Here is a 57,671-nt window from a genome sequence, read left to right on the forward strand (position 1 = left end):
GTGTTTTTCCGACCAATCTTGTCACACAGTGCACCCGTAAATACTAGCGCAATCAATACACCAAGGGCTGGCGCGCTCACGACACTACCCAGTTGAGCATCGGTTAATGCAAATTCTGTCGCGATAAAGCGAAGCGTCCCTGAGATAACCGCAGCATCAAAACCAAAGACAAAGCCACCGATGGTAACAATTAATGCAAAGTAAATGGGGTGTTTTGATGAATAGTTTATTGCCATAACAGCGGCCTCTTTTTATTGTGTTTATTGCTCATTATAATGAACTTCCAAATGTATAGCGCTGGTTGGCAGCTAGGTCTGTTTTTATGAGCTGACTGCCATCTCTGTAAGTCACGGTGACTTTTTTTATACGGGTGTTTTGGCCCAAACCAAAATGGACTTGATTGAGTAGGCTTTGTGAGTGTACGGAGCCGCTAGAGCCAACGCGCTTGGTTAATGTGCGATCATCCAGTTCTAACTCTACCAATGCATTTTGCGGACCTACTCGGTTTTCATTGTGAGCAATTTCGAGCGTTACATAGTTAGTATTTGATACGCCAGTGTTTTCAAATAAATACCATTTACCTTGATCATCGTCTCCGCTCAGTATGTCTACAAATCCATCGTCGTTGTGATCAAATGCTGCTCCCATGTCGCCGTGCGCATTTGTCCCAGTTACCGTCGCATCGTGATTCGTTAGTTGATCAAACGACTGCCCCAATTGATTTAACAACAGCACATCAGTGACTCTTTTTCTTAATTCGCCAAAGCGGTATACAAAGAAGTCGCTGTAACTGTCATTGTTGAAATCAGCGCTAATTACGCCCCAATTATTGTCGTTGCTAAGTGGTGGCAGTTTGTGGCTACTATCAATAAACTGATTTCCACGATTTTCAAGCAGTAAATCGGGTACTGATAAGTCTTGTGTTTTCCAATCAACAGGCGGTGATTGAACACCCGTAATACTTGCGCGAATGTCCCATGCATAATTTTCATTCAGCTGCCAACTCAGTTGCCATTTGTTGTCGCCGAGGTATCCAAGGTACCAGGCTGTTTCTGATTGCTTAGGTATGCCTTTGGCGTCCTCTGCATTGATGACTAATGCTGCTTTTGGCATTTCATATTTTTTGCGGGCCGCGCCGACATATAGCGGCATGTCCTTGTCCACATTTCTAAACCAGCGGAAAAAGTCACTTAAGATAACTTCATCACCCGCTTCAAAAATAAAACCATCACTGCTCTTATTGCCTTCATCTCTAATATCAAGACGCTTGGTCGGCTGATCATATGACATGGCGTTATTTGCTATTTGATAATACGTTTTACCTCGGCTTAAGTAGATATCCATATCGCCATCGTTATCAAAGTCTGCTTCAGCTGCGGCCGTGATAAAGTCGATGTGTTTATCTTCAAATTCTGTTAACCACTGTTGGGTAAAGTCTTTAAACTCAAAGGCAGATTCGCCTCTTACAATGATACTTAGTGGTGAAAATGTAATTAAATCAAGCCTACCATCGTTATTTATATCGCTGATAAGTAGTCGCTCAGCTTCGAGATCTTCAAGTACCTTAGTTTGCTTATAAGCAAAACAACCGTTACCTAAGTTTTCAAAAACCACGTTTCTTGGCTGTTGAGTCTCTTTGATTGGCATAGCAGTAATATGCAAAATGTCTAGATCGCCATCATTGTCCATATCCAACCAACGAACTGAGCGTCCACGTGCACCTAGCTCGGAGATACCCGCTCGTTCAGTGACATCGACTAGTTCGCCTTTTTGATTGTTTAATAAGCGAGCAGGCTGAGGAGAAGATCCATTGCCGCCGCCCAAGGAAACCAATAAGTCGTTGTCGCCATCATTGTCATAGTCTCCTGCAGCAATACCGTGCACATCCCACTTTGCGGCAGGTTGTTCTTGTTTAGCATAGGTACCGTCAGTGCGTTTTAAGAACGTGTAGGCGGGCTCTTCGTGGTGACTACCAAGAATTAAGTCGTACTCACCATCGCTGTTAATGTCTGTTATGGTTGGCCCACCGTACTTCCAAGTTGCTGGTGTTACTAAGCCTACCTCAGTTGTTACGTTTATAAACTTGACCGTTTGCTGAGATTGCGATTTATTGGGGACTTGCGAGCATCCCGTCAAACAAATAAATGTCGATAGCGCTAGAGAAAAGCGGATTCTACCCTTTTGCACAATATTCTTCATGGTTGGCTCGCAAATGCACTATTGGCAATGTATTGAAGTGTAATTGACGCAATATGGCCACCTTGGTCAGGAAAGCTTAGTGATATTTCGTTGTTTTGAGCTATCAAATGTGAGGGTACGTTGACCTCTAAGGTGCCATAAAAACTGTCTCTGCCTCTGCCGTTTAGGCTTTGTTCCATCCCTCTGTAATTCTCAGGTATTTCGACGAGAATTCCGTTTATAGTCAGTACCCCAGACAAGCTTGAATTAAAGTCGCGTCCCAAACTGATTCGCAATATTGCTGACGCGCTTTCATTGATTTCAACACCATCTATATTAAATACATTTGCCTGTCCGGCATTGATTTCCTGCAGATATTTATCAGCGTAATACTTATGTTCTTCGCTTGTTTCAACTGGCAAGTCATCATTGGCAAGTGTAATTTCTAAAACAGTGGTGCCAAAACTATCTATTTCTAAGCTAGTTGGTATCTCAGTTAGAGGTGTGTGATTGAGTTGTGTTATGCCATTTATCGCAAACATTTCACGAACAAGCACATTACTCACCGCTTGATCGAGTCCTAGTGCGCTTAAATCAAAAGATTTACGCTGCTCCCCTATATTATTGATAATAATAAACGCTCTGTTTTTATCTATATAGCTTAGGTGCTGCAAATCTATATCAGTCGAATGGCTTTCTACTCGCTCACCGTTAATATTTTTCCATAAGTCGTAATATTTTATGTGATCACTATAGACCCATAAATCACCTGATTCTCCGGATGCTTCAAACTGTTGTCTCATGAGTCGTGGACCATAAGGAACAGTCTCTGCCAGTCGCCCCCATTCCGCTTTTACAACAATAAAGGGAATCAGTTTTTCTATTAAGTGAGGACGGCTCATGAAAGCAAAATTAAGGCTATTAATGGCGCGCAAAAAATACCAGTCTCGCTGGGGTGTCCAAGGTTGATTGGTTAAGTTGTGAGCTTGCGCACCATATTCAGAAATGACGAGCGGCATAGGTTCGCCAAACTTCATGTGAGTGTACTGTTCTAGCATATCAAGGGTGGCCTCAACGTTGGCGCCTGAACGATATTGCTCGCGCGCGCCGAAGATAGGAAAGTCATACAAATGTATTGATAGAAAATCCATATTAGCGCCTGCTACATCAATAAAGTGCTGGTCGCGTGCAATCCACCGTGCAAAATTATTTTCCTCAAAATTGGGGAAAGCCGCTGTATAGCCTCCAATTTTGATACCCTGATTGGGTTGCACGCCCTCGACGTCGACATTTCTGATTTGGTTGGCAACGGTATTGTGGAACTCAAATATTTTCGTTAAATTTTCAGGCTCTTGAGCAACGGTCACCAGTTCATACAGTGGCTCATTCATTACTTCAACTAAGGTGGGCTTAGGCTGGCCAATTGGGTCATTGCTACTTTGCTTAAAATATTTGGCGATAAAATCGGCCATGTACTCACCTGTCGCGCTGCCAAAAGGCTCGTCTTGAGTATCATTGGTAGAAAAGGCCCACCCAGCGCGAGTAACTTTGCCGTCTGGATAGTAAGGGTGCTGTTGTGCTGCGACGATCATATTAGTGTTGCGATGTTCATGTTTGCGTTGCAGTTGATTGCGGTTTGAAGTCCCATTTGTGTACTGACTTTTGACCGATTGCCCATTAGCCGAAGCCTGTTGCCTATCGATAAAACCGTTACGAGCGGGATCCTCTGGCAAGAGTCCTAACTGCCATGCCATCGCACCGGTGTCTCTCCCAAAATAAACGTCATAGGTTTCAACAAAATCGGTGATTAAGTCTTCTTGTTCATTATCGCCCACAACGTACCAATCATTTTCGGTATGAGATGCGTGAATAGTGATAAACTTTTCTCTATCAAAGTCACTCACGCCGTGTACAAGATGAACATGATCAAAGTTGACGCTAATCACACTTGGGGTTTGAGCCGCTGCTAAAGTAGTGACGATAAAACTCGTCGTAATACCACCAATTGTCAAATCGGCCTGAACGGGTGTCTGGTAATTTGCAGAACTAGTGATGCGAATCTTGACGCTTTGATCCTGTGAGATCGTAGCTTGGTTTTGAGTAAAACCTGCATCATCAATAGCGTACTCACCGCCTTGTATAGTGATACTAGTAGGAGCATTTATTCCTTTAACAGTAATACTGTTTGATTCAATAACGCTTGATAACTCAGCATTTTCAACCGCATCAAAAGAGAATGCGTCAGGTCTTGTATCGGTCAAGGGTGCCTGCGGCGGTGTTTGAGGAGGTGTGACTTCTTCACTCGAACCTCCTCTGCAAGACGCAAGTATGCCTAAAGCCAATGCTAATGCAATTAGCCTAATATAAGTATTCATAAACGTCCTTGTGTTTTATTTTTTCTCGAATCTATCTTGGTACATAGTGCTATGCAGCTTTTTAGCCGCATCTACCATAGGTTGATAGGGGACGTCAGTCACCGAGACAAAACCTACATTGTAGTTTTCACCATCATAAGCCCTACCTGTGATAGGTGAGTCGATGTATTGAAACCAATGAGCACCAACAAAGTAAGGGTTATCGATCACAGATTTCATGTAATCACTATACATTTTTGCGCGATCTTCTTGATTTGATGCGTGTATTAACCCAGGGTGATATAGCCCTGAATCAAGTGCACCCATATGAAACTCGCCGATAATTGAGGGCATATCCAATTCAGACAAAAACTCCCACTTTTTTGGGTGGACGCCTTCCTTATAAATATTGTAGCTAACCACATCTACATATTTTGCAGAGGCTTTGACCACTTCTATGGGCATTCCCCAATCAGGAAAACGCGATCCCAAATACATGTGGTTTGGCATGTGCTTATCCATAGCCGAACTAATCACGCTGAAATAGCGATCGGCATATGTATATAGCAATGTTCCATAGTCTTTGAGTTGTTGTTCTGTATTAATAATCGAGTCGATGCCCTTGTCAAAGTCTTTCCATGAGTCGATTTTTGTGTCCCAAGCCTTGTTCAGATTATCAATATCGCCGTATTGAGATTTCATTACGTTTGTAAATGCGGCTTTCGTGGGAACACTCTTGCCATCACGCGTCAATGTGTTGATAACGATTCCGTAATGCGCTTGTGGTGTCTCAGATCGTCCAAAGCTTTTTTCATTGTCAATAAAGACACCTACACACCACGGTGTACCGTTGACTTCTTTTGCTACTTGTTTAACGGTAATTTCTGCTCGGTTAGCAAATTCAGGATCGAATACATCTGGCATCGGAGACCAAAAGTCATTGCCACTAGATACTGTTTTATAGTCTCCAATGACCCAGCCATTTGCAAAGAATGGAATTTTAGTATTGCTGTAAAAATCAGGGTCAGTCCAATTTCCTAAGGATGAGAAGCCCCAATTGCGCATGCGGTCTATGGTTACGTCTTGCCAAACGGCTAGATAATCAGGGTTAATGCTAGAATACTTGCGGTCTAAGTTAGCAGAATAGAAACTGTATGTTTCGCCTTTTTTGATAGGCCCCGAGTGTGCGCCGTTTCTGTAGCCAAAGTGTTTACCAAGTGGTTCGTTATAGTCTGGAAGCCAGTTAAACATATTGGCTCGGATCCCTGATGAAACGTAACGTGTATTAGCGATTTTAGGATCTACTCTGTTTAGGCCTTTCGAGTCCTCTGGGGTCACACCGTTGTCAGCAGCATTTTCAAAGATAACTTGTGGGAAATCATAGCCGGTGAGTGTCGTCGAATTTGATAGTCGAATGATGTCTATGCCCGTAGCAAAATACAGATATCCATCTGGATCGACTAGGTACCATTTGCCGTCTACTTTTTCAGTTCTAAAATAACCCGTTGAGTTTAGTTTAGGGCCATTTTTCCAACCGCTCCATTTAGAAAGATGATCAGGTAATTCATCTTTTAGACTGGCTAGTTCTTTATCTCGCTGAATAATTAATGCTTCGTCGTTGTGGATCTTACCCTTAAAATCTTCCTTTGCATTTTGACCGTATTGGTCAACTATATTACTTAAGTATTGTGTATCAAAAGCGGGATTTGGGCGCAGTGATATGTCATGAATAACGACTTCTTTATCAAATAGAGCACTTTGTACACTCAAAGAAATGCGAGTAATACCACTGAGATCAAGGTTTTTAGTTCCCCACATTGACGTAAACTGAATTTCATTGGATGACCATGTATCAGGGTTAGAGCGCAAGCCTGAAATAAAGTTTAGGTCAGTGCTGTCTTTTTCACCTGCTTTGCCAAGGTCATGACCAGCCATTTTTGCATAATAAGTCTTCATATCACCTCGACCTACACTAGTCGTGCGCGTATAATTTGCGCCGTTTCGGTCGGTGATATCAAGATAAAGCTGAACAGAGTTTTCGCCCGGGTTGGAGATAGTGAACCCAATATTGAAGTCGTCTATTTTAGACCAATCCCAAGGTTGCTCTGGTGAAATTACAATACCAGAATAAGGATGTTCAGCGGATTGAAATGATACATGCAAAGGAAGCTCCTCATTTTTGAGGTCGATACTTGCATTAATTAAAGAGATATCACTGAGTGAAGTCAGCAACACCACTTCTTCTTTAAGTTTAGTCGCGCTGTGAATTTTATTGGCAGCTTGATCGACTTGAGGGCTGCTACATGCGGCTAATAAACAAAGCGGGACGAACGCCACACTAGCTCTCCATTGATACTTCATGACTAGCTTCCTTTTTTAAGACTGATTATTGTAAACGTTATTTGTTAAATAAAGTAACATAGTAATTGTTAAAATAAAACTGTTAACAATATTGATAATTGTTAATTCATGTAAGTATTTGAATCGATACTGTAAATTGGTAATATTGGGTACAGTATATTGTTAAAAAAATGCTTGTTAATTGAAAATTGTTAACAAAATACTTGACGGTTTTAATCGCAGTTGGGCATAATTGGTGATGAAAATGTTAAATTTTCTTTAAAATCATCTGGGGGAACGCAATGCGTAAAGCACACAAATTCAAAGTCAACGCTATTACAGCGACTTTGTTAGCTACGTTAACGACTACTTTGGTCGCACAAGAGTCTGAAGAAAAAGACGAGACTACTAATGTGGAAGTTATCGAGGTAAAAGGACTTAAAGGTAGTTTAAGTAAATCAATTAACGACAAACGCCTTTCTAAAACTATAAAAGACACAATAAATGCCGAAGACATAGGTAAAAATACAGACCAAAATATTGCAGATGCGCTTGGACGAGTGACCGGCGTATCGATAATCACTAGGGACGGCGAAGGCTCTCAAGTCACTGTGCGTGGTGCAGGCGCCAACCAGAATTTAATCACTTTAAACGGCCAACAACTCGCAAGTACTGATTTTAATCAAGCGGTAGATTTGAGCTCTTTCTCTGCTGATATATTATCTAAACTTGAGGTAGTTAAAACACCAAGCGCTGATCAAGACGAAGGTTCATTGGGTGCCACGATTAATCTAGTCACGATAAAACCGCTTAATCAAAGTGAAGATATTCGAACGTTAACTGTCCAAGGCCGTTACAACGACTTTGCCGATGAAGAAACTAATTATAAAATCAATTTCACTGCGACCGAGACGTTTTTAGATGAAACACTCGGTGTTGCCATTTCAGCCTACGATGAGACCAATTATACGCGCCGTGATCAATACCGCGTGGGTAACTTTCAAGCTTCAAGAACAATCGATTTAGCCTCTGACGAAAATGGTGAAATCATTTCTGGGGTGCGAGGCATTGTGCATACCAACACAGTTTATGAGTTGCTTCAAAATACAAATGATCGTCGAGGCGCGACGCTTGGCTTGCAATGGTTGCCAGGAGATGTAACCGAAGTGACCTTTGATGCGACGTATTCAACGCAAACGATTGCGCGTCTTAACGATGGTGTACTAACTCGTTTTCCGGGCACTGATAACTTCTTTGAAGGTGAACGTCCGCTAAATGCGCTGCGTCCACCCGCGCCATTCACGGATCCACAAGAAGATTGGTACATTTTAAATTCTGAAACTCTGACATTTGATCGCTTTCTAAATCGTTTTGCAGCAGGTGACATATATAACTCACAAGGCGGAGATGAAAGAGACAATGCAAGTGCTCAATTTAAGCTCAACCATGAGTTAACAGATACTTTTAGATTCGAAGCGACGCTTGGTTATTCTAAAAGTGAATCTGAAAGTTTACCGAGTGCTTTTGCTGCGCTTCAGAATTTCCGTCAACGCCCTGCTCAACTTCTTTACGATGCGTTGGGTAACATTCAACCTGTTGGTTATGACTGTACTCAAGGGCGTTGTCAGATTGTAAGTGGAACATCCGAGCTAGATTTTGGTGAAATCCTCGTTGATCAAACAGTCGATGGTGTGTTCACTCCTGCATTCCAGGATAATTCAGTTAATACATCATTTAATCCACTTGATGCTCGCTCGCTGCACTTAGCATTTATTAGGGAGCAAGATGTAAAGGTTGAGGATGAAATTAAAACAGCGAAACTTGATTTTGATTATGATCTCGATAAGTTTGGCATCACAACACTTGAGTTTGGTTTTAAAATCACCGAAAGAGAGAAGTTTGTTGATAACCAAAACTATACATTTGATACCGTAACTGCGACTGAAGTTTTTGAAGATGAATTTGGTAACCCGGTCGCTGTGCAAGGTGGCAGTTTGTTGGATGTTAGTTCTAATCTGATTGCTCGCGAGGGCGGTCTTCCATATTCTGACTTTATGAATTCATTGGGCATTGCATCAAATCCAAATACTCGTTTTGCTCCAGTTGATGCTACCCTTGCTGCTAGTATATTGTTCGACGATGAAAATACCATTAGAACGCCTGATAATACTGAGTCGCGCAATATAGGCTTAGATACCGAATCTTTCTATCTAAAAGCTAACTTTGAATTTTTAGATGGAAGACTCTCGGGTGATGTAGGCGTAAGGTATGTTAAAACAGATGTAAACTCCTCAGGTTTTGGCGGCGCTAATTTCCACCAATTTACTGAATCACTAGAACGTGAATTTAGTTTGACTAAACTCAGAGAGTTGCGTGATACATCACTTCCACAGTGTCGCGCTCAGGTCTTTGCAGATCCCGCTAATCCTCAAGGTTATGAGCGTAAATATCAAAGAAGTGATGGCCTAGGTTGGGATACATCATCAGGTCCAGATCCATCGCAGTGGACCCGTATACCTGATCAAGGCCCTTGTCACGATCCTGCATATGCGCAGTGGGTTCAAGATCAAATCAATGGCGTCGAATCTGATTTTACAATTAACTGGTTAACGATGTGGCAGTATGCTGATGTAAGCACTACGCGTGGCGGAAACTGGGATCCAACATTAACAAGCGCACCCTATATTTATGATGGTACGCCAACTTCTGGGAATGATGCGAATCAGTTCACTGTTGATGGTGTTATCAACCGTAATTTACAGTCTTTTGCTACTACGGGCTCGCATACATACGAAAATATACTGCCAAGTTTAAACCTGAGTTACATCATTAATGATGATTTAATTGGTCGTTTTGCTATTTCAAAAACCATGACTCGTCCAGAAATTGATAATTTACGACCTGGATTCCAACTTAATGAAAATGGTTATTGGGGAACGGGTTTGTCTAACAATGGCAGCAGAATTCGTTTATTCAACCCTAAGTTAGATCCGCTTGAATCTAACAACTTGGATTTATCCTTAGAATGGTACTTTGCCCCTACGTCTTTGCTTAGTGCGGCATTGTTTTATAAGGATATGACCAACTTCACCGAAACTGAAACTGTGCTCAGTTATCTTCAGGATATTAGGAACAACGACGGTCAAGTGCTGACTGAAGAAGACTTGATTTTACCTGAAAATGAAAGTGCAGCAGATTTTGGCCTAACAGGATGTTTACCTTTAAGGGCTACTGCTGACTTTGGTTGGAATGCAAGTGACCCTAATCGTTTCACTGATGACTTACGAGATTTATGTAACCAATACTCGGTGAGTAAAATCGTGAACGGTAAAGGAGCAGAAATAACAGGTCTTGAGTTGGGTTATGTCCAATCTTTTGATTTCCTAGGAGGCTATATCCTCGGTGGTCTTGGAATATCAGCAAACTACACATATCAAGAATCAGAATACGAGTCAGACGTTTCGTCAATTAATCCAGCAATTACTTTACCAGCATTGCCCGTGGCGGATACACCTGAACATACTTACAACTTTACTACTTTCTGGGAGCAAGATGGGCATCAGGTTCGATTGAGCTACCGAGGGAGCAGCGATTCGTTAGTAGGTGTAGATTATAACACTGGTTTGACAGGGAGAACTTGGAATCAAGGTTCATTATGGAATGAAGGCAGAGGTGCCTTGGATCTATCGGTTTCTTATAAATATAACGAAAACGTCTTGGTAACTTTCCAAGCAGTGAACTTACTTGATGAAGCATTTAGAACTTATTTCACAAGTCGCGAATTAGAGGTTCAACGCACTTTCGCTGATAACGATGTTGGTTATGACTTTATCGCCTTAGAAGAGGGCAATCCGCTTGATGGCGGAGTGACAAAGTCTAGGACATACACCGAATATAAAATCGGAACCACATATCGTCTAGGTGTACGCGTTAACTTTTAAGGAATGAAGCAGGTAGGCAAAGCCGATCTGCTAATAAAGAACATGGTGAAAAAAATGATTAAATTAAGTCAAACAAAAAAATACGTGTTAACTGCACTCGCCACAAGTGTGTTAACTGCTTGTGGAGGTTCATCGAATAATAATGAACCCATGCAACCGAATACAGCGCCTACCCACGGCGGCGGTATAGTAGCGAGCTTTGCAGAAAAGGATGCTTTTAAAGTTATTCATCTGTTAGGCACGCCAGAAGGAAACTCAAGCGGAACAGGTGTCGCGGTTGATGCCGATGGTGATATTCTAAGAATCGTCAATGTTCAAACCAATCTTGATGATATGACTGGTTTTGAGATGACTGGGCCTCGCTTGGGTGTTCGTCCACTAGCGATTGCACCTAATTTAGACTCAGGTCAAACGCTCGTATTAGAAGTGCAATACGAAATCACCGACGGTCAAGCATCAGTGAATCGCACTGCAACCATTTCAATTGAAGGGGAGGACTTTGCACCAGAGTTTGAAGCGAATGTAAGTGAAGTACTCTCTAAGTTTGCAGATATAACAACTGTCGATCTTCTGTTTGGTGTAGAGGATAAAGATGAAGAGCCTCTTAACGTAAGTGAGGTTGCTATCCCGAGCGACGCGCCTGCTGGTTTGTTTAGTTTGGAAGGTAGTTTACTAACAATAGATGTTCCCTCCGTAGCAGACAGTATAGAAATTGGTGACAGCCTTACTTTTGACATCACATACTTTGTACAAGACCATAATAATAGTCTGCCTAGGACGATGACTATTGATATAAGAGGCGTGAGGATCGAACCCGTGCCTCCTATCGTTAATGGCCCTCAAACAGCAGAGACTAATACCTCTGGAGAGCGTGTTTCAATTGCTTTAACGTCTGAACCAGCGATTGTTGATGAGAATGGAGATGCTTTAAGTGTTGATTTCGCCACTTTGGTACCAAGAGGTGATGAACCTGCATTTTCATTTGGTGAATCGGATATCGATCAAAGTGTAGTTGTGTTTGATCCCATGATATTTGCACCTCATTTGGATGATGGAGAGCGTAAGAGCTTTATATACGACTATGAAGTCACCGATGGTGAATTTATCGTCCCTGCCACTGTAGAAATTAACATTACCGATGATGGTTCTGAGCAATCGTTAACTAATGGTAACTTTGAAGCGGGTATGGATGGTTGGAGTTCTCTTGCAAACGGCGTCAACGTTGCTTCTGGTGCTAGCGGTACGATAGCGGTTGAAGGTAGCAATTATTTGGATTTCGCAACGCCTGATACCGTTAGAACCAATTTAGGTGAATTAGAAGAGGGAGCAGTCTACGTCATTGAAGGCCGTATTGGTCATACAGACCCTTGGGGTGGAGCAACTATTATCACTGTGTTTGGTGACGCACCAGATGAAGATGGTGTCGTGCAAAGCGACGCTATTTTAACTCAGGTACAGGCATATGGTCATGGTGTGCCAGATAGAACATGGTCGGCAATATTCGAAGCTACGAGCAACGCCTATCTAACGGTTGAAGGTGAACAAGCGATCGATATGGATGATTTTAGACTATACAAAGTCGACTTTGATCAAGCCAACAACTTGTTAAGTGAGAGTAATTCTACGTTTGATAATGGTATCGGCGATTGGGTACTTGGTGGAGATGGTGAACACATAGCGGATGGGATAGGTGGCACTGGTTCCCTATATTCAGGAGGTGCAGGAGACGCACGTCATATACTTCCACTTGGCAATGGTGTGATTAAAAATGGTAAGCGTTATTTGATCACCATGGATGTCCACCGCGAGAGTGATGATGGTGCGCATACTTTTAGAGTGTCTGTGTTAGATGCCAACGAGCCTAGCAATGAAACAGCGCTTGTAGGTAATGCATTTAGGGGGGTTTATTGGTTGCGTCAAACCCAACAAAGCTTTGCTGCAGTCCTAGAACCAGCGCGATACAGTAGTGTAACAGATTGGGACACAAGAGATATTTCGTTGCATATTGGCACTAACGTCTGGGGCCAAGGCAATCGTTATACAGTTGACAATATCCGATTAATCGAACTTCCTTAATCTTTAAAAGTAAACACCTTTACTGCTTTTGTCAGTAAAGGTGTTTTTTATTTGTGGAGTGAAAAATGAAATTTACGCGCTTTAATTTTCTAGTTGTTATTTTATTTCTTTGTGTTTTGAACGCACACGCAAACCCTAAAGACCCTAATATCTTTTACATTTCTCAAGGTAAGGCGGTGAATCCTTGGAGCGCAAGCTTAGCTTTTGAAAAATCGCCTATTAAGGATGGTAAAGCCAGTACAATTCGAAAATCATTAGTTTTTAAAGAAAGTGACGACGGATTTTTTAATCTTAAATGGCACCCCAAAAAAATTAAGAACCAATGGGGAGCCATTGATACAAATATTCTGACGTTTAATTTGATCAATAAGATGATGCACGCAAACTTGAAAAGCGTAAAGCAACAAGCGGCTATAATGCTTGAACTACGGGTGAATCGTCCTCCTAAAGAGCTGGTTAACTTTACCTTAGAGTGTAATTGGAATTGGGAATGTCGTGATGCGTATCCCTTGAAGCAAATACTTCGAAATGCTCCAAGTGGCGAGTGGGTAACTATCCCTATTCCCTTGTCTTGCTTCAGTGAAAGCAAAATTGATTTATCAAAACTAACAGGGATGATGATATCGACAATTGGTAAATTAAATCTTGATATTCGAGCTGTAAATTTGGTTTCGATAAGTGATAACGTTCGAGGTTGTTAATGATGTTATATTTGTATATTGTTAACAATGTTTTGGTTAGTATACAACCTCATTTAATGTCTTGAGCACAATTTGAATGAATTCAAAAAATAGCTGAGTAGTGTAAAAAAGCAATAATTTGAAATGATGAGACATTACGTAAAAACAACAATCAATAAAGAAGTAGCGCCATGAAAAAATTGAGTTTAGCGAGTCAAAGAGCGATAGCCCGCGGATACGATCAAAAAGGCCCAGAATGGATGACCGAATTTGATGTGCACGAGTTAAAGGGTGACTTTGCATTTGAAGAAGGCGTAATTAGAAGAGATCCTTCCTCGGTGCTGTACATTAATAATGAATATCATTGTTGGTATACAAAAGGGCAGGGGGAAACCGTTGGGTTTGGTAGCGAAGATCCAAAAGATAAAGTGTTTCCGTGGGATTTAACTGAAGTGTGGCACGCGACTTCTAAAGATGGTGAAACATGGAAAGAACAAGGTGTTGCGATAGAAAGAGGCGCATCAGGAGAATTTGATGACCGCGCAGTTTTTACCCCAGAAGTCTTCAAAGACGATGATGGTGAATTGTATTTGGTTTATCAAAGTGTGCAATTTCCTTACAACAATCGTCAAATCGAACAAGTCGCCATCGCAAAATCGTCATCGCCGTTTGGGCCATGGGTAAAATCAAAAGCACCTATTTTGGGTCCCTCTCAAGACGGAGAATGGGATGGAGAGATTGATAGTCGTTTTGCAGTAAAGAGTAAAGGCAGTTTTGATTCGCATAAAGTCCATGATCCTTGCCTTTTAAAGTACAAAGGCAAATACCATTTGTATTACAAAGGCGAAACCATGGGTGAAGAAATGAACTTTGGTGGACGCGAAATAAAGCACGGTGTCGCTATTTCTGATAACCCTCTTGGGCCATATCAAAAATCAGAATACAACCCCATTTCAAACAGTGGCCATGAAGTCGTGGTTTGGAATTATAAAGGGGGCGTTGCTAGCCTTTTAACAACCGATGGGCCAGAGAAAAATACGATACAATTTGCTGACGATGGGCTTAATTTTGATATCAAAGCACACATCAAAACCGCACCAGAGGCTATCGGCTTATATCGTCCTAATAATCAAAGTGAAGTACCTGAACCCGGTTTAGCATGGGGCTTATGTCACAAGTACGATGCTTCTTGGAACTGGAATTTTATTTGTAAGTTTACCGTCAGAAAGCAAGTGCTAGATTGCGGCACTTATCAAAATACTAATTAGGGTACCCAATGAAAACTATCTTTTTTGCTCCGCACTGGGGTTACGAAGACATGTCATTTGAGGCCTTCGTTGAACAAACCTTAAACGATGGCTACGACGGTATAGAGCTATCATTTCATTTGCAAAATTTAGACTCACAATCCGTCGATGATGCACACAAAAAGGTTGAACTTATTAATCAGTCAGGTTTGTTGTTGATCGCTCAACACTATGAAACTATCACGACTGATTTTGAGCAATACAAACAAGATTTTGCAGAGAGATTGGAAGTTTTATGCCAATTAACCCCGATGTTTATCAACAGCCAAACCGGAAGAGATTTCTTCGGTTTTGAGCAAAGTCTTGAATTAATTGATTTGGCGTCTGAAATAAGCGAAAAACACACAACAGACATTCTTCACGAAACTCATCGTGGAAGGTTTTCATTTGCATCTCATGTCTGCCAACAATTCGTAAATGCTAGGCCTAATATCAAATTAACAGCAGATTTTAGTCATTGGTGCTGTGTAGCAGGGACGCTGTTGCAAGATCAACAGCCTCTCATGGCGCAAATGATGCCCAATATGCGTCATATTCACACGCGCGTAGGCTTCAGTGAAGGTCCACAAGTGTCTGATCCCAGTGCATCTGAATTTGAAAATATTCTCAATCAACACCTTAGCTGGTGGAAGATGATTAAAAAATCCGCCGAACTAAGAGGTGATAAGCAAATGACGCTCATGACTGAATTTGGGCCACCACCTTATATGCCGACACTGCCGCACTCACAAACTCCAACGTGTGATCAACGAGAAGCCAATCTCTTCATGAAAAAACTTATCAAAGCATCTTTGTGATATCGTATATGGCATAGTGATTAAGCAGTGCTGATGCGCTGTTTTCTATGCCAATTACAGGAGTCTTATGGTCAGTATATTTGCCTTTTCTGAGCTAACTAATTATCAGTTGTATGAATGTTTGAAGCTTCGTTGCGATGTGTTTGTGTGCGAGCAGAAGTGCATTTATCCAGAGTTAGATAACAAAGACATTGATGATAATAGCTTTCACGCCCTCATGTATTGCGATAATCAACTAGCAGCGTATGCACGTATTCTTCCTGCGGGATTGAGTTATCAAAGTCCTAGTATTGGCAGAGTGCTCGTTGCCGAAGGATTTCGTGGTAGGGGATTTGCCGAAACTATCATGAATACCTGCATAAAGTTTACCTTTAAAGCGTATGCTTGCGACACGATAGAAATCGGGGCGCAGTGCTATTTGCAAAATTTTTATCAAAAGCTCGGATTTAAAACAAGCTCCAAGCCTTATGATGAAGATGGTATCATGCACGTGAACATGCGCTTAAGCGCATTAGACTCAGAAATAGAATAGTTGAGAATTAAATGGCAAGCGCGTGTGCATTACATATTTTGGTAAAAACCGAAAAAGAAGCAAAAAAGATTCTAGTTGAATTAAAAAAAGGAAAGGACTTCGGGCAATTAGCCAAAAAACATTCTCAATGCCCTTCTGGGAAAAAAGGCGGTGACTTGGGTGAGTTCCGCAGGGGCCAAATGCTTAAAGCATTCGACGATGTCGTTTTTAAACGAGAATTGCTTAAAGTTCATGGCCCTGTTAAGACTAAATTCGGCTTTCATTTGATCAAAACGCTGTACAGAAACTAACTTTTTGCATAGTTAAACTGTGCTAGCTTAATCATGCTCCGCAACGCTCAACTCTAAACCATCAAGCCCATCATTGATTTCAATTTGGCAACACAAGCGGCTATATTCAGTCGCATGTTCTTTTAACTCCAGCATGTCTTGTTCGATGTCACTCGGTTGTCCTAGCCATTCCATTTGTTCCGGCTTTACGTACACATGACATGTAGCGCATGAACAGACGCCCTTGCAAGAACCTTCGATGCCCTCGACGAAATTGTCGACAGCGAGTGACATTACGGTGCCTGATGTTGCTTCTAATTCAATACGGTCGTTTTCTACGGTTGTAAAAATGATTTTAGCCATTCTGAGATTTCCTTTTTGATTATGTATGACAGCCTTAAAGGCCATTAAACTTGACATGTAGGCTTTTAAAGCCATTTTTTCGTTCAAACTCATTCCATTTTTCTATGTGTTCTTGGGCGTTTATGAGTTCGATTTTGCTGACTTGTTCGCATAGCACGTTTACCAAGGTTAAAAGAACTTGACGTGCATGAGTTGCACCTAGGCAATTGTGAACACCAAAGCCAAAACCAACGTGTGGGTTCAATTTACGGTCGAGAATAATTTCATTTGGATTATCAAATACTTGCTCATCACGATTAGCTGATGCCCAACATAATGAAATACGAGAGTTTGCCTTTATTGCATGCTCACAAATCTCAGTATCCTCGGTAGCCACTCTGCCCATATGTGTTAAGGGGGAGAAATACCTAATAAACTCTTCAATGGCATTTGTTCTTAAGGATTCATCTTGTTTTAGTTGCAACAAAGCCTCTGGGGTTTCAGCCAAGTAGGCTATCACGCTACTGATGGCATTGATAACAGTGTCTCTGCCACCCGCAAATGTAAGAATTAAAATGCCTTTTACCGCTTCTTTGGTCAGAGCTTGACCATTGACTTGTGAGCTAAGAAGAACTGAATATAAGTCTTCAGAAGGTGATTGGATTGCTCGGTCTATTTCATCATCAATGTATTTGTACAAAACATTGGCCTTGTCGGCATCCAAGTCTTGTCCTTCACTTCTAAAAACATGAGTCCCCCAATCTATCCATGTTTGCGCGGCTTCGAAAGGCGTATTTAAGAGTAATGTTAACGCTTGAGATTGCACAACAAGTGCTAGTTCACTTACTACTTCAATAACAGATTGTGCCGATACTTTTTTTAGCGTGCTTGTTATTTGTGAATGCAAGGCCTGTTGATAGTCTGCGTCGTTAGGTCTTTTAAACCAGGGCTCTAATAGTGCCCGGTAATCTTTATGTTCGGGAGGATCAAGCTCAAAGGGGATTTGGCGTATACTGCGAATATTCACTTCCGATGGGATGACTATTCTGCCGGGTATCGCACCTGACTGAAAGGTACGCCAATTATGAGCGCATTTTCTAAGTTGCTTTAAGCCAAGCACCATCGTTGCTGGATCATCTTGATCATCCACTTTAGCAACGCCAACATTTCGCCTAGCTTGTGAAAATGCGTCATTATGTTTACTTACTTTCATTACTTAACCTGCAATTAATCAAACATATAAAGGCAATTGAGCCCAACTTGTTTAATAGTTTATTGTGATTTCACAGGTTAAAATCCTATTTTGATATCTATTAATAATAAAAATATGAGATTCGGCGTTTATGCATTCAAAGTTTCTTTCCAGTTTAAGATCGCATCATCATTCACGACGTTTAGTGGATAGACTTTTAATTCATTGTCTTTGAAAGGAAGGGCACTTTGCGCACAGTAGGCGGCGATCATTGCCCATCTAGGGTGCTTGGACTTATTCTGATTAGACTTGTGGAGTAAATTACAGTGAAAGAACAAGGTGTCACCCGGTTTTAATTCCACCTTAACCAATTCGTGATGTTTGAGGGCTTCCTCGACAAAAGTCATATCGGCACCTTTTTGGTCGCCCGCTTTTAAATGATTAATTCGACCTATATGATGTGAGCCTTTTAATACCTCCAAGCAACCGTTTTCTTCAGTCGCCTCATTGATCGCGATCATACAACTGACCAGCCTTGGATATAAATGATAATTATCTGTTGCCCAATATCCGTAGTCCTGATGCCATTCCCAAGCGCCGCCAACAAACGGTTCTTTAATCATTATTTTTGTGGTTGTATGCAAGACTTGCTCATCAAGAAGGTCAGTAGCAGCATCAACTAGTCTTCTGCCGCGTGAAAACATGCTGTATAGGTCATTCCCTAGCTCTTGCCATAAGCTGACCTTACTAATGGTCCCACTTGCATCGGTTTTATCCCATGCATTTTTGTAGAGATTGTCATCGTTAAACGCTTTTTTCTGTAATTTATCAATCTCAGTTTCTGAGTAATAATTTCTGATAATCAAGAAGCCATTGTCTAGAAAGTCTTGTTGTTGCTCATATGTAAGGGCTTTTAAGTCCATAAATCGGTCTCACTTGTCAATAATGTATAACTTTATTTTGTTAACAATATTGTAATAAGAGTTTTAATTCGGCAATCTATTATTTATATAAGTATGATAAATTTATATATAAATTTAGTGAGGCGGTAATGGAAAGAAAACGACAATACTCAGCACCTGCAGTAGAAAAATGTTTAGATGTCTTGGAGTATCTGAGCTGTCAACAAGTACCTAAAAATCAAAAAGAGATTGCGAACGCTGTTAATCGTTCACCCAATGAAATATATCGCGTGTTAACCAGCCTCGAGGCTAGAGGGTATATTGTTCGCGAGGTGTCGGGTAGTTATCGAGTATCTTTGAAATTATACAACCTATCACGAAGCATTTACCCAATTGAGCAAATCAGAAGAATTGCAATGCCATTTATGGACGAATTTTCTTTCAAGTTTGGCGTTTCTTGTTATCTGTGTATGCTATATCAATCACAAACAATGGTGATTATTCACGCGAGAGGGTCTTTACCTGTGTCACTCAATCTCGCTGAAGGCGCATTATTATCGACAGTCAATACAGCATCTGGCAATGTACTATTAGCAAATTCCCATCCTAGCGTTCAAAACATGTTGTACGCCAGAAGTTCTGATTACCGCAGCCTGAATGAGCGCGAACAGGCAACTCTTAGGGAGAAAGTGAATCAGATTTCGACCGAGGGGTATACAAAAACAATTGGTGCATTCGGTGAGGGAGTGTATAGCTTTGCTACCTTAATTGGTAACTCTGAAAATGCAATCATAGCATCATTAGGTATGTCATATTTGAACGATAAGACACACTCTACTAAGGTTGAAAATGGTTCGAAAGAAAAAGATTTAATTCAAGGACTTTTAAAAACAGCGAATAAAATTAATTCGTTGTTGTAGCTAGGTTGATTGGCTCACACAATCAATGTGAGCCAATCAATGCTTAGGTATTTAGAATGAAAGTAAGTTAGCTAAAGCAAATTGACTTTGTTCAACTGCGCTAATGATGTGAGTATCCAAACAAAGTTGGTCTCCATAATAATCGTTATCGTAATTACAGCTTTGCTCTTGCTTTTCGCTTGCATTGTCTGCTTTTCTTTTTGTTGTCATATCTTCGTTGTGTATTTTCATGTTGCTATCCTTTTGAGTGCAAAAACACTTTATTTGTTGAAGTTGTGTTTATAATAATTTAAGTTTATTTGGAAATAATTATCTAAGATTTAAATTAATTATTTCAGGTTTTAAAATAATTAGCTGAGCACAATTTAAACTAAAAGATAGTTCTTATAATCAGAGGGAAGCACCCCAAAGGTAAACAAAGAGATGCTGTTATTGCGTCAGAAAAGTTGAAAGATTCCGCGCTATATAATAGATATTTTATACCTAAAGACAAAAAATGTGCTCTGCGTATAAATATGTATTTACTATTGTTTTCATCTTTTGATAGTTTGGCTTATACAATATCAATTACAGCCAAGCGTACATTAGGGATATCTCGGGTTGCTCTTAGGTGATGCTCATCATACTGTCAGTGTGCTTGAGCGCCTCCCTGTAGGCACCCATTCCGGCTGTTCCCGCACCGATTATTGCAATATCTACTTTTTTCACACTACTCATTCTGTCATCTCCATTTTTCAATTTGAAATTCGGTTTTAATCTTAGATAACGTAAATTTGCGTACTTCCTGAATAGTACTCATGTTTAAGATGTAAGTATTTACCGAGGTTTGCAATTTATAATTCCATTTATTGAAATTATCACTTAGAGTTTATGGAAAAGATGGACATAGATTTATTTTTAAGGAGTATTCGCATCGATAAGTTACAGAATATTAGAGTGTTTATTGAGGTTGCTAAGCAGGAAAGTTTTTCGAAAGCCGCTGAAGTACTTAATATGTCGGCGCCCGCGACTACACGAGCAGTTGCAGCGCTTGAGGATAGGCTCGGTATCAAGTTATTTAATCGTACCACTCGTATCGTTAAGTTAACAGAACCCGGCGCTCGCTTTCTACATGACACTGAAAAAGTACTCGAAGCACTGAACGAAGCTGAAGCAGCCGCAGCAGGTGTATACAGTAAACCAAAGGGTATTTTAAAGGTGACAGCGCCTATTTTGTTTGGTCAAAAACATATAATGCCTGTGATAGAGGAATACCTGAGGCTCAATCCAAAAGTTGCGGTAAAAGCGATGTTTTACGACCGTGTTACTAACTTGCTAGATGAAGAATTAGATGTGGCTATTCGAATCGGCCATTTAAAAGATTCATCACTTTATGCAGTTCAAGTTGGCGAGGTTCGCCGAATTGTTTGTGCATCTCCGCGCTATTTGAAACAAAAAGGAATACCAAAAACACCCGCAGAATTAAGTGAACACGACATTGTTTACCCTGCCACGTTTGAAAGTAAAACAGAGTGGGAATTTCAAAATCACGATAATAGTAAAAAGGAAACCATCAAACTGACACCACGTTTGCAATGCAACCAAAATGCAGCAGCCCTCAATGCGGCAATTGATGGTTTTGGTATCACTCGCTTGATGTCCTATCAGGTAGGAGAAGAAATATTAAAAGGTAGTCTGCAACCAATTTTGACTGCATACGAAGGTCAACCCTTACCTGTAAGTATTGTTCACGTCGAAGGAAGACGAGCAAACGCTAAAATACGCTCTTTTATTGACTTAGCCGCTGAACGTTTGCGAAGTAATCCGTTTATTAATACTGCATATTAATTATTCATTTTATAAGTCTATCTTAAGTACAGTTGTGTTTGCGCTCGGCCTAGCGCTACATAATAATATTTCGTCTTTATTAGGGGTATACGATGGCGGAGAACTATAAGCGACTTCTCCAGCGCTAAGCTTACAAGCACACGAACCACAATTACCAACCCGACAACTAAACATGGCTTTTACGCCATTCTGCTTCGCTAATTCTAAAAGTGTCCCATCACTTGGTGTCCACTCCAAAGTCATGTCACTTTTGGTCAAATGGACAGTTGCTTTTTCAGCTACATCCTGTTTGTTAGCTTTATCATCGGTTATCGAACCTTGTCCAAAAAACTCATAATATATATTTGATTTAGATACGCCTGTATTGATCAAATCACTATAAATACTGCGCATAAAACCTTCTGAACCACATAGATAAAAATCATATTGATCAAATGGCAGGAGCTCTTTCAATAGTGTAATGTTAACTCGCCCTTTACTCACGCTGATATTTTCAGGTAAGCCCCACTCAATAGGACGTATACGAGAATATGCAATGTGCACATTTAACCAAGAATAGCATTTTGACATCGTGGATAATTCATTAGAAAAGATCATTGATTCTGCGTTTGCAGTTGAATGAATAAACCAAACGTCTTTTTTATCCTCTTGGTTTTCGTTTTCAATGACTAGCCCTTCTAACATCGCAAACATGGGTGTTATACCAACACCACCTGATAACAAAACGACCGTATGATTATTTTTAGCGATGGTGAACTGCCCATTGGGTTCGCCAGCATCAATCACGTCACCTATCTTTAACTCATCATGCAATATGCGAGAAACTAGGCCATGCTCTTCTCGTTTAACCGATATTCTGTATGCGTCTTTTTTATGCGCTCGAGATAGCGTATAAGCCCTTCTCAGCATGATGTTGTTAGTTTTATCAAACACACTGATAGGTAAAAATTGTCCAGGTGTGTATTGATTGATGTTTTTTGTTTTGTCAACAGGCGCTAAATAAAACGAGGATATTTGTTCACTTTCTTTTTGTTTATCTATAATTTGATATTGTAGTTGTCTATCAGTTTTTTCATCGGCAGTCGACCAAGTGCCAGTACTGTCTAATGAAGGTGACATTTCAACCAATTCGCCGACTTTCTCTAAGTAATTTTCTAGGTATATACTTTTGCGAATATTTACTGAGATGACGCGTTCAGCACCCGCAAATTTATGCTCAATCTCCTCATCCCAAATTATTTCTGCGTCTCCACAGAGAAATACTGCGTTACCTGTCGAAAAATCTGGCACATAAATACCGACTCTACCATCAGATTTTATATTGCCTAATGTATTGAAAAAGCGGTTTCCACTAAAGTCAGGAAAATAAAGAGTACTTCCTTCTACTTTGACAAAGCCGGGCTTTCCTCCTCGATGAGATGCATCGATACCGCAGCGTTCATCGCTTGTAAACTGCTTGGTCCGAGACGCAATAAAAAACGTGTCGGCATTGCTTATCAAGGTTTTGGCAGCCTCAGACAAATCCGAACTTAGTGCAAGGGAGTTATATTCTGATATTGCCTTTCGGTTTTCTGACCAGTCGAGTTGGCGCTTTTGAATATACTGGGGGCAATTCCCAAAACTTTGCTCAACAGAAACGCTAAATTGCTCGTCATCAATTGAGCTAATAATGCCATTCATGCGATTGCGACGACGGGTGTGTAACTCAATTCCCAATAAACCGATTTTTTTGTTCACAGTAAAATCAAGGTCAAGTATTTTAACTAGGTCGGGAAGCTTTTGGATGCTTAAGGTTTTCTCATCTGGTGACTGAATAAAGCCAGGATCGCCGAATAGAGGTAATGTCCACGGGTAGCCATTACGGTCAACTGCGCCCATAATAATAGAAATGAGCTTATTAAAAAAATCCCTATGCTGCTCGGGCATCGCTGGTCGAACGAAGCCTTCGCTGTATTTTGCAACCATGTCAGCTATTCCAAGCTTCTCTTGGATAGCAATCTCGGCACTATGAAATTGCGATTTTTTATTATCTGACATGGCGGTTTATCCTTTTCTTGCTTAATTTAAACTATATGATTTACGCTACAAGCTCTGCTGAACGTTTCATACCTACAAAGTTAGGATGCGCTTCAATTCTAGCTAACCATGCTCTAATAGCGGGGTAAGGTTCAAGCGAAACTCCACCCTCTGGCACGTGTGATATATAACTATAGCCCGCAATATCAGCAATGGTTATCGTATTCCCGACTAAAAAGCTTTGGTTTGTTAACAAGGGTTCTAACACTGTAAATAGTGAAATCGTTTTTTGCTTGGCAAGTTCGTAGTCTAAATCCATTCCGAATAGTTTAACTAGGCGCACAGCGCACGGACCATAAGCAATCTCACCAGCTGCGATGGATAACCAACGTTGAACTTCAGCTGCTTTTTCTGGCTGATCAGGATACCACTCATAGTCATCGTTATATTTTTTAAAAAGATACATGATGATCGCGTTCGAATCTGACAGTGTAAACCCATTGTCATCAATTGCAGGCACTTGCCCTAATGGACTGATCTTTAAATAATCAGGTGCTTTATGCGCACCGTTAGCCATATCAAGATCGATTGTTTCGTAAGGCAAGCCTAAGAATGCCAACATTAATTCCGCTCGATGACAGTGACCTGACAGCGGGTTTCTATATAGTTTGATTGTGCTTTTATTTTGCGAGAACTTGGTATTCATTGTTTATTCCTTGATTGGTTAAAATTGGTAATGCTGTTTATAAGCCTAATTCGCTTAAACTTGGTGTTTCGTCGGGTCGTCTTCCTAAAGGCCATTTAAATTTTCGCTCTTTATCTAAAATTGGGTGCTCATTGATGCTCGCAATTCGTCGTTGCATGAGGCCGTCTCCATCAAATTCCCAATTTTCATTTCCGTATGCTCTAAACCATTGACCTGAATCATCGTGATATTCATAGGCAAAGCGCACCGCAATTCTGTTTTCTGTATATGCCCAAAGCTCTTTTACTAATCGATAATCTAATTCTCTTGTCCATTTTCGAGTTAGCAGTGCCTCAATTTCTTCTCTACCTTGAACAAATTCTGCACGATTTCGCCAACTGCAATTTTCGGTGTATGCAAGTGCAACACGTTTGGGATCTCTGCTATTCCATCCATCTTCGGCTAAGCGAATTTTTTCCATCGCTGACGCTTTATTGAATGGGGGGAGTGGGGGTCTAGTCATTCTTTTATTCCTTTAATTTGTTTTGGTATTTGGTCACTAATTTAAGCTGCACAAAAGTCGTCAACGCTTGGAAAATCAATTTCTGTTTGCAGGGCGGAATTTAAATAATTAGTCAGGCTGTTAATTGCAACAAGGGTGATAATTTCGATGATTTGAGCGTCTGAAAAACCAGCTGAACGAACAGTAGTAAAATCTGCTTTGGATATATGTCCTCTTTGCTTGGCAACAGTTACTGCAAACTCCACAGCGACAGCCGCTTTTGCGTCTAAAGAAGTACCTCTTCGATTAATACATATTTCTTCATCACTAAAATTAAGTTGAGACTTAGCTAAAAAACTATGTGCAGCTAGACAATATTCACACTGGTTAACTTCTGCTACCGCTAGAGCGATGCGCTCTTTTATAGATGGCAACAATGTACCTTTATTTAATTGTGCGCTTATTTGCAGAAAGCCAATTAAACTCTCTGGGCTATTTGACATGAGTCGAAACAAATTTGGCACGCTACCTAAACTCTCTTCTATGGTTCTCAAAGCTTGTTGTGATGCTTCATGAGCCGATGGTATGTTTTGCGGTGTTTTTATTCTGGGCATATGTTTTCCTATCAATATTAGTTTTAATAAGGTTAAGTATATTGATATAAAAAAATTAATAATTGCTTTAAACGTAAATATATTATTTCAATTTGTGAAATAATATATTTGCTGATTTGCTCTTTGAAAGCAGGCAATAGCTTCATTAATGGCTTAATTTAGATTGTTTTGTTTGTCTCGACTTCTTTTTTCTTCATCGGTGGATGAAAAGATACAATAATCAGTTAGACTCGTTCTGGTGTGTTCGCCTTCAGTTTAGTCTGTGCTAAGTTCAAATAAATGCATCAAAATAGGTATAAATGAGCACGAAGCAAAGCCCATTAAACACACACTGTATCTATAAAAAAGCTGTTTAACATTGATGAAACAAATTTACTAAAACTTGATAATTCAATTAGCTAACAACCCACTATTAAAAAAGAAGCAAGCATGATTACCCACGAAACAAATGCGTTATATAGAGCAAATGAGACACGATACCAATCCATGCAGTATAAGCGTTGCGGTAACAGCGGTATTAAGTTACCTAAGATTTCACTAGGTTTATGGCAGAACTTTAGCCAAACGCACGCGCTTTCGAATGCACGCAATATGATTCATGCCGCATTCGATAATGGAATTACTCACTTTGATTTGGCAAATAACTACGGCCCTCCATATGGCAGTGCCGAAGAAACCTTTGGGCAAATAATGAAAAAAGACCTAATGCCTTACCGTGATGAATTATTTATTTCAAGTAAAGCCGGCTATGACATGTGGCCCGGTCCGTATGGAGATGGTGGCTCTAGAAAATACTTGATCGCGAGTTGTGATCAAAGCTTAAAGCGTTGTGGTTTAGACTATTTCGATGTGTTCTATCATCACAGAATGGACCCAGAAACACCGATTGAAGAAACCATGCGCGCGCTTGATTATATCGTAAGGTCGGGCAGAGCACTTTACGTTGGTATTTCCAACTACCATGCCGAGGAAACTCAAAAGGCGATTGAAATTTTAAATGCCTTAGGTACTCCGTTGCTAGTTCATCAGCCACGCTACAACTTATTCGATCGATGGATCGAAAACGGTCTCACTGATGTTCTGCAAACCAATGGCGTTGGCTCAGTTGTGTTTTCTCCGCTTGCACAAGGCTTACTCACTGATAAGTATTTGCATGGCATTCCAAAGGAGTCTCGTGCTGCCAATGACAACATTGTGCATTTTGGAAAAGATAACATTACTCAAGATAAACTAAATAAAATTACTGCGCTTAATGAGCTTGCCCAAGAACGCGGTCAGACCTTGGCGCAAATGGCAATAGCTTGGACGTTGAGAAACACGGTTGTTACTTCTTGTTTAGTTGGGGCGAGCTCTGTTGAACAAATATTGAGTTCGATAGAAACTCTGAAGTTTGCAAGCTTGAGTGACTCAGAATCGAAAAAAATTGATCATATTCTATATGGGCCTTAAAGCAGTAAATATGACCAATCTTTTAGAAAGCTTTGCTTATCATCATTGTCTAAAGCGGGTTTATTGTTTTTAGTTTTTCCTCTATCAACGCTTGATTAACTTCATCATCGTACTCTGGGTTGAGCTTTGTGGGAATAGGGGCATTAACACTGTCCCGCCATTCGTTTAATTTGGCTTTAAGTCTATCTAGTTGCGCGGGAAATGTAGCAGCTAAATTATTAGTTTCACCAACATCATTTGAAAGATCATATAGCTCGTATTCATTATTTTCAAAGTAATGAATCAACTTCCAATTCTCGCTTCGCATTGCGCTTCCAGGACGGGTTCTAAATAACGGGTCTTGTCCTTGATCTGTTTTACTATTATGCGCTTGAAGGTAAACAGGGAAGTGCCAAAATAAATCTCGTTTTAAGACTGGTTCTTGCGCCAGTAACAATTTACTTATATCAACGCCGTCCAATAATATATCTGTTTGCCAATTATTTGCGATGCTGATTAATGTAGGAAAAAAATCGGCATTGATAACAGGTGTCGCGTTATCGCTTGGTTTAATCTTGGTTAGCCAACTCACCAATAATGGTACTCTCAACCCTCCCTCATAGTATGATCCCTTACCGGCCCTTAGGGGAGAAGGGAAGTTTGACATCTTGTAACCACCGTTATCAGATGTAAAAATAACAAGCGTGTCTTTTCTTAAACCTTCAGTTTCCAACATTTCTAGTATTCGGCCTACGTTTTTATCCATATGCTCTACCATTGCCGCATAAGTTGCTTCCTTTTTATTCGTTACCCCCTTTTCTACATACTTTTGCACCAAGTCTTCATCTGCTTGAAACGGAGTGTGCACACTGTAGTATGGAACGTATGCAAAGAACGGTTGGTCTTTCGAAGACCTTATCCAGTCAATGACTTCGTTTGTCAGTCGACGGGTTAAGTATTCTCCGTTTGGACCATCTTTTATGTTTGGCAATTTGTAAGGGCTATAGTAGTGAAAAGTCATTCCATTGCCGCTCCCAGCTACGTTTTTATCAAAGCCTTGGCTATCGGGATCTATACCTAAGTGCCACTTGCCAAAGTGGCCTGTAGTGTAGCCTGATTTCTTTAGGGCTTCTGCTAAAGTGTAGGCTTCGGGGGGCAGTCCTCTCACATTTTTTACGGGAATTAATTTACGTGTTTGGGCATCTCCTCTCGTTGATGGAGATACTGTATAAATGCCATGACGTGGGCCGTATTGACCTGTCATTAGTACCGCTCTACTTGGCGCACAATTCGCTGCACCAGCATAGGCATTACTAAAACGAATACTTTGTCTCGCAAGCGCATCAATATTGGGTGTTTCAAAAAACTCTGTAGTCTGGTTGTAACCAACATCAGCCCAACCTAGGTCATCCACTACAATCATAATAATATTGGGATTATCTGACTGTTGAGCAGCACTTGCACAGGCACTTAGAAGTATTATTGCAGCAACGCGGAGTATACCTAGTTTCATGGGATTTCCTTATTTGAAATATGGCATTTTTGTAATGCTCACAAAGTTAAAATTATGTTTATAAATTTTACCCGGGGTTGCAAATTTGATAACTTAAAATCAAATTATTACATAGTAAGTCAAATGCGCTCAATGAAAACTGTTGCTGTATTCAATAAATTATTGGTTATCCTATTTAGCTTACTCATGTTAAACGCTTGCCAATTTTTCCAAGCAAACACCTCAGAAATTCAAACCTTACCGAGCTGCGAAATTTATTTACACTGAGTATTTAACTGAACAAGGGAAAAAGGAGTCAATGCTTTTTAATCTGCAAAATGATCCTCAAGAATCAACAAATGTTGCACATAAAGCAGAATATAAAAATGATGTACATCACTTGTCAGCTAGGTTAAATAAATTTATTCGCCAAAGTGAAGCGTTTATACCTGACAACTAAAAGGGTTTTACCTAGACTTCCAATGTTCGATCACGCAGTAGTCCTGTGGTTGTAAAATAATGAATGGGCTTATTGCCACCATACAGAGGTCAAGCTTGGCACTTGCCATATAGAAAACAATATTTGGCATCTCTAGAGTGGCCTTGTCGAGCTTAGTATTGCGGTACCCGTCAAATGAGAAACTATAAGCGCCTATTGATAGGCCGTTTAATTTCGCAAATACCCATATCCAAAAGGTTTTCCTCACAATGCTCTATCCTTAGCTGTTAGCTCAACTGAACAGACTGTATTGCTTTCAAAGTTAAAATTTTCGATACGCTGGCGAATTTTTCAATCAAAATCAATCATGGATTTATAAACGGAACTTTTGGAATATTGTAAATTTTAAAGCTTTGGTTTATCAATTGAGATAAGTGAAAGGCAAAATTTACAAAAATCAAACAAAGCGTTGAAGATATTTGATTAATTTAATAACTTGCTAAACTGCATAAAAATCGATTTACGCTTTTATGCTTTTGAAAAACGAATAATAAGGGTAAAAAACTGATTTTTAAGTTTATATATAAATTGTTTAAAAAGCAATCATCGTGATTGAATTTGATTTGAAATGCTTGACTATGTTTTGTTAGGCGTTAATATGGCGTTACAAATGTAAATGAAACTGTAGTAACACAGCGGAGAGACGCAATAAATGTCTAGCAAAAAAGAAGACTTCAAACATGTGGATTATCATTGGGACGATACGTTTGCCAAGGGGCTAAGCGAAGTTGAGAGCTTAGTTTATCGTTCAAATATTTTGGGCGCAGACCAAAGGATTACTAATACGGGCGGAGGAAATACCTCGGCAAAAATAATGGAAACCGATCCTCTTACAGGTGAACAAGTTGAAGTGTTGTGGGTGAAAGGCTCAGGCGGTGACTTAAGAACTGCAAAGCTAGAAAACTTCTCTTCGCTCTATCAAGGTAAGCTAAGTGCTTTGGATGAAACATATCAAGCGCGCGATGATAAAGGCTACAAGTCTGCAGGCGAGGATGCGATGATTGGTATGTACAAACATTGTAATTTTTGTTTGAACCCACGAGCATCATCAATTGATACGCCTTTACACTCAATGATTGCTGATAAGCACGTTGACCACCTGCATCCAAATGCTGTTATTGCAATTGCTTCATGTAAAGACCAAGAAGCCCTTACCGAAAAGGTTTGGGGCGGTAAAATGGCATATGTTCCTTGGATGCGTCCAGGGTGGGAAGCAGCACTAGTTTGCGAACAAGCCTATGCTGATAAGCCTGATAGTATTGGAATCTTGCTAGGCCAACATGGTCATACCAATTGGGAATCTGAAAGTAAAAGCTGCTACGAAACGTCTCTTTGGGTAATTGAAACTGCGGCAAGGTATATCGAAGAACACGATAAAGGTGAGCTTACCTTCGGTGGTCCAAAAGTCGACAGTTTATCTGAAAAAGATCGCACTGAACTTTTAACAGAATTCTTACCGGTTGCGCGCGGTATTTTGTCTAACAAAGTAAAGTTCATAGCGACAGTTCAATCTGACGAGACGGCACTTCGTTTCGTGAACAGTGTGGATGCTCCTCGTTTAGCAAAATTAGGGACCTCATGTCCTGATCACTTCTTGCGCACGAAAATTCAACCACTATATGTGGACTTCGATCCAGCCAATGACGACTTTGATAGTCTAGTCGCGAAGCTAAATGCTGGTATTGAGCAGTATCGAATTGAATACAGTGAGTATTATAACGCTTGTAAACGTGAAGATTCGCCTGCTATGCGTGATCCAAGCCCAACAGTCATACTAATACCGGGAGTTGGTATAATAGGCTGGGGAAAAAATAAGTCTGAGTCTCGTGTGACAACAGAGTTCTATAATTGTGCAATCGAAGTAATGCGCGGGGCTGAAGCGATTAGTGAGTATACTGCATTACCACAACAAGAAGCCTTTGATATTGAATATTGGGCGCTTGAAGAAGCTAAGCTTCAGCGTATGCCGAAAGAAGCGCCATTGGCTCGTGACGTAGTTGTGGTTGTAGGTGCTGGTGACGGAATTGGCAAAGAAACTGCGCTGAGAGTTGCTAGAGAAGGTGCCCACGTGGTTTGTGCTGACTTGCGTATTGATGCAGCTAAAGCAACGGCTGACGAATTAACGTCTATTTACGGACAAGGCATCGGCGTCGCGGGAACTGGTATTTCTGGTTGTGGTCCTGCTATTGCGATCGAAGTAGATATTACCAAAAGAGAAAGCGTTGAAGAGATGTTTTCTCAAGTCACTTTGGCCTACGGCGGTATTGATAAAGTAATTGTAACTGCTGGTGTGTTCTTAGCACCTGGGCAAGCAGGAATGAGTAATGATCAACAATTTGACGTAAGCTTTGCAGTCAACGTTAAAGGGGGTTATATAGTTGGTACCGAAGCTAATAAGATTTGGCAGGCTCAGAAACTTCCTGGTGCGTTGGTATTGACGACAAGTGTTAATGCTGCAGTTTCTAAGAAAGGCTCACTAGCCTACGATACCTCCAAAGCCGCGGCGAATCACTTAGTCCGTGAACTTGCAGTCGAGTTGGCGCCTTTAGTAAACGTTAATGGACTTGCTCCAGCGACAGTTGTCAAAGGTAGCACCATGTTTCCACGTGATCGTGTCATTGCTTCTCTTGTTAAATACAATGTTGAGCATAATAGCAGCGATTCTGACGATGAGTTACGCGATAAGCTTGCAATGTTTTACGCCCAGCGTACGTTAACTAAACAACCTATAACACCTGCAGATCAAGCTGAAGCAGCATATTTAATGGTGTCCGGCCAATTAAGCAAAACAACTGGGCAAATTATTAGTGTGGACGGTGGTTTACACGAAGCATTCTTGCGTTAGAAGTAGCCAAGTAATCGCGCGCAGCATTGCAGTTGCGCGCCGATAAATCAAAATTTTAGTTAGGAACAAACAGTATGACTCAAAATCGCATCGACAAGGCGTTCATCGCAGAACAGAATTCAAAAATCGAGACACATGTTCAAGAGGACTATGACGCTTTAGGTAGTAAGTTGGCGCGCAGCAATATCAATATTGATGAGATAACAGCAAAAGCAGAGTCTTTTCAGATCGCAGTGCCTTCATGGGGCACAGGCACTGGCGGAACCCGTTTCGCTCGTTTTCCAGGTGAAGGCGAACCTCGCAATATTTTCGAAAAACTTGAAGACAGTGCCGTTATTAATGATTTATCTCAGGCAACTGAACGCGTGTCTCCGCATTTTCCTTGGGATAAAGTAGATGATTTTAGTGAACTCAAAGCTTTTTCAGATAATCTAGGTCTTAAATGGGACTCTATAAATTCAAATACATTCCAAGACCAAGCTGGACAAGAACATAGCTTTAAATACGGTAGTCTAAGTAATACCAGTAAAGCGAGCAGAGACCTAGCGATTGCACACAACTTAGAGTGCATTGAATGGGGACAAGCGCTTGGCTCGAAAACACTAACAGTGTGGGTCGGGGATGGCTCTAATCACCCTGGGCAGCAACACTTTCAACATGCATTTGAACGCTATCTAGAGAGTATGAAGGAGATTTATGCAGGACTGCCTAGTGATTGGGAGCTGCATATCGAACACAAAATGTTTGAACCTGCATTTTACTCGACCATTATCCAAGATTGGGGCAGTAATATCCTTGCAGCAATGGAACTTGGTCCGCAGGCGAAATCATTGGTTGATTTAGGACACCATGCACCAAACGTGAACATAGAAATGATCGTCTCACGTTTGATTCAATTTAAGAAATTAGGTGGTTTCCACTTCAACGACTCAAAATATGGTGATGATGATTTAGACAGTGGTAGTTTGCATCCATATCAGCAGTTTCTAATTTTCAATGAGTTAGTTGATGCAGAGTACCGTAATCAAGAAGGCTTTGGCCCTAATTACATGTTAGACCAATCTCACAATGTAACTGATCCAATCGAGAGCTTGATGAACTCTGCAGCAAGCGTGCAACGTTCTTACGTAGCGGCTTTACTTGTCGATCGTGAAAAACTAACCGAATATCAAAACGATAACGATGCGATCATGGCAAGCAATACATTGAAAAATGCATTCAATCTTGACGTGTCTCCAATTTTACAAATGGCGCGTATACGCAAAGGTGGAGCAATTGATCCTATTGCTACTTATCGCGCATCAGGTTATCGCCAATCAGTTGCTAAAGTTCGTCCTAACAGCGGCGGAAATGGCTCTGGTATTGTGTAAACAAACTGACTTCGTTAATTTAAACTGACATACAATAATAAAAAGTTAATACGCAATAAGTATTAACAAATACGGAGAAATTCATGTCAACAGCAAAAGAATTTGAGACTACGCCCGTTACCCCAGATAAGCTGCAAGGGCCTAAACCCTTTGCGGCAAGCTACTCTGGGGAGCATGTCGCGGGGACAGAGTTTGTAATTGGTGCTTTGTTTGTCTCATGGGGTGTCGGAGCTGCTGATATTCTTATCGGTTTGTTATTTGGAAACTTACTTGCAGTGTTAACTTGGGGGCTGATAACCGCGCCAATTGCTACAGATACGCGGCTCACCCTATATGCTTATCTAGAAAAAATCGCTGGGCCCGGCACGATAAAACTCTATAGCGTCGTAAATGGAATATTATTTTGTGTACTTGCTGGCGCCATGATAACAGTCTCTGCCTCAGCAGTGCGTATTTTGTTCGGTATTGAAGACCAAGTTGGTTATTTACCCAGTGATTGGCGTTTTGTTCTCGTTGTTCTCGGGGTAGGGGCCGTTGTTGTTTTTATGGCGGTCAAAGGTTTTAAGAAATTAGCTGCCTTTGCAGAAGTGTGCGCACCCTGGATGATTTTGATGTTCGTTGTTGGTGCTTTAGTCATGATGCCCGTGACTGTTGCCGCGACCTCAGGCGTTGACGGTATAAGTAGCTTTAGTGATTTTCTAACTGTTGCAAGCGAATCAATATGGAAAGATACCGAAGGTGATATTGGAATATGGCATGTAATCGCATTTGCATGGGTTGCCAATCTTGCAATGCATGGCAGTTTAGGTGATATGACTTTGCTGCGCTTTGCGAAAAGCTCAAAATATGGTTACTTCTCAGCGTTAGGCATGTTCATTGGTCATTATATGGCCTGGATTTGTGCAGGTATTATGGGGGCTGGTGCGGCGATAATGCTCAATACAAGTATAACCGCAATTGATCCTGGTTCGGTCGCTTTCACTGCATTAGGTGCATCTGGTATTCTTGCTGTCATTATCGCGGGTTGGACAACTTCAAATCCAACCATTTACCGAGCTGGTTTGGCGTTTAGCTCTCTTAATCACGCTTGGGGAAGGACACGCGTTACAATAGTCGTTGGCATCATAACAACCATCATTGCTTGCTCGCCTTTTGTATTTTCTGGTTTACTGGGATTTGTTGGTTATATGGGATTATTACTTGCCCCTGTCGGTGCAATAATTGTCACAGAGCACTGGCTCTTTAGTAGGATTGGATTAACTCGATACTGGTCTTCGTATAAAGGCAATACAACTAATTGGGCAGCATTTATCACTTGGATAGTATCAATGGTCGTGGGGATTGCAGTTGAGCAAGTTGGCTTGTTACACTTGTTCTTTATACTGATTCCGCTATGGATCTTTTCTACGCTTTTATACATTGTATTAGCCTCAGCAATGGGTGCAAAAGAAAAATACCCGCAAGCTGTTGACGCCGAAAAAGCTGAAGAGGCTCGCAAAGCCGAAGAAAAAGTGTTCTTGGCAAATGAAGTGTCAAATAACGCTACCAATGTTAAACACACACCGCTTAATTCAAATATTGCAAAATATATGTCTTGGTTAGCTTTGCTCGCATGCGCTTACATGGGGTTAATGGCATATTTGAATCAAGAATCAAAAACGATCACCACGTGGCTAATCGTCCCCACCTTGGTTTATTTTGTGACAGCTACCTACGCTTATCTGAGTAATTCACAGACTGATGAAGAAGGCGTTTAGAGCGGTATAATGAATAATATAGAGAAATGCACATCGGGCAAGCAATATAGTTTAATTATCGATATCGGAAAAACCCATGTAAAGCTGCACGTACTCAATAGTATTTTGGAATCAGTGTATTCTAGGCAAATGACGAACACGGTTAATTTGGAAGATATTTATCCCAGTGCGAATATAGGCAAACTTTGGCAGTGGTTATGTGAAAACATCCAAGTGTTAACCGCTGAATATTGTATAGCTAAAATGACCATTACGACACATGGCGCTACTGCAGCATTAATTGACAGAGAATCATCAAAAACTGATGGCTTAGTGTTACCTATACTTGATTATGAGCACACTGCAGTTTTTGATGAAACACCAGATTATCAAGCCTTTCGGCCTGACTTTGAAGAAACATATTCTCCTTCTTTGCCGGCTGGTTTGAATTTAGGGCGACAGCTGTTTTGGCTAAAGAAAAACTATCCTCAGCAGTTTAGTCAAGCAACCGATATTTTGATGTATCCCCAGTATTGGGCATGGCGCTTTACCGGCCAGCGCTTGTCCGAAATTACATCTTTAGGTTGTCACACGGATCTTTGGTCGGTCAGGCACAATGATTACTCTAAACTTGTCAAAAAACTTGAATGCACAGACATGTTTCCTGAATTGCAACCTGCTTGGCAAAACTGCGGAAAAGTTCATACAGAACTGTGTGAATCTCTTGGGCTTGATCAAGATTGCCAGTTTTTCAGTGGTTTGCATGATAGTAATGCTAGCTTCTTACGCTATCGCTTGGCGAACGGAGATAAACCATTTATTGTCATTTCTACGGGTACTTGGACAATTTTGATGGCATCTCAAGTCAAGTTAAGTAACTTGAGTGCGAATAAAGACATGCTAGCAAATGTAGACGCTCTAAGCACCCCTATTGCTTGTGCAAGGTTTATGGGGGGGAGAGAGTTTGAATTGATATGTGAACAAGCTGGGTCTTGGCTTGGCGAACAGTTTGATGTTTTATCGTTGCAAGGTGTTATTGACCAAGGTGTGTTTGCTTTACCAGACTTTAGTGGGGGCTCTGGTCCATTTGGCGGCCAAGCTTCATCAATTCTTGGAGCGGTTGATAAAGTAAGTGGTATTGCACTAGCAACACTGTATTGCGCACTGATGATCGATTATCAACTTAATACGCTCCAAGCCAAGGGAAATATAATTATTGAAGGGGCCTTTCTGAAGAATCCATTACTTTGCGCGACACTGGGGCAACTTCGGCCTGAGCAAAAAATTCTGCTTTCTAAAGATGCCACTGGTACGGTTGTTGGAGCCGGTTATTTAACGGATTGGGGTAATTTAGATACGAATGTCGAGCTCAGCGAATCAAAACCTATCAAGTTAAATGGTTTGGATGATTATCGAAAGAAATGGCTTAGACTTGTTGAACACTAAACCGAAATTTTAACCGTGTAAAAGGGGAAACATCCCCTCTTAAAATATAACATCCTAGCTGTCAACTGCTTCAACAACGATGACTTCGACCCCTTTACTTTCGAAAAACGCAATGTCTTCATTGGATGCATCAGAGTCAGTAATTAAAATGTCTACGTCACTCAATGGGCAAAAGACAAAATTACTCTTGTTTCCAAACTTAGAACTATCAGCCAAAATGACGAGTTTCTCTGCTTGTTTTTTTAGTTTTTGTTCTGAGCGTATCAACAATGGATCTGACTCCATCACCCCAAACTTGCCTATGCCAGGCGTTCCCATAAACATCATACTGCCGTAATAATACTCGGTGCAGTCATTGTCGTATGAACTTAAAATAATGCCTTGTTCTCTGTATATTTCACCGCCGGGTAAGGTTACTTGGTTATCGCTATTCTCTGTTATATGGTTAGCAAGCACAAAGGAATTGGTGAGGATGTTTAAGTCAAGTTTAGGTAAAAACTCTCCCATCATGTAAGTCGAACTGCCACCATTTATGATGATTGAGTCGCCATCAGAACATAGCTCAACTGCTCTCTCAGCTATGCGCTTTTTAGTCTCGGAACGTTTCGTTTTGTCTACCATAAACGCTGAGCTGGCAATATGTTTCTTTTTCGGCTTGCTATTGATAGATTCGGCTCCGCCGCGAATTTTGTTGATTTCATTGCGTTGAGCCATCTTTGTGATGTCGCGTCTGATCGTTGCTTCTGAAGTATTTAGTTTTTCGGTTAAGCTGCGTACACTCGCAAATTGTTGTTGATCTAGAATGTCCTTGATCAATTGCTGCCTGTGCTTCTCTAACATTGGTAAGCCTTTCTCTGAGATACTACTAACTGTTGTTTTCATTTTCTTGACCTTATTCTAGTCGGCAACTTTGTATATGTACACTTCTAATATATCTTAGCGCAATCTGAACTAAAATGATAAAAAATGTTTAAATGTGAGTGTTGATGTTTGTTTTCAATCAGTTTTTTTATAGGGGTTTTTAGCATTTTGATAACATTTATGTAACTTTCATGAGTGTAATGATTTGATTTTAAGATGTTTTATGCTTTTCTGCTTCACTCTTTTTTGGGTCAATTTAAGTCTTAATGCTTCATTTACAATCATTTTTGAAAAGGTTAACCTATTGCCCTATGAAAAATAGAAGTAAGGCTTTAAGTATCTTACACAGATAAACAGTAAGTCTTCGAATTTTCTATCTTACGTACGCAAGTACAATTAACTAAATTTCGGAAAAAATTATGCAGGATTATTTGGTCAAGCAGTTTGGTTTAAGCGGTAAAGTTGCCATTGTAACAGGAGCGACACGAGGCCTCGGTCAAGCAATGGCAATAGCACTTGGAGAGGCTGGCGCAACAGTTGTGGTCGTAGGTTCTAGAATAGAAAACTTATCAGATACCGTTAATATATTAGAAGATAAAAATATCCCCTTTCTAGCACTTGCGTGTAATCAAAGCGACGGTGAACAAATCATTAAGGTGGTAAACGATAGCATTGCTAAGTTTGGTAAGATCGATATTTTGGTCAATAATGCTGGCACGATCAAGCGTTCTCCAGCCCACGAGTTTTCTGACGAAGACTGGGATGAAGTCATCAATGTGAATTTAAACGGTGTATTCAAGTTTTGTCGTGAAGTCGGCAAACATATGCTGACACAGGGATCTGGAAAGATTATAAACATAGCTTCATTACTAAGCTTTTCAGGCGGTATCACAGTGCCTGCCTATGCAGCAAGCAAAGGCGGTGTCGCTCAGTTAACAAAAGCGTTAGCAAATGAATGGGCCAGTGCTGGTGTTCAGGTAAATGCAATTGCGCCAGGCTATTTTGAAACGGACAACACCTATAACTTGCGTCAGGATACCGAGAGACATACGAGTATCACCGCAAGAATTCCAACCGGAGAGTGGGGAAAGCCAGAAGATCTCGCTGGTGCAACAGTTTTCCTGTCTAGTAAAGCATCTGATTACATGAACGGTCATATCATGCTTGTTGATGGCGGGTGGATGGCCCGTTAAGCTCATTCTAATGCCAATAAAAAAGCATATTTAAAGTAAGGAACAAGCATGGAATTCATGTTTTCTGCAGATAAAAGAAGTTACAAAGATATGCGCAACGATGAGTTGCGCGAGGCGTTCGTCACTGCTCCATTGTTCAGTGAAGGAAAGGTCAACCTGACTTATACAGACGTTGATCGTGGATTAGTAGGCGGAATAATGCCAACCGAAGAAAAGCTTATATTGCCCACTCACAAAGAGCTTGCATCGGATTACTTTTGCCAACGTCGAGAAGCGGGTGTTATCAACATAGGCGGCAGTGGCAGTATTACCGTTGATGGTGAAACATACAGCATGCTCAACAAAGACAGTCTATATATCGCAAAAGAAAGTAAGGTAGTTGAATTTTCATCTGATAATGTGTCAGAACCCGCAAAATTTTACCTTGTGTCATATCCGGCCCATAGAGTGACAAAAACAGTCCATGTACCTAAAAGCAAAGCGCAAACAGTCGCTCTTGGGTCACAAGAGACGTCCAACGAGCGAACAATATTCCAATCGATTCGACCAGGCATTGTGGATAGCTGCCAACTTGTAATGGGCATCACTGAACTAAAACCTGGGAGCGTTTGGAATACAAAGCCGCCACATACGCATTTTAGACGTACTGAAATTTACATGTATTTTGATTTACCTAAAGAAGAAAGAGTCTTTCACTTAATGGGTGAGCCTTCAGAGGTGCGTTCATTGTCTCTTCCAAGTGAAGTCGCAATCGCTTCACCCATGTGGTCAATTCACAGTGGTGTAGGCACCACCAACTACACTTTTGTGTGGGCAATGGGTGGCGAAAATCAAGAGTTTGATGATATGGATCACATTCAGGTTTCTGACCTTAAATAATGGCCAGGGTGCACCATGGCCCGTCCCTTTGTCGTTTCAAGCTGATACCATTGAGGCGACTTTGCTACTTTTTGTCTTTAGTACTTCATAATCACATCCTCATCACCACTTCATCAATTTTTAACTGATGATTATTCAATAAAAACTATGTTTTTAGTCATTAATGCAAATAATGTGTCAAATTAAATCAAAAAGTATCAAAATAAGTCTTTTGAAGCGGCGGTAGTTAATGTAAACTAACTGTTAAATTTAAAGATGAAAACGTTACAAGGGGGTTACGGCCTCTTGATTCAAGATGTTTCGGTTTAAAAATGCAAAATTAGTATCTTTAGGGTAACAATAAATATGAAGTTCAAAAATTATCGTCTATTCGGTGCTTTAGTCACCTCTTTAGCCTTAATCTCTGTAGCAGCAACTTCTCTGGCAGAAGAGAAACCCAATATCATTTTTATACTTGCAGATGACCTTGGGTTCAATCAGGTTGGTGCGTATGGGGATACCGTAATCAAAACGCCCAATATAGATCAGATGGCAAAAAATGGTATTCGGTTTGACCAAGCATACTCTGGCAATACTGTGTGTTCTCCATCTCGTGTCTCTCTTTTTACCGGTCGTGATGGCCGTTACATGAGTAATAATTCAAATACTGTCCAGTTGGAAGAAATTGATATCACAATGGCACATGTGCTTAAACATGCTAACTATGACACAGCGCTATTCGGAAAATACTCTATTGGTTCAAAAATGGGCGTGACAGATCCTCTTGCTATGGGCTTTGATACTTGGTATGGAATGTATTCAATTTTGGAAGGCCATAGACAATACCCTCATATACTTTGGAGAGATGGAGTTAAAGAACGCATTAGAGAAAATGAAGGCGGCAAGAAAGGTGCATATGCCCCTGAACTTTTTACTAACGAGACTATCGATTACATAAATCAGGAAAGAGACAATCCGTTTTTTGTAATGCTTGCCTATACGATTCCCCATGCTGATTTAGCCGTCCCAGAAAAATACAGTGATATGTATGATTTGGAAGAAACGCCGTATTTGGGCATGCAAAATGGTGAGCCAACTGATAAGTACGCTTGGTATTACCCCGAGCCTGTTGATAAACCAAATGCAGTAATGGCAGGAATGGTTAGTGCGCTTGATGACTATGTGGGAAAAATAATAAAAGCGCTTGAAGAGGCGGGGGAATTAGACAATACCATTATTATTTTCTCATCAGACAATGGACCTCATGATGAAGGCGGGGCAGATCCAGACTTCTTTAAAGCTTCTTCTCCTTATAAAGGGCAAAAGCGTGACTTATACGATGGTGGTATCCATGTTCCGATGATTATCCAATGGCCCGAAAAAATTAAAAAAGGCCGTGTTGATAATACCCCTTGGGCTTTTCATGATGTGCTCCCAACATTGGCAGATATCGCTGACGTAAATTTAGATATGGTCCCGCGTGTGCGCACTAACGGTGAATCGATCAAAGATTTACTGAATGATAGTCCGGTCCAAATGCCAGAGCGCATGCTTTATTGGGAATTCTCTAAACAAGTCGGAGACCCTAATTCTGGGGTCATTGGTGATACTTATCAAGCGGCAAGACGAGGTGATTGGAAAGCAGTTCGTTATGGGTTTGATGCACCACTTGAGTTGTACAACATAACGAAAGATCCTAATGAATCTAAAAACCTAGTCAACTCAAAGCCCGCACTAAGCGAAGAGTTTTTAAAGCTATTTGAAAAGTATAAAAACTAAGCTCTAGTCCTCAATTTTTGTTTACTAAATGGATACTAACGCATCCATTTAGTATTCCAACATACCATCTTGAAGGTGCAGTATTAATGAAAAATACCTTAAATCGATATTCAACGCTTAAGCAGGTCGCCCACCTTAGCGCTTTTTTAATGCTAACTCTTACGCTCGGCGCGTGCGCAAAGTTAGACCGCGAAACCAAAACTAGTCACTCAATATCTACTGACTTAGTCGACCACTTTGCTGATAACGGAACGGGCAACCCGCTAGCAGTTGTTCAGTATCCGGCTGGTGAATACCACGATGGCATTACTTATGTTTCTTATCAAGGTCCTTTTGAAGACCCTTATGTTGCTGCATACAATCATGAATCGAAAGAATGGTTAGGTCCGTTTAGAGCGGGAACAAGCGAGTTAGGGCGTCGAGAAGGAAGAACGAAGTTTGATAATCATGGTAAGCCCACTCTTTTAATAGATGATGAAGGTTATATTCACATCTTTTATGGCGGTCACGGAGGCGACAAACACCATGGTGACAACCCTTTAGGAAATGTTCATCACGGTGCTAATAAAAATTCAATTTCTAAGAGACCACTTGATATTTCAGAGTGGGAAGAAGTCGATAATATTTCCGTGTTCGGTACATACAACCAAGCTGTGAAAATGGACAACGGTGATATTTATCTTTTTTACCGTCATGGCGCTCATCGCAGTGATTGGGTTTATCAGTTGTCGACAGACAATGGTCGCACGTATTCTGAACCGGTCTCGTTTTTAAAACATAAACGGCGGGACGATCTTAAAGCTGTTGACAGCTGGTATGCGTGGGCAAGACGCGGTCAAGGCGACGACATTATCGTTGGTTTTGATTATCACCTTTGCTGGGATGGAGGTGCAGGGGTTAATGGAAGAGGTCACACAACACAGCGGCACGATGCACACTATATGGTCTTTAACACAAAAACTGGCGTGTGGCGAAATGTGAAGGGAGAACAGCTAACAATGCCACTCACGCGAGAGCAAGCTGAGCAAAAGACACTGGCGCTAGACACCGGAGACTCATGGACTTTTAACGGCACTGTTAATCTAGATAGTAATGGCTACCCGCATATTGCTATGAATTACGGAAAAGACTTAGGACATAAAACGGGAGGACCTAAGTTGACTCATCATATCAAGTGGGATGGCAAAACATGGTCTGATGGTATAAAAATCAATGGTCAAAAGTCAGGTATTTCTCGCGGAGACTTTATGTTTACACCCGATCAAAACATCCAGTATTTCTTATCTGAACAGGACGGTAAGGATGGTGTGATTTCTACTTGGACGAGTAATGATGGTGGAAAATCATTTGTCAAAACTAAAGAGTTATTGCGCAAACCAAAGGCTAGTTTTGCAACGACAGCGATCATCAAAAATTCGCATCCTGACGCACGTGTAATTGTAGGGGAACGCTCCAGTCTTACCCCCCATCGTAAGATATATTTAGTGGGAGAAAATGGTCCTATTCAGCGTCCGTTTAGTGATGCAACCCTACAAAAAGACACATCGACGTTTAAGAGCAAATAAAGTATTCAGTTTGAAAATTAATAAAATATTAGAGGTGTAATATGAACAAAAAAATGATTTCAGTAGCCCTAGCTATGAGTTTGACATTAGGTGCTTGTTCGCAGCAAAAGGAAGATACAAGTAGCGCTTCTAAAACAAATACGCCCGCACAGAGTGCTACGGTGAATAATGCAATCAATGAGCAAAGCAGTGCTGAGGAAATTCGCGAGTCTGCATTTGATATTGCAACGCGCAGTGGTACGTGGCAATTAGAGCAATTGGGCAATTTGACTTATATACCTGAATCTCACCGTGTAAAGTCTGAAAACCCTAAGTTTTGGATTCAGGCTGCACTCTATATAGGTTTAACAAAATGGGTTGAAGTATCGAAAAACCCTGAATTTATGAATCATTTAGAGAAAATGGCAAAAGAGCAAGAATATGCTTTATTGACTGATAGGCCTTATCATGCTGATGATCACACCATTGGTCAGACTTATTTATGGTTAACTGAACAAAATGGAAACCAGGATGCATACAAGCCTACTCAGCAGCACTTTGATTGGATATTAGCAAATAAGCCAAATGTGGGGCTTGAGTTGTTGGACAGCACTGCAAGTGGCTCAGGCAAAGTCCATAACGAAGGTAACTGCCAATTGCGTTGGTGCTGGGCAGATGCCTTATTTATGGCCCCACGCACATGGTTAAAGCTTTCAAATGTAACGGGTGATCCTAAATATTTCGACTATGCAGATGCTGAGTTTTGGGCTGCTGCAGATTATTTATTTTCAGACGAATATGGTTTGTTTTATCGCGATAGCCGTTATTTTGATATGAAAAGCGACAACGGTGAACCCGTCTTTTGGGGACGCGGAAATGGCTGGGTGTTCGCAGCGATTCCCCTTATTCTCGATGACTTACCAGAAGATCATCCTTCAAGACCTCGCTACATTGAATTATACAAAAAGAACGCTGCTGCCTTACTTAAGTTACAAACTTCAGAGGGGTATTGGCCAGCTTCGTTAAGAGACCCTAATAAAGTCAAAACACCAGAAGTGAGTGGTACCGGTTTCATTACTTACGGGCTTGCGTGGGGAGTAAATAATGGCTTGTTAACTGATCCAGAAGCCAAGACAATTGTCGAAAAAGGATGGGCAGCGTTAACAAGAGCAATTTCTGACGATGGCCGTGTCAACTGGGTTCAGCATGTAGGAAAATCACCTGATCCTGTTAAGAAGACAGATTCACAACTATACGGAACAGGCGCCGTTCTGCTAGCCGCCTCTGAAATGGCTAAGTGGCAGTAACACTAAACTAAGGCTGAAATACAACGATTGTATTTCAGCCTTTTTATTATAAGGGGTAAAAAATGAAAGTCATTTTATTTATAATTCTGACTGTCTTTATCTTTTCATGTGCACAACTTCCGACGTCTACAAACCCAGCATCAACTAACATACCAAAAATAAAAGTACTGATCGTCGATGGGCAAAACAACCACACCGTATGGCCAAAAGCTACGGTAATGATGAAAACATACTTAGAAGAAACAAATTTGTTTAGTGTTGATGTGTATCGCACAAAGCTCGTTTGGCGAGGGGAATCAGAGCTAGACTACTTAATGCCTTACAACAGTGACGAGCACAAGTTAGTGAAAGAACCCGCAAGCGACGAATCATTTAAGCCGCGGTTTGACGAGTATGACCTAGTCGTGTCTAACTTTGGTTATCGCGCCGCCGATTGGCCTCAGGATACTCAGCTAGCTTTTGAAAAATACATGCAAAATGGTGGCGGATTTGTTTCTGTACACGCTGCAAATAATACGTTTCCTGAATGGCATGAATATCAAAAAATGACTGGGTTAGGGGGCTGGGGAGGCCGAAATGAAACTAATGGACCCTATGTCTATTTTGATAACAACGGTAACCTGATAAGAGATCACAGTAAAGGTGAAGGCGGTGCTCATGGCACCAAACATGAGTTTCAAATAACAAAACGTAGTGAGCACCCGATATTAGATGGGATGCCAGATACTTGGATGCATGCTAAAGATGAATGTTACGGTAATTTACGTGGGCCGGCTGAAAACATGGTCGTCATCGCATCAGCACTTTGCCCTAAAGAAGAGAAGGGCACAGGCAAGCATGAACCAATTTTAATGGTGTTAGAATATGGAAAGGGACGTATTTTTCACACCACATTAGGTCACCAACAAACATCATATGAGAGTGTGGGGTTTATTACCACGTTCCTTCGAGGTGCAGAATGGGCTGCGACAGGAAATGTGACACTTACAATTCCCAATGACTTCCCGAGTGAATTCGAATCATCAATACGCGAGTTTTCAAAATAAACGCGGTCATTTTTAGCCTAAAGGAGCTGAATATGTTTAAAAAGCAATACATTAATAAAAGCCTCTTATCACCTTGCGGTTCACATTTTAAGAGCATATTGCTGATAGCAATATTCGCTTTAGGATCTTGTGTTAGTCAAAACAGTGCTATAGAAAATAGTGCTAAACATACCTTAAAAGATGAATCTCTTCCAAATATAGTCTTGATATTGTCTGATGACCAAGCTTGGAATGATTATAGTTTCATGGGGCATGACGTGATCTAAACACCATCACTTGATAAGTTGGCTGCTGAAGGGGTCACCTTTACCAGAGGATACGTGCCAACATCATTGTGTCGCCCGTCACTGGCGACAATAGTTTCAGGGCTTTATGCCTCGCAGCACGGCATTACCGGAAACGATCCATCCAGAAAATTACCCGGTGGAAAAACGGGAGAGTTGTATCAGCAGCAACGCGCTGAAATTATAGCCAAGATAGATAACGTGCGCACATTGCCTAATCTACTTAAAGAAAAGGGATATCGCTCGTTACAGACTGGCAAATGGTGGGAAGGTCATTTTACTCGCGGAGGATTTGATGAAGGGATGACGCGAGGATTTCCTCAAGAGGGAGGGCGTCACGGAGATCATGGGTTAAAAATCGGTCGAGAAGGTTTAGACACTGTCACTCGTTTTATTGATAAAACTGTCGCAGAAGATACACCATTTTTTATTTGGTATGCTCCATATTTACCTCATACTCCACACAACCCACCAAAGCGAATTTTAAAGAAGTACCAAGGGAAAGGATTGCCAGAATCGGTCGCGAAGTACTATGCAAATGTTGAGTGGTTTGATGAAACCAATGGCCAATTAATAAGCTATCTAGAGGATAAAAACCTAAGAGATAACACACTCATTGTATATGTCACAGACAATGGGTGGCTTGCAAATCCAGCGCAACTAAATCGTTTTTTACCACATTCAAAGCAGAGCCCCGGTGAAAGTGGTATACGTACACCGATCATGTTTTCACTGCCGAACCAACTGAGTCCACAAATGCGAACTGACCTGGTAAGTAGCATTGATATCGTGCCTACTATCCTTGGTGCAGCCGGCGTGGATATTCCTGATAACTTGCCCGGATTAAATCTATTTGAGGATATGAAAAATGAAACACCAATAGGCCGGGATACCATCTTTGGTGAAGGGTTTGCACACGACATGGATGATTTAAATGATCCAGAATCTACGCTCATGTATCGATGGGTAATTGAAGGTGAATGGAAGTTAATCTTAAGTTATGACGGATTGAATGTAAGTTATAAGGCGCATCATAAAGAGGTTTTAGGCGCGCCGAGGTTATATAACTTAATTGATGATGAACATGAGCAAAACAATTTGGCAAAAGAATACCCTGAACTTGTAAATCGTCTATCCAATAAACTAGTCGATTGGTATCTCGTAAATAGCCGAAAAGTCTTGAATGCGGAATAAGTATAAGGATAGTTAGATGGGTGAAATCGGCAACGCAATGTATATCATGCTAGCAAAAAGAACAATCATGAGTATAAAGGCTTTTGGCTTAATTGTTTTTTTACTCTTGTGGCAATTATCAAACGCGATAGCAAACGAACATCCGTCTAAAACTGAGCCATTGGTTTTGAGTGCAGACTTCACTGATCAAAACGAACATGTGGGCGAAGTTTTTGATTTCTTTGATGTAAGTGTCAGAACTCAAAATGCTTCTGCCAACTCTATTCCCGCTAAGTTTGGGAGACGAGCAAAAGTTAATACGGTCAGAATGCTGGGTGGCTTTTTCAATCGAGACGTGGAAGCGGATACATATAAGTGGAATGGTAAAGAATATGTATACGATTTTGCTCAGGCTACCAAACGCATAGATACTTGGCTTGAGAAAGACTGGGATATATTTCAGATTGTTCTTGATAATCCTCCGTGGGCTTTTCAGCGTGGCTATAAATTTGTTGCTAAAGCAAATGGCAAGGACTACTTACAAGAGGATGCTCGTGGTGTTTATGGAAACGTGTTGCCGCCAAACGACCCAATTGCTTGGAATAATTATATTTCAGCGTTTATTCAACATTTAATTGATACTTATGGCAAAGAAACCGTCATGGGCTGGAGGTTTCGGATTGGCTCTGAAATAGATACGCGACCACAGCATTGGGCTGCAACTCGACAGGAGTTTTTTGAACACTATAAAAACACTGTAGAAGCCGTACATTCAGTTTTACCAAACGTAAAAGTAGGGGTTCAGTTTCGGGAAGCGTCGTTTAAGGGCAGGTATGTTGATTACACGGGCAATACGGAGGATGCGTATGCTCCTCATTTTATAAAATGGGCAAAGGCTAACAATATTCATTATGACTTTGTCGCGATATCTTATTACCCACATATTCATAAATCCAAAGAGCTTAACATGGAGCATGTTTATGAACATGATATGGCACCGATTAAAGAACATCCTGATTGGAACTTAGATGCTAGCTTTGAAATCCATGAATTTAAACTTATCTCTAAGATGCAGCGAGCTGGTTTTGTTAGTGTATCGACTTCCCATAGTTCTGCGTTTTTTGCGATGCTATCAAAATTAGTACTAGAAAAAAAAGTGTCTGAAATTTTTCAGTGGGGCAATGCTAGAAATGGTGATTATATCTCTGAGGCTATGACACAATTGGCACTTCACTCTATGCTTGGCAATCAAATATTTAGGAGTCACGTGCTAGGTGAATCAAAAATAGCGGGCAACAATATAAACGGTATTTTTACGCAAACACCTGATAAGGCAGGCTTCGATATTCTGCTATTTAATTTCAATGCAGATGATTTGTCTTATCAGGCTTCCGAGCATGTAAATATCGTCCTGAATGTTGATATACCCATGGAAAGTGAGCTTTTATACCGAGTTGCGAATATAGATGCTAGTAACAATCATATTGATATGTTCTATGCGCAATTTGCTGAAAAGTTGACTTTAGAAACAGAGGGAGGTTGGTTAATTCATGATATCCACCCAACCGCTGCACCAAACAAGCGGCTTAACCAAGCTGGGCAAAACGCATTTAAAAAAGCAAAAAAAGCATACGGAAAAAGTAACCAGTTGCAATGGAATGAACGGCATAGGGTAAGTATTAAAAAAAGTGAGCTTGGGCAGACACAGCTTATTATTCCTAGTCAAATCACGTCATTTGGCGTGCAAAGAATTGAAGTACGAGAGGCAGATAGGCACTGATACTTTGTGACTCCGTTTTCACACTCTCAGCGGCTTAGTTAATAAACAAGTAGTAGTTTCGTAACCTTCATAGACTTAAATACATCAACCAATCAAAATTACTCAAAACTATACGTGCAGGTCTCGGGGAAATAAAAAATTGATAATTAAACGTTAACTAACTCGTGACTTTAATAACGTTGAACCTCTCTATGTTTATGATATTTAATTTAAAATTTATGGTTTTTATTCGTTAATTTAATGTTGCGAAAATGAACTAATAGCTTGGAAAAAGAGCGAGATTCAATCATAATAAATCATTGTCAGTCACTAGGCTTTGTGGGAAATGCTTGAATGTTAGTATTGTTTATTAAATTCGTAATAGTAGTAGCTATATCTATTTTAGCTGGCTGCATAAGTACTGACTCGCTTCCTCAAAATTTGCTTAATTCATCACTTTCAAAATTCGAAAATATTTACCCACATGGTGACGCAAAGTTTGAAAATGGAGAGTTAAGTCTAACATCAACAAAAAACTGGTTCCTCACTACAAAAGACACTTATCGAGATTTTGTATTGACTGCTGAAGTTCGTTTGCCTGATGTTAAAGAATATAGTAACTCAGGAATTTTGTTTCGAGGACAAGTAAAACAGACAGATGAGGGGCGAATAGTAATGGGCTATCAAGCAGAAGTTGACCCAAGTACTAGAAAATGGAGCGGTGGTTTGTTTGACCAAGGTCGCCGGTTATGGCTACACCCGCTTCATGCCAAACGCTCAAAACCAGATGAAAAGTTTATTAAGACGTTTATTCCAACATGGACTGATGAGCTATCTAATGCATATAAACACCTAAGGTGGAACCGCTACAGAATTGAATGTCGTGGCAATGAAATTAAGATCTATGTGAACGATACTTTAACGACGCATGTGCTTGATAGTACTGATCAAGAGGGGGTTATTGGTTTTCAACATCATGGCAGCAAACAGTTACTTGAAAACGGTAGAACCGACAATGTCGTGAGGTTTCGCAATGTGTTTATTAAAGAGCTGTAGCACACTCACCAAGCGTTATTTTTTTCATGTCAAGTGAACACTGCTGAAAGTCAGTATCATGCCTATAATCAAAAAGAGGTTAACATGTTTTTCAATCAATACCGTATATCGCAAGTAATTAAGTACGTCTCATTAGTAATGGGGTTATTAGTGCTTTCATCTTGTGTGAAAAACACAAAAACCGAGCAATCAGCCTCGCCATCGCCTCCTGGATCATTAAGTGTAGGTGAAGGGTTTGTTAACCCAATTGGTTATTATGAGTCAGTTCCTCGCTTTTCTTGGAAGTTGGATCCGCAATCTTCTATCACCGCACAAAGTGCCTACCAAATTCAAGCAGCGAGCAGTCTTGAGTTACTCAAAAGTGAGCCAGACTTGTGGGATAGTCAGAAGGTTACTTCCAGTAAGACGTCTTGGCTACATTTTGAGGGTGCTCCATTAGCGTCTAGGCAAGTTTTATACTGGCGAGTGCGTGTATGGGATGAAAACAATATAGTTTCTCAGTGGAGTGAGGCACAACCCATTGAGCTTGGTTTATTAAATAACAGTGATTGGAACGCAAATTGGATAGGCCATCCGGACACTGATCTAAATAAAGCGCCCTCGCAGCAAGTACTTGCAACACCTCAATATCTAAGAAAATTATTCAATGTGTCAGGAGACGTTAAAAAAGCGCGTTTATATATTACTGCTAAAGGCTTATTTGCACCGCAAATTAACGGGAAAAAAGTATCAGAACAGGACGTAATGACACCCGGTTGGACTCCCTATGCCAAGCGTATAGAGTCTTTGAGCTACGATCTTACTGAGCAACTCGTTCAAGGTGAAAATTCGCTTGCAGCAAGTATTGCGGGTGGTTGGTATGCGATGCGAATGGCAAACCACATTGAACAAGATCATTTGGTTCCCGCGCGTTTACTCGCTCAGTTAGAAATTACTTATGCCGACGGTAGAATAGAAACAATAGTCACTGACGATACTTGGCTTTCTAGCATGGATGGCCCCATCCGCTTTGCAAGTATCTATGATGGCGAAAAATATGATCAAAATAAAGAAATGCTTGGATGGGCTAGCCCTCAATTTGAGCCGAAAGGATGGCAACCAGCAATAAGTGAAAAAATGGATGATGTGATCGCTATTAAACCAAAACGTCACGAGCCAATTCGGATTATCGAAGAGATGTCTGTTTCTCAAATTGTGAGTGATGAAAATGGTAAAGTGGTGTTTGATTTTGGCCAAAATATGGTGGGTGTACCCAAACTAAATTTGCCAGTTGTTAAAGGGCAAGAAGTTAAAATTCGGTTCGCAGAGGCTTTACATAAAGGCGAGTTTTATACCGACAATTATCGCAGTGCCAAGTCAACTAATTACTTTATACCAAGTGTGACAGGTGTCATTCAATATCAGCCTACTTTCACCTATCACGGTTATCGTTATGTCGAAATTTCTGGTCACGATACATCATTACCTGCAACTAAAGATTGGGTCACTGCCATGATTCAGCATTCAGATATTGATTTACATGCCAACTTTGAAAGTTCTCATCCAAAATTAAATCAACTAACTAGCAATATTATATGGGGTATGCGCAGTAATTTTTATGATATCCCTTTAGATTGCCCACAGCGTGATGAAAGGCTTGGTTGGACAGGTGATGCACAAGTATTTGTAACGCCCTCAATGTACATGGCTGATGTTTATGGTTTTTGGTCAGCATGGTTACAAAGTGTTCGGGAAGAGCAAGGTGAGGATGGCAAAATTCCTGTTTATATTCCTTTTGTTGAATGGATTAATTTTGCCTCTTCTGGTTGGGGGGATGCAGTAACCATTATACCTTGGGAGTTGTATGTCTTAACGGGTGATAAAACTATCCTTGAAGATAACTATGAGATGATGAAAAAGTGGCTCAATTTCCATGAAAAGAAAAGTAATAACTACATCTCTAAAATGACCACGTTTGGTGATTGGCTTCAGCCTTATCCTGAAATATTAAAAGAAGGTGATAATGGAAACAGAGGGAATACGAGTTTTAGCTTAATCGGCACTGCTTATTTTGCTCGTTCTGTTGAATTAACCCTTAAATCAGCAAAAGTACTTAATCAGACAGGCGATATTCAAATGTTGACCGAACTCCATCAAAAAATTAAACAAGCATTTTTAAATGAATTTTTTGATGATCAACTTAATCTTGTTGGCGCAATACCAACGCAAACGACTTATCTTCTTGGATTAGCTTATGATTTATTTCCTGAAGACAAAACCCCACTTGCGCTTAATAAACTAATTGGTTTAATCGCAGATGCAGACAACCATCTGCGCACTGGTTTTTTGGGTACCCCTTTGTTGACCCAAGTGCTTCAAGAGTTTGGGAGAAGTGACTTAGTTTATGAACTCCTATTTAAAGAAACTTACCCTTCTTGGTTCTATTCAATCAATAATGGTGCAACAACAACATGGGAAAGATGGAATAGCTACTCTTTAGAAGATGGTTTCAATCCGCAAGGAATGAACTCTTTAAATCATTATGCATATGGCACAGTTTCAAGATGGTTTTATGAAGGGATCTTAGGCATCACAGCAGCGATGCCCGGCTTCAAAAAAATTAATATTGAGCCACAATTTGGTCAGCAATTGCAGCATGCAAAGGGTGGCTACAAAACGCCACATGGTGAAGTCAGCGTCAGTTGGGAGATTCAAGGCGGTGCGTTAATGATGTTAGTGACAGTACCTAAAAACACCACTGCTGATGTAAAGCTACCAACGGTTGATTTATCGAGTATCACCTTGAATGGAAGCGACGCGACATTAGATAAACTTTTAAATTTATCACCAGGGAAACATAAGATTGAAGCTAACGTAAGCCTATAAGGGTGAAAGAAAATGAGCAAACATTTTATTAGCTATTCATTACTCGCGTTCTTTGTGGGCGCAGCCCATACGCACGCGAATGAAGGTGCAGTTGCTTCTCCCAAAGAGGGTTCTGCTGACATGATATCAGAAGGGTTCGAAAATGGTGGATGGAACGCGCCTCACTCAAGAGGATTTACGCCAGGGTTAAACAAAGGTATACCCGAAGGGTTTATGTTTAATCAACTTCAGGGTAATCATTCATTTGAATTAGAAGACAAAATCGTCCGTGAAGGAAACTATTCAGCAAAGCTTGTTTGGTATCATAAGCACCCCGCTAAGTTTAATGGTGACGAACGTAAAGTCGATAATGTCGACCGTAAAGCAATGTTTCACGGTTTTAAAACTAAAAAAGTATTGGGTGCCGAAGCATGGTATGGTTTTAGCTTTTTCTTTCCCGCTGATGGAACCGCAAATGAGCCTAATCATTGGTTGTTTTTTCAAATACATGGTAGTGCGGATAAACGATTGAATGAACACTCACGTAATCCGCCTTTTTACATTTCTCTTGACGAGAAGGGACTATTTGGCAGTTGGAAATGGGATCCTGATGAAAAAAGTATTACTCGCTCAGGAAAAGGTACCGAGTCGTATAGGGTACCTGGTAAAAAATCCGATTACCTTGGGCGATGGGTTGACTTTGTCGTTCATGTGAGAGTTGATTATTCCGATTCAAAGACTGGATTAATTGAGTTATGGGTAGATGGGAAGAAGGTACTCAATAAGCATAATATTCAATTTGGATACAACGATGATAATGGCATATATCCTTCCTGGGGAATGTATTTCAATGGCGACTTAAGTGTTATGCAAAATGATCATTATTTGTATTTAGATGAAATTAAAATGACTGATGAAAAAAACGCAAACTATGAGACGGTCGCTCCAAAACTCCTAAAAGCAAAATAAACTTCTAAGTAGTTACATAACTAAACAACCTTAGGTTTGGTGCTCCCCTGGTAGCAATAGATCGCTCAGTTGCCAAGCATAAAAAAAGCTTAACTAAACGTTAGCTTTTTTGTGTTATTTGGACTGTTCCTAAAAGTTTAGGAACAGTTTGTTTCTAAAATGAATACGTCGCGAAAACTTGATACTGACGGCCTGCATAACGAACGCGATGAATCGCATCTTCGTTTCCACCAATAAAATCATATTCTTGACGATTGTTTAAGTTAAACGCACGTAGGTTAAGTCGTAAGTTTTTATTCCATCTGTAAGAGGCAGATAAGTCTAAACGACCACCCGCAGTTTGAGAGCGAGCGTCACTGCCTAAGAATGTTGGATCACCACCACCCGCACTTAGTAGCTTCTCATCCTGCCAGTTGTACGCAAGACGAATACTGATGCCATCATTTTCCCAATATGTAATCAGGTTATATGAGCGAGGTGCAATTCTCGTCATTGGAGGTGCATCTGGGCCTTCATCTGTCTTAACATACGTGTAGTTAAATACACCACCAAAACCGTTCCATGGATAAGGAAGGAAATCTAATTTCTGCTGAATAGCAAGTTCAAAGCCATTCACATCAATTGTTGCATCAATGTTCGTATATTCACGGATGTTTACAGCACGGTTATCTGTTGTTTCACCTGTTTCTGGGTCAGTAAATGAGCCTACTTCTTGACAGATAAAACCACCATCTGGTTGATCGATTTGTTCAAGGTCGCCAACCAGTCCACCAAACTGAGCTTCATTGCCAACTGGACAAATAGTCTGTCGATCAAACAAGTTTGTAATTTCTTTTCTGAAATAGCCCACAGAAACCGCACTACCATCTCGGTTATACCATTCAAGAGAAAGGTCGTAACTCGTTGAGGTATAGGGCTCTACGTCACTTCTAGGATTGTCGATACGAACACTGTTCACACTTGAAGCAATCTCGCCACTAGGTGTTTGAGACCTCAAATTTGGGCGCACAAGACCTTCTGCATACGCAGTACGAAGCACTACATCGTCACTGACTTCTAGCGCCATATTAAATGATGGTAAGGTGTGATCATAATCGTTTTCAGTTACAAATGGCACGTCCTCACCGTTAATAAAGCCGGAGCCGATTAGGTCATTTTTGGTTTCTACGTGACGAACACCGATGTTGCCCGAGTAAAACATATTACCGATATCACCTTCAAAATCAGCCATAATATAGGCCGCATTGATTTGTTGCTCGACAGAGAAGTTATTCGCGTAGAATTGATTTCGACCACCGGCCGTTCTGATGAACCAACCCGTATCTCCTGCTAATACAGCACCTTCAGGAATATCACGGTCTGCTTGTAGTAATCGTTTAAGGTTTTCTGAATCTAAGACTCTCCAACCGTTATTAATATCGTAATAACCAGGGAAGTCACCATTAAAGTATTCTGCCTGGCCATCTGATGTTAATGAGTCACGAAAAATCGTTTCGTCAGATAAACCGCTTGTGTTAATGCCACCTGCACCGATTCTGAAGTCATCGTTAACAAGCTCTTCATTAGATTGACGCACACCAAACTTAACAGAGGTGATTTTTGCAGAATCAACACCAAAATCAACAAAGCGCTTAGCGTTAGCTTCAAAACTATTAAAATCACGCTCAGGTCGGTCAACACGACCGTTGACGTAAAGTCTTACATCTCTGCGGCCATTTACAGCTTTATCTAAACGTGTATCAAAGCGCGTTAGCGGAACGCTGCCCCAGTTTCCAGTATATGTAAAGTTATCGATTCCCGTTAGAGAAGAGGATGCACTACCTAAGTCACCATTTCCTGTATTGATAAACCCAGTGATACCTGTTGGTTCAAAACCATTGTTGTTACGCGAGGTTAGATGGCGAACATCAAGGCCTTCATTAACAAATTCATTTGATGCGTTAGATGCACTTACTGTGCTATCTATTACCCAATTTTCGTTAGCATAATTACCGTATAAAAAGACACCTTTCGCTTCTTCGATATATGAAAACAATCGATTGGCTGGCGCCCAACTAACATTGGTTAGCCTTACTTGGTCTACAGAATAGATCGGATTGCCATCTGCACCGTCGTTTAGTCGAACAGGGCTACCGATTAGGTCAACTTCTTGAATGACTTGTCCAGTGTTTTCGCCCCGAGTGTAGCGAGTATCAAGTTGGCGACGAATAGAAAAGTTTACGTCTTCCATGTTACTTTCATCGAGCGTACGCTTGGTATATAGAACATTAGCGCCTAACTTTAAATTATCAGTTGCTTTCCATTCGATATTACCAGTAGCCGAGATTCTGTCACCTCTGGCATTCTCTGTAATTTGGCGAGCACGAATCGGTGCATAAATACTCGCATTTTCTTCAAGACCATGGCGCTGGATAAATTCATCAACATTGGCCACGTCATTATTAACAAAGGCGCGCTGATCCCAGTTTGCTGTGTCACGGCGGAAGTTTTGTTCTGAAGCTGCAATTTTACCAGCAATGGCAAGCTTATCTTTTATCAAATGCTTAGTACCTGAAAAGCGAAACTCTGTGTCCCAAGCTTGCGATAGCTCTTCATAACGACTACCTAGGCTAACTGAATAGCGACCGTCGGACTTACTTAATGCTCGCTGTAGTTTCTTATCAACTACGCCCGCGATACCGCCTTCTTGGATATCAGCGGTTGGACTTTTAATGACTGTAATACCATCAAATACACTCGCTTCGAAGGAGCCAAAAGGGTTTGTGCTGCCAACTTGGCTAGTCGAGCGACTAGGTGTTGCAAATGATTGACCTTCTGCGGTCGTCTTTACAAATCCACTTCCAAGGCCTCGCAAACTGATTTCCGAATTACGTTGAGCATCTTCGGTATTTAGTTGCACGCCCGGCAATGCTTGTAGGGCTTCTCCCAAGTCAAGCGCTGGGAGAGAGTCAATGTCTTGAGCAGATATTGCATCAACAACTGAATTTGCGTTTCTTTTTACGTCAAGAGCTGCTTCTAAAGAGCTCCTTACGCCTTTTACTTCGATTACCTCTAACGTACTTTCATTTTTATTTTCTAGCGCTGAATTAACTTCTTGAGCTATTAGTGAAGGCGCGCTGACTGCTAATAACATGCCAGTAACACTGCATATTAGGGTTGAACGAGCTTGTTGTGTCTTATTAGATAATGGTTTTTTCATTGTGAAACCTTAATTCTTTAAAACCTCTAATTCAGCGGTCATGCATTTTAGAGGTTTTATTGTGTGCTGTATTGTCATTAAATTATTCTTTGAATGATGCTCTAAACGCCTTAATCACTCAAAAGAAATCATTTACAGTCATAAATATACACGATGTAAAGTTTAAAGCAATGGGTTGTTAAATATTTGTTGTTTTAATGTGTGATGTGGTTTGTTTGGTTATATCAATGATTGGATTTATTTAAGTGTTTGATTTAAAAGATTTATATTGTTTTTTTTGCTTGTTTTTCATTGCAGACTAATGCCAATAGATAAATATAAATAATTTTTATGACAATGAATTATTCAACATTTGTTAACCGTCATTAACTTGCAAATCTGCTTAATTTTAATGCGAATTGTTTAAAGTTAAATTATAGGGAATTATGAGAGGCAAGGCTGCAAGCCCCAAGAAGTTTGGGGCTGAGAGAAAAGTGAAACAATTATCACATATTAATATTATGTACTTATTTTGATGTGGCGGTGTTATTTTTAATTGCGAGCCATTCGCTCAATAACGGAGATTGAATTGTTATATTTTTAAATTTAATTTTCATAATCAGTAACAAATATATTACCGGTTGTAATTCTGGTTAACAGATCTTGCCAACTTGAAACGTCCCAGTTTTTCATTTGTCCGCGAAGTATAGCCGTTTCTAAATTTTCTACTGCTAACTTAATATTGCGATTAGCACCGGTTCTGTATTTCAAGGCTAGCAAGTAGTTATAGCGGGGGTCGTTGTTAGCCGTTTCTGTCAACGCTAAAAGGTACTTGACGGCCTTGTCATAGTTAGCTACTTCTTTATTTTTGCTATTAAATAAAATATCAACTGCGGCAATATGTGACTCAATATCACCTTTAGACATAGCTGACTCAAACCAAAACAGTGCTTTTTTCTCATCTTTAATCACCCAAGGGCTCGTTTGTAAAATTTTGGCTAATCGATACTCAGCTCTCACCAAACCATATTTACTTGCTTCAGACAACCAGTGTATGGCTTGCGCAAGGTCTCTTTGTTCGCGATAAAGTTTGAATCCATACTCATACATAGCAGGCGAATGGCCGGTTTCTGAAAGCCTAAGAAGTATCTGTTCCGCTTCAGTGTCTTCTTGTTCTATCCAAGGAAAGTTCAGCATTAACATTGCCAGATTAAATTGATCATTAACCGTACCACCTTTTCTGAATTTCCGCGTTTGGCGAACAACTTGTTCATACATTTTTTCATTTTCTCGAATCAAGGCAAATTTGTTAAATGCCGCTGCTCCAAGATAAGTCCGACTTGCAAAGTCAACTGCTTGCTCGCCATGCATAGGCACCTCAATTGGGAATAGAATGAATTGTTCAAGCAAAGGTTGATAGTGGCCAAATTTTTGCACTTCACTTGTATAGCGAATCGAACCATCGCTGGCAATATCGTGATCGATTATTAAAAAAGGGGTTCGAGGCGTCGATCTCACTAACTCAATTGA

At 40.6% G+C, this 57,671-nt stretch carries 42 protein-coding genes and 1 pseudogene (2 of these 43 running past the window's edge); 27 read left to right on the plus strand and 16 right to left on the minus strand.

Going from position 1 to position 57,671, the window contains the following annotated elements; translation table 11 throughout:
* The 4 genes in view from KUL10_RS13035 to KUL10_RS13050 are tightly spaced (at most 34 nt apart) and all read right to left on the minus strand, a layout consistent with a single transcriptional unit that may run on beyond the window.
* Nucleotides 1-236, minus strand: partial view of an MFS transporter gene (locus tag KUL10_RS13035; protein ID WP_233499821.1) — the start only. Its footprint begins 1,354 nt before the window's first position; only the first 236 of its 1,590 coding nucleotides appear in the window; the start codon lies at nt 234-236; its stop codon lies beyond the left edge, outside the window.
* Between the two features lie 34 nt (nt 237-270).
* Nucleotides 271-2,199 carry a CRTAC1 family protein gene (locus tag KUL10_RS13040; protein WP_110429379.1) on the minus strand — a complete coding sequence of 643 codons (1,929 nt, stop codon included), beginning with the start codon at nt 2,197-2,199 and terminating at the stop codon, nt 271-273.
* Complete coding sequence (locus tag KUL10_RS13045; protein WP_110429380.1) at nt 2,196-4,553, minus strand: agarase; 2,358 nt, start codon at nt 4,551-4,553, stop codon at nt 2,196-2,198. The genes KUL10_RS13040 and KUL10_RS13045 overlap by 4 nt, the downstream gene beginning before the upstream one ends.
* A 15-nt stretch (nt 4,554-4,568) precedes the next feature.
* A complete protein-coding gene (locus KUL10_RS13050) occupies nt 4,569-6,893 on the minus strand; it encodes a beta-galactosidase (protein ID WP_110429381.1) in 2,325 nt (774 codons plus the stop codon).
* A 281-nt stretch (nt 6,894-7,174) separates the two neighbouring features.
* Between KUL10_RS13050 and KUL10_RS13055 the strand changes: the two genes are divergently transcribed.
* The 7 genes from KUL10_RS13055 to ppiC all read left to right on the plus strand — a co-directional run bounded on the left by KUL10_RS13055 (nt 7,175) and on the right by ppiC (nt 16,495).
* Complete coding sequence (locus KUL10_RS13055) at nt 7,175-10,813, plus strand: TonB-dependent receptor (protein WP_110429382.1); 3,639 nt, start codon at nt 7,175-7,177, stop codon at nt 10,811-10,813.
* A 54-nt stretch (nt 10,814-10,867) separates the two neighbouring features.
* On the plus strand, nt 10,868-12,889 hold the full coding sequence (locus tag KUL10_RS13060; protein ID WP_146216783.1) for a hypothetical protein: 2,022 nt from the start codon (nt 10,868-10,870) through the stop codon (nt 12,887-12,889).
* A gap of 65 nt (nt 12,890-12,954) precedes the next feature.
* Nucleotides 12,955-13,590, plus strand: a complete 636-nt coding sequence (locus tag KUL10_RS13065; RefSeq protein ID WP_110429384.1) for a putative glycoside hydrolase — start codon at nt 12,955-12,957, stop codon at nt 13,588-13,590.
* Nucleotides 13,591-13,760: 170 nt separating this feature from the next.
* Entirely contained in the window at nt 13,761-14,837 is a 1,077-nt protein-coding gene (locus KUL10_RS13070) for a glycosyl hydrolase (RefSeq protein WP_110429385.1), read from the plus strand.
* Nucleotides 14,838-14,845: 8 nt separating this feature from the next.
* On the plus strand, nt 14,846-15,673 hold the full coding sequence (locus KUL10_RS13075; RefSeq protein WP_110429386.1) for a sugar phosphate isomerase/epimerase: 828 nt from the start codon (nt 14,846-14,848) through the stop codon (nt 15,671-15,673).
* Between the two features lie 67 nt (nt 15,674-15,740).
* Nucleotides 15,741-16,205 carry a GNAT family N-acetyltransferase gene (locus KUL10_RS13080; RefSeq protein WP_110429387.1) on the plus strand — a complete coding sequence of 155 codons (465 nt, stop codon included), beginning with the start codon at nt 15,741-15,743 and terminating at the stop codon, nt 16,203-16,205.
* An 11-nt stretch (nt 16,206-16,216) separates the two neighbouring features.
* The gene (gene ppiC, locus KUL10_RS13085; RefSeq protein WP_110429388.1) at nt 16,217-16,495 is read left to right on the plus strand and encodes a peptidylprolyl isomerase PpiC; all 279 of its coding nucleotides are present in this window, start codon (nt 16,217-16,219) and stop codon (nt 16,493-16,495) included.
* 27 nt (nt 16,496-16,522) lie between these two features.
* Here the strand turns inward: ppiC and KUL10_RS13090 are convergent, their stop codons facing one another.
* The 3 genes from KUL10_RS13090 to KUL10_RS13100 form a co-directional block, all read right to left on the minus strand.
* On the minus strand, nt 16,523-16,837 hold the full coding sequence (locus KUL10_RS13090) for a 2Fe-2S iron-sulfur cluster-binding protein (RefSeq protein WP_110429389.1): 315 nt from the start codon (nt 16,835-16,837) through the stop codon (nt 16,523-16,525).
* 34 nt (nt 16,838-16,871) lie between these two features.
* Nucleotides 16,872-18,029 carry a cytochrome P450 gene (locus KUL10_RS13095; RefSeq protein ID WP_110429390.1) on the minus strand — a complete coding sequence of 386 codons (1,158 nt, stop codon included), beginning with the start codon at nt 18,027-18,029 and terminating at the stop codon, nt 16,872-16,874.
* 128 nt (nt 18,030-18,157) lie between these two features.
* Nucleotides 18,158-18,931, minus strand: a complete 774-nt coding sequence (locus KUL10_RS13100) for a phytanoyl-CoA dioxygenase family protein (protein ID WP_110429391.1) — start codon at nt 18,929-18,931, stop codon at nt 18,158-18,160.
* A gap of 128 nt (nt 18,932-19,059) precedes the next feature.
* Between KUL10_RS13100 and KUL10_RS13105 the strand changes: the two genes are divergently transcribed.
* Nucleotides 19,060-19,830 carry an IclR family transcriptional regulator gene (locus tag KUL10_RS13105; protein ID WP_110429392.1) on the plus strand — a complete coding sequence of 257 codons (771 nt, stop codon included), beginning with the start codon at nt 19,060-19,062 and terminating at the stop codon, nt 19,828-19,830.
* Between the two features lie 51 nt (nt 19,831-19,881).
* On the opposite strand, the gene KUL10_RS13110 is transcribed toward KUL10_RS13105, so the two are convergent.
* Nucleotides 19,882-20,061 carry a hypothetical protein gene (locus KUL10_RS13110; RefSeq protein WP_110429393.1) on the minus strand — a complete coding sequence of 60 codons (180 nt, stop codon included), beginning with the start codon at nt 20,059-20,061 and terminating at the stop codon, nt 19,882-19,884.
* Nucleotides 20,062-20,709: 648 nt separating this feature from the next.
* Here KUL10_RS13110 and KUL10_RS13115 point away from each other — a divergent pair.
* Nucleotides 20,710-21,657, plus strand: coding sequence for a LysR family transcriptional regulator (locus KUL10_RS13115; protein ID WP_199509242.1), 948 nt, complete (start codon nt 20,710-20,712; stop codon nt 21,655-21,657).
* 9 nt (nt 21,658-21,666) lie between these two features.
* Here KUL10_RS13115 and KUL10_RS13120 read toward each other — a convergent pair whose 3' ends face one another.
* Genes KUL10_RS13120 through KUL10_RS13135 form a run of 4 tightly spaced genes read right to left on the minus strand, consistent with a single transcriptional unit; the run spans nt 21,667 to nt 25,474 of the window.
* Complete coding sequence (locus KUL10_RS13120) at nt 21,667-23,694, minus strand: pyridoxamine 5'-phosphate oxidase family protein (RefSeq protein WP_110429394.1); 2,028 nt, start codon at nt 23,692-23,694, stop codon at nt 21,667-21,669.
* 40 nt (nt 23,695-23,734) lie between these two features.
* Complete coding sequence (locus KUL10_RS13125) at nt 23,735-24,379, minus strand: glutathione S-transferase family protein (protein ID WP_110429395.1); 645 nt, start codon at nt 24,377-24,379, stop codon at nt 23,735-23,737.
* Nucleotides 24,380-24,416: 37 nt separating this feature from the next.
* Entirely contained in the window at nt 24,417-24,881 is a 465-nt protein-coding gene (locus tag KUL10_RS13130) for a nuclear transport factor 2 family protein (protein WP_110429396.1), read from the minus strand.
* Nucleotides 24,882-24,922: 41 nt separating this feature from the next.
* Nucleotides 24,923-25,474, minus strand: a complete 552-nt coding sequence (locus tag KUL10_RS13135) for a carboxymuconolactone decarboxylase family protein (RefSeq protein WP_110429397.1) — start codon at nt 25,472-25,474, stop codon at nt 24,923-24,925.
* Between the two features lie 429 nt (nt 25,475-25,903).
* Between KUL10_RS13135 and KUL10_RS13140 the strand changes: the two genes are divergently transcribed.
* Entirely contained in the window at nt 25,904-26,923 is a 1,020-nt protein-coding gene (locus tag KUL10_RS13140) for an aldo/keto reductase (protein WP_110429398.1), read from the plus strand.
* Nucleotides 26,924-26,972: 49 nt separating this feature from the next.
* Here KUL10_RS13140 and KUL10_RS13145 read toward each other — a convergent pair whose 3' ends face one another.
* Nucleotides 26,973-28,415 (minus strand): sulfatase, encoded by a 1,443-nt coding sequence (locus KUL10_RS13145; protein WP_110429399.1) that lies wholly within the window; start codon nt 28,413-28,415, stop codon nt 26,973-26,975.
* 298 nt (nt 28,416-28,713) lie between these two features.
* On the opposite strand from KUL10_RS13145, the gene KUL10_RS18645 reads away from it, so the two are divergent.
* From KUL10_RS18645 to KUL10_RS13175, 5 genes are all read left to right on the plus strand, one after another.
* The gene (locus KUL10_RS18645; RefSeq protein ID WP_158525387.1) at nt 28,714-28,854 is read left to right on the plus strand and encodes a hypothetical protein; all 141 of its coding nucleotides are present in this window, start codon (nt 28,714-28,716) and stop codon (nt 28,852-28,854) included.
* Nucleotides 28,855-29,545: 691 nt separating this feature from the next.
* Nucleotides 29,546-31,738 (plus strand): bifunctional rhamnulose-1-phosphate aldolase/short-chain dehydrogenase, encoded by a 2,193-nt coding sequence (locus KUL10_RS13160; protein WP_110429402.1) that lies wholly within the window; start codon nt 29,546-29,548, stop codon nt 31,736-31,738.
* 74 nt (nt 31,739-31,812) lie between these two features.
* On the plus strand, nt 31,813-33,108 hold the full coding sequence (rhaI, locus tag KUL10_RS13165) for an L-rhamnose catabolism isomerase (RefSeq protein WP_110429403.1): 1,296 nt from the start codon (nt 31,813-31,815) through the stop codon (nt 33,106-33,108).
* An 83-nt stretch (nt 33,109-33,191) separates the two neighbouring features.
* Nucleotides 33,192-34,865 (plus strand): cytosine permease, encoded by a 1,674-nt coding sequence (locus tag KUL10_RS13170; RefSeq protein WP_110429404.1) that lies wholly within the window; start codon nt 33,192-33,194, stop codon nt 34,863-34,865.
* A gap of 9 nt (nt 34,866-34,874) precedes the next feature.
* Complete coding sequence (locus tag KUL10_RS13175) at nt 34,875-36,290, plus strand: FGGY-family carbohydrate kinase (RefSeq protein WP_110429405.1); 1,416 nt, start codon at nt 34,875-34,877, stop codon at nt 36,288-36,290.
* A gap of 54 nt (nt 36,291-36,344) precedes the next feature.
* On the opposite strand, the gene KUL10_RS13180 is transcribed toward KUL10_RS13175, so the two are convergent.
* Nucleotides 36,345-37,172, minus strand: coding sequence for a DeoR/GlpR family DNA-binding transcription regulator (locus KUL10_RS13180; RefSeq protein ID WP_233499822.1), 828 nt, complete (start codon nt 37,170-37,172; stop codon nt 36,345-36,347).
* Between the two features lie 398 nt (nt 37,173-37,570).
* Here KUL10_RS13180 and kduD point away from each other — a divergent pair, with 398 nt between their 5' ends.
* From kduD to KUL10_RS13235, 12 genes and pseudogenes are all read left to right on the plus strand, one after another.
* Nucleotides 37,571-38,344: a 2-dehydro-3-deoxy-D-gluconate 5-dehydrogenase KduD gene (gene kduD / locus KUL10_RS13185; protein WP_110429406.1), complete on the plus strand. Its 774-nt coding sequence runs from the start codon at nt 37,571-37,573 to the stop codon at nt 38,342-38,344.
* Between the two features lie 48 nt (nt 38,345-38,392).
* The gene (gene kduI / locus KUL10_RS13190; protein ID WP_110429407.1) at nt 38,393-39,223 is read left to right on the plus strand and encodes a 5-dehydro-4-deoxy-D-glucuronate isomerase; all 831 of its coding nucleotides are present in this window, start codon (nt 38,393-38,395) and stop codon (nt 39,221-39,223) included.
* A gap of 345 nt (nt 39,224-39,568) precedes the next feature.
* A complete protein-coding gene (locus KUL10_RS13195; protein ID WP_110429408.1) occupies nt 39,569-40,981 on the plus strand; it encodes a sulfatase-like hydrolase/transferase in 1,413 nt (470 codons plus the stop codon).
* Between the two features lie 86 nt (nt 40,982-41,067).
* Nucleotides 41,068-42,546, plus strand: coding sequence for a BNR-4 repeat-containing protein (locus KUL10_RS13200; protein ID WP_233499823.1), 1,479 nt, complete (start codon nt 41,068-41,070; stop codon nt 42,544-42,546).
* 41 nt (nt 42,547-42,587) lie between these two features.
* Nucleotides 42,588-43,832: a glycoside hydrolase family 105 protein gene (locus KUL10_RS13205; RefSeq protein WP_110429409.1), complete on the plus strand. Its 1,245-nt coding sequence runs from the start codon at nt 42,588-42,590 to the stop codon at nt 43,830-43,832.
* A gap of 62 nt (nt 43,833-43,894) precedes the next feature.
* On the plus strand, nt 43,895-44,878 hold the full coding sequence (locus KUL10_RS13210; protein WP_110429410.1) for a ThuA domain-containing protein: 984 nt from the start codon (nt 43,895-43,897) through the stop codon (nt 44,876-44,878).
* 32 nt (nt 44,879-44,910) lie between these two features.
* A complete protein-coding gene (locus tag KUL10_RS18850; protein WP_233499824.1) occupies nt 44,911-45,144 on the plus strand; it encodes a hypothetical protein in 234 nt (77 codons plus the stop codon).
* 12 nt (nt 45,145-45,156) lie between these two features.
* Nucleotides 45,157-46,356 (plus strand): annotated as a pseudogene (locus KUL10_RS13215) (sulfatase-like hydrolase/transferase); the annotation flags it as partial.
* Between the two features lie 16 nt (nt 46,357-46,372).
* The gene (locus KUL10_RS13220; RefSeq protein WP_110429411.1) at nt 46,373-48,115 is read left to right on the plus strand and encodes a hypothetical protein; all 1,743 of its coding nucleotides are present in this window, start codon (nt 46,373-46,375) and stop codon (nt 48,113-48,115) included.
* A gap of 333 nt (nt 48,116-48,448) precedes the next feature.
* Complete coding sequence (locus KUL10_RS13225; protein WP_110429412.1) at nt 48,449-49,150, plus strand: DUF1080 domain-containing protein; 702 nt, start codon at nt 48,449-48,451, stop codon at nt 49,148-49,150.
* Between the two features lie 84 nt (nt 49,151-49,234).
* Complete coding sequence (locus tag KUL10_RS13230) at nt 49,235-52,015, plus strand: alpha-L-rhamnosidase (RefSeq protein ID WP_110429413.1); 2,781 nt, start codon at nt 49,235-49,237, stop codon at nt 52,013-52,015.
* A 12-nt stretch (nt 52,016-52,027) separates the two neighbouring features.
* Nucleotides 52,028-52,963, plus strand: coding sequence for a heparin lyase I family protein (locus KUL10_RS13235; RefSeq protein WP_110429414.1), 936 nt, complete (start codon nt 52,028-52,030; stop codon nt 52,961-52,963).
* A 154-nt stretch (nt 52,964-53,117) separates the two neighbouring features.
* On the opposite strand, the gene KUL10_RS13240 is transcribed toward KUL10_RS13235, so the two are convergent.
* Entirely contained in the window at nt 53,118-56,162 is a 3,045-nt protein-coding gene (locus tag KUL10_RS13240; protein ID WP_110429415.1) for a TonB-dependent receptor, read from the minus strand.
* A 585-nt stretch (nt 56,163-56,747) separates the two neighbouring features.
* A protein-coding gene (locus KUL10_RS13245; RefSeq protein WP_110429416.1) for a tetratricopeptide repeat protein crosses the window boundary here: on the minus strand, nt 56,748-57,671 show its 3' portion. The gene runs 552 nt beyond the window's last position; the window shows 924 of its 1,476 coding nt (coding positions 553-1,476); its start codon lies off the right edge, out of view — the gene reads right to left on this strand; it ends in the stop codon at nt 56,748-56,750.

This window comes from Glaciecola sp. KUL10 (genome assembly GCF_003203515.1).
GTDB lineage: Bacteria > Pseudomonadota > Gammaproteobacteria > Enterobacterales > Alteromonadaceae > Glaciecola.

What these genes read in the sequence shown, in the direction of transcription:
- KUL10_RS13170 (WP_110429404.1), top strand. Translation starts at nt 33,192, where the DNA reads ATGTCAACAGCAAAAGAATTTGAGACTACGCCCGTTACCCCAGATAAG.
- kduI (WP_110429407.1), top strand. Translation starts at nt 38,393, where the DNA reads ATGGAATTCATGTTTTCTGCAGATAAAAGAAGTTACAAAGATATGCGC.
- KUL10_RS13160 (WP_110429402.1), top strand. Translation starts at nt 29,546, where the DNA reads ATGTCTAGCAAAAAAGAAGACTTCAAACATGTGGATTATCATTGGGAC.
- KUL10_RS13210 (WP_110429410.1), top strand. Translation starts at nt 43,895, where the DNA reads ATGAAAGTCATTTTATTTATAATTCTGACTGTCTTTATCTTTTCATGT.
- rhaI (WP_110429403.1), top strand. Translation starts at nt 31,813, where the DNA reads ATGACTCAAAATCGCATCGACAAGGCGTTCATCGCAGAACAGAATTCA.
- KUL10_RS13180 (WP_233499822.1), bottom strand. Translation starts at nt 37,172, where the DNA reads ATGAAAACAACAGTTAGTAGTATCTCAGAGAAAGGCTTACCAATGTTA.
- KUL10_RS13110 (WP_110429393.1), bottom strand. Translation starts at nt 20,061, where the DNA reads ATGAAAATACACAACGAAGATATGACAACAAAAAGAAAAGCAGACAAT.
- kduD (WP_110429406.1), top strand. Translation starts at nt 37,571, where the DNA reads ATGCAGGATTATTTGGTCAAGCAGTTTGGTTTAAGCGGTAAAGTTGCC.
- KUL10_RS13145 (WP_110429399.1), bottom strand. Translation starts at nt 28,415, where the DNA reads ATGAAACTAGGTATACTCCGCGTTGCTGCAATAATACTTCTAAGTGCC.
- KUL10_RS13045 (WP_110429380.1), bottom strand. Translation starts at nt 4,553, where the DNA reads ATGAATACTTATATTAGGCTAATTGCATTAGCATTGGCTTTAGGCATA.
- ppiC (WP_110429388.1), top strand. Translation starts at nt 16,217, where the DNA reads ATGGCAAGCGCGTGTGCATTACATATTTTGGTAAAAACCGAAAAAGAA.
- KUL10_RS13105 (WP_110429392.1), top strand. Translation starts at nt 19,060, where the DNA reads ATGGAAAGAAAACGACAATACTCAGCACCTGCAGTAGAAAAATGTTTA.
- KUL10_RS13070 (WP_110429385.1), top strand. Translation starts at nt 13,761, where the DNA reads ATGAAAAAATTGAGTTTAGCGAGTCAAAGAGCGATAGCCCGCGGATAC.
- KUL10_RS13095 (WP_110429390.1), bottom strand. Translation starts at nt 18,029, where the DNA reads ATGAAAGTAAGTAAACATAATGACGCATTTTCACAAGCTAGGCGAAAT.
- KUL10_RS13080 (WP_110429387.1), top strand. Translation starts at nt 15,741, where the DNA reads ATGGTCAGTATATTTGCCTTTTCTGAGCTAACTAATTATCAGTTGTAT.
- KUL10_RS13120 (WP_110429394.1), bottom strand. Translation starts at nt 23,694, where the DNA reads ATGTCAGATAATAAAAAATCGCAATTTCATAGTGCCGAGATTGCTATC.
- KUL10_RS13225 (WP_110429412.1), top strand. Translation starts at nt 48,449, where the DNA reads ATGTTAGTATTGTTTATTAAATTCGTAATAGTAGTAGCTATATCTATT.
- KUL10_RS13240 (WP_110429415.1), bottom strand. Translation starts at nt 56,162, where the DNA reads ATGAAAAAACCATTATCTAATAAGACACAACAAGCTCGTTCAACCCTA.
- KUL10_RS13040 (WP_110429379.1), bottom strand. Translation starts at nt 2,199, where the DNA reads ATGAAGAATATTGTGCAAAAGGGTAGAATCCGCTTTTCTCTAGCGCTA.
- KUL10_RS13195 (WP_110429408.1), top strand. Translation starts at nt 39,569, where the DNA reads ATGAAGTTCAAAAATTATCGTCTATTCGGTGCTTTAGTCACCTCTTTA.
- KUL10_RS13050 (WP_110429381.1), bottom strand. Translation starts at nt 6,893, where the DNA reads ATGAAGTATCAATGGAGAGCTAGTGTGGCGTTCGTCCCGCTTTGTTTA.
- KUL10_RS13100 (WP_110429391.1), bottom strand. Translation starts at nt 18,931, where the DNA reads ATGGACTTAAAAGCCCTTACATATGAGCAACAACAAGACTTTCTAGAC.
- KUL10_RS18850 (WP_233499824.1), top strand. Translation starts at nt 44,911, where the DNA reads ATGTTTAAAAAGCAATACATTAATAAAAGCCTCTTATCACCTTGCGGT.
- KUL10_RS13075 (WP_110429386.1), top strand. Translation starts at nt 14,846, where the DNA reads ATGAAAACTATCTTTTTTGCTCCGCACTGGGGTTACGAAGACATGTCA.
- KUL10_RS13235 (WP_110429414.1), top strand. Translation starts at nt 52,028, where the DNA reads ATGAGCAAACATTTTATTAGCTATTCATTACTCGCGTTCTTTGTGGGC.
- KUL10_RS18645 (WP_158525387.1), top strand. Translation starts at nt 28,714, where the DNA reads ATGCTTTTTAATCTGCAAAATGATCCTCAAGAATCAACAAATGTTGCA.
- KUL10_RS13205 (WP_110429409.1), top strand. Translation starts at nt 42,588, where the DNA reads ATGAACAAAAAAATGATTTCAGTAGCCCTAGCTATGAGTTTGACATTA.
- KUL10_RS13090 (WP_110429389.1), bottom strand. Translation starts at nt 16,837, where the DNA reads ATGGCTAAAATCATTTTTACAACCGTAGAAAACGACCGTATTGAATTA.
- KUL10_RS13135 (WP_110429397.1), bottom strand. Translation starts at nt 25,474, where the DNA reads ATGCCCAGAATAAAAACACCGCAAAACATACCATCGGCTCATGAAGCA.
- KUL10_RS13125 (WP_110429395.1), bottom strand. Translation starts at nt 24,379, where the DNA reads ATGAATACCAAGTTCTCGCAAAATAAAAGCACAATCAAACTATATAGA.
- KUL10_RS13055 (WP_110429382.1), top strand. Translation starts at nt 7,175, where the DNA reads ATGCGTAAAGCACACAAATTCAAAGTCAACGCTATTACAGCGACTTTG.
- KUL10_RS13220 (WP_110429411.1), top strand. Translation starts at nt 46,373, where the DNA reads ATGGGTGAAATCGGCAACGCAATGTATATCATGCTAGCAAAAAGAACA.
- KUL10_RS13060 (WP_146216783.1), top strand. Translation starts at nt 10,868, where the DNA reads ATGATTAAATTAAGTCAAACAAAAAAATACGTGTTAACTGCACTCGCC.
- KUL10_RS13115 (WP_199509242.1), top strand. Translation starts at nt 20,710, where the DNA reads ATGGACATAGATTTATTTTTAAGGAGTATTCGCATCGATAAGTTACAG.
- KUL10_RS13065 (WP_110429384.1), top strand. Translation starts at nt 12,955, where the DNA reads ATGAAATTTACGCGCTTTAATTTTCTAGTTGTTATTTTATTTCTTTGT.
- KUL10_RS13140 (WP_110429398.1), top strand. Translation starts at nt 25,904, where the DNA reads ATGATTACCCACGAAACAAATGCGTTATATAGAGCAAATGAGACACGA.
- KUL10_RS13130 (WP_110429396.1), bottom strand. Translation starts at nt 24,881, where the DNA reads ATGACTAGACCCCCACTCCCCCCATTCAATAAAGCGTCAGCGATGGAA.
- KUL10_RS13200 (WP_233499823.1), top strand. Translation starts at nt 41,068, where the DNA reads ATGAAAAATACCTTAAATCGATATTCAACGCTTAAGCAGGTCGCCCAC.
- KUL10_RS13230 (WP_110429413.1), top strand. Translation starts at nt 49,235, where the DNA reads ATGTTTTTCAATCAATACCGTATATCGCAAGTAATTAAGTACGTCTCA.
- KUL10_RS13175 (WP_110429405.1), top strand. Translation starts at nt 34,875, where the DNA reads ATGAATAATATAGAGAAATGCACATCGGGCAAGCAATATAGTTTAATT.